Genomic DNA, 55,339 nt, shown 5'->3' on the forward strand with positions numbered 1-55,339 from the left:
CTCGAGGTCGGTGGCGAGGAACACGGTCGCCTGCTGGGTGGCGAACCCGTAGGCCTCGTGGATGGTGCCGATCTGCTCGAGCACCCCCGCCCGCAGCCCGGTCTCCTCGTGCAGCTCGGCCGCGGCCACCACGGCCGGGTCGTCTCCGGGCCCGGACCCCTGGGGCAGCTCCCAGTACCGACCCCGGACGGGATACCGGTACTGCTCGACGAGGTACACCTGGCCGTCCCGCACGGGCACGACGACGACGAAGTCGTCCTTCTCGACGACGCCGTAGAGCCGCGGGGTGCCGTCGGCGTGCCGCACCCAGTCCTCGCGGACGGTCATCGTCCCGGTGCTGTGCACGACGCTCGAGGACAACGTCGTGACCTCCCCGGGCATCTCCGGGGGCACTACGCCGGGGCTTCGTCGAACGACAGGGACACGGAGTTCATGCAGTAGCGGTCGCCCGTGGGGGTCTGGGGTGCGTCGTCGAACACGTGCCCGAGGTGGGAACCGCACCGGGCACACCGCACCTCGGTGCGGACCATGCCCAGGCCCCGGTCCTCGACGAGCTCGACGGCGCTGGAGTCCTGCGGGGCGTAGAAGCTCGGCCAGCCGCAGTGGGCGTCGAACTTCGTGGTGGAGCGGAACAGCTCGTTGCCGCAGGCGCGGCACCGGTAGATGCCCTCACGTCCCTCGTGGAGCAGCTCGCCCGTCCCCGGTCGCTCGGTGCCCGCGCGGCGCAGCACCGCGTACTCCTCGGCGCTGAGCTCGCGGCGCCAGTCCTCGTCGGTCTTCTCGATCTCGTACGACATGCTCTCTCCTCCTCGGACCCTGCGGTCGACCCGCTCGTGCGGGCGCGGACCTGGTCCCACTCTCGCCCACAAGCAACGACGGGGCCCACCGGAAGATTCCGGTGGGCCCCGTCGTCGTGCTGGTCGTGCTGCGTGCTGGTGGTGCTCAGCCCTGGCGGCGGCGGCCGCCACCGCTCGCGGCGGGACGGCTGCGGCCACCACGGCCGCCACCCTCGCCACCGGAGGTGTAGCCGGAGCCGGTCGAGCTCGAGGAGTACTGGACCAGGCCGCCGCGGGAGCTGCCGGCGCTGCTCGCGCTGCGGCCGGAACCACGTGCGCTGCTGGCACCCGAGGATGCCGCGACGCGCCCGGAACCGGCGACCCGTCCACCACCGGAGCGGCCGCGGCCGCCCCCGCCCTGGCGCTGCTGCTGGGGCTGCTCGACGACGGGAGCGGGCTTGACGTAGGCCGCGAAGTCACCGACGAGGCCCTTGATGCGCGCGTCACCCGGCGTGACCTTCTGCGGCTGCGCGGTGATCTTGGCGAGGCGTGTGAGGTCGCGGACGTCGCCGCGCTGCTCAGGGAGCATGATCGTCACGACGTCACCGGCGGACCCGGCGCGGGCCGTACGGCCGGAACGGTGCAGGTACGCCTTGTGCTCGGCCGGCGGGTCGACGTGCACGACGAGGCTGACCTCGTCGACGTGGATCCCGCGGGCCGCGATGTCGGTCGCGACGAGGACCTTGACGGTGCCCGTCGAGAACGCCTCGAGGTTGCGCTCGCGCGCGCCCTGGCCGAGGTTCCCGTGGAGGTCGACGGCGGGGACGCCGTCGGCGGTGAGCTGCTTCGCGAGCTTCTTCGCCTGGTGCTTGGTGCGCGTGAAGAGCACGCGGCGTCCGGTGCCGGACGCGAGCTCCTTGACGACGTCACGCTTGGCGCCCGCGTCAGCGACCTCGAACACGTGGTGGACCATCGTGGAGACGGGCGACTCGGCGCTGTCCACGGAGTGCGTGGTGGGCGCGTCCATGTAGCGCTTGACGAGCTGGTCGACGCCGCGGTCGAGCGTCGCGGAGAACAGCAGGCGCTGGCCCTTGGCGGGGGTCTTGTCCATGATGCGCTTCACGCCGGGCAGGAACCCGAGGTCGGCCATGTGGTCGGCCTCGTCGAGGATGGTGATCTCGACGTCGTCGAGGCTGATGAGCTTCTGGCCCATGAGGTCCTCGAGGCGGCCGGGGCAGGCGATGACGATGTCGACGCCGCCCTGGAGGGCGTTGGCCTGGCGGGACTGGGCGACGCCACCGAAGATCACGGTCGTCTTGAGGCCGAGGAGCTGGGCGATGGGCTCCATGACGGCGTTGATCTGGTTGGCGAGCTCGCGCGTCGGGCAGAGCACGAGGCCACGGGGGCGGCTCGAGCGGCGACGACCGGCGGTCGCGGCGAGGCGCGTGACCATGGGGATGGAGAACGCGAGGGTCTTGCCGGAGCCCGTACGGCCACGGCCGAGGACGTCGCGTCCTGCGAGGGTGTCGGGGAACGTCGCCGACTGGATGGGGAACGGCGCGTCGATGCCGTTCGCCGCGAGGTGCGTGATGATCGGGGTGGGGATCGCGAAGTCGCTGAACGTTGCCGTTGCGGTGGTCGCGGATGTGCTTGCAGGCGCGCCGGAGCGCGTGGAGTTCGTCAAGGGGTGCCTTTTCTCTATGCGCCGTCGGGCGATTCCCTCGACGCTCGGCGCGCAGAAACTGCACGGCCTGACCCCCATCGTCTCACGGGAGGCGGCTGAACGGGGGAAACGTCCCTGTGACGCGTGCGACGTCGGTGCTGGTCGGCGCCGTGCAGCACGGCCCGACCCCTCCCGTCGCGGACGACCCGTGTGGTCGAATGCTCCTCGTGGACTCCCTGACGTCGTTCTTCTCCGAGGTGTGGTCGCGCGTGTCCGACCCGCTGCCCGCACCGGACCAGTGGCTCGTCTGGGCGACGGGTGCGGTGGCCCTCGCGGTCGTGCTGTGTGGCCCGTCGTGGCGGCTCGCGCGGCACGTCGTGACGATCGCGCACGAGGGCGGGCACGCGTTCGCCGCGTTGATCACCGGTCGCAGGCTGAGCGGCATCCGGCTGCACTCGGACACGTCCGGCCTGACGGTCTCCCGCGGCAGGCCGACCGGACCCGGGATGATCCTCACCGCGTTCGCCGGGTACACCGGACCGGCGTTCGTCGGCCTCGGCGCCGCGTTCCTCCTCCGCCAGGGGCACGCCGTGGGGCTGCTGTGGCTGCTCGTCCTCGTGCTCGCGCTCATGCTGCTGCAGATCCGCAACTGGTTCGGCCTGTGGTCGATCCTCGTGAGCGGCATCGCGCTCGGGCTCGTCTCGTGGTTCGCGAGCACCGAGGTGCAGGCGGCTGCCGCCTACCTCGTCACGTGGTTCCTGCTCCTCGCCGCCCCTCGACCGGTCGTCGAGCTGCAGCAGTCGCGCCGCAGCGGCCGCGCGCGGGCGTCCGACGCCGACATCCTCGCCCGGATCACGCCGCTGCCAGGGCTCTTCTGGGTCGGGGTGTTCCTGCTCGTCACCCTCGGGGCGCTCGCCCTGGGGTCGTGGTGGATCGGCGCATGGTCGGTGGAGGACCTGCCGAAGTTCTGACACCCCGGGGCACGACGACGCCCCGGCAACCACGCGTGCGCGTGGTGGCCGGGGCGTCGTCGCGTGCGGCGCTGTCCGCCGCGGTCAGCTCTGCGGGGCGAGGCTGAACGCCGTCGCCTGTCCCTCGGGCTGCGCGTCGAGCTTGAGGCCGGTGAGGCTCTCAGCGGTCGTCTCCTCGACGAACACGTGCGTGCTCTCGAGGTCGATGACCTTGTCCGAGGGCTTGGCCTCGGAGACGAGCGCGAGGTCGAAGTCGCCGGGCGCGCCGTCGGCGGCTGCGATGCGCAGGCCGCCGTCCTCGGGAAGGTTCGCCTGCGTGGCGAGCTCCTGGACGGCGAGACGGGCGTTGTCGGTCAGAGTCAGCATGAGGGTGTCCTCTCGTCGGGCACTCCCGGGTCGTCGCACACAGGTGCTGCCACCTGGCGACGACCCCGACGGGAGTCGTTCGGTCTCCACCACCGAACCAAGGACCGGGTGATCCCGCAATCGGAACGCGCCGTGACGACCGCTCCCGCGCCCGCCTCGATCGCTCTCCGGCGTCCACGCATCCGCACCAGGTCGCGGCTGCCGGCACCCGTGTGAAGATCCTGGGCGGACTGGCGGAGCACCTGCCGCCACCGCACCCGGGTGACCGCGTCCACGCACGAAACCGCGTAACCTGTTCGCTGGCGAGCCGGCCACCGGGAGCAACCCCACGACGGCTCACCGGGCCCCTAGCTCAGTTGGCAGAGCATCGGACTTTTAATCCGCGGGTCGTGGGTTCGAGCCCCACGGGGCCCACAGCGTCGGCATCACTGGCGATCGGCGGCACGGACGTGGCGCGCACCGCTGTACGCCGTCCGGTCACCGCCCACCGCAGGAGGAGCGCCGCCGTATGACCGCGTCCGCCGCCCCGGCACCGCCCGCAGCGCCCGCCCGGGTCGCCTCCCGCGCACGCGTGGCCGTCGCCGTGCTGTTCTTCACCAACGGGGCGCTCTTCGCCAACCTGCTCCCCCGGTACCCGGAGATCAAGGACGCGCTCGGGCTGTCCAACGCGGCATTCGGCACCGCGGTGGCGGCGTACTCGCTCGGCGCTCTCGTGTCCGGGCTCAGCGCAGGGGTCCTCATCCGACGGTTCCGCTCCTCACGGGTCGCGCTCGTGTCGACCGTCCTCGCCGCCCTCGGGTTCATCGCTGCGGGCGCCGCGCCGTCGTGGACGGCGCTCGCGGTCGGCCTGTTCCTCGCCGGCGCGATGGATGCCATCACCGACGTCGCCCAGAACTCCCACGGGCTGCGTGTCCAGGGGCTGTACGGGCGGTCGATCCTCAACTCCTTCCACGCGGTGTGGAGCATGGGCGCCGTGCTCGGCGGAATCATGGGCGCGGCGCTCGCCCACGCAGGGCTCTCGCCCGCCCGGCACATGGTCGTCTCGGGCGTCACGTTCGTGCTCGTCGCCCTGCTGGCCTGCCGGTGGATGCTCCCGGGCCCCGAGCCGCGCGACCCCGTCGTCCCCGCACCGCAGACGGCACCTGCCCGGTCGACGGTCGCCGGCCACGACGCCCCCGCTCCCGCCTCCCGCGCCGGCGCCTACGGCATCCTGCTCGCGCTCGTCGTCATCGCCGCGTCGGGCGGGATGGTCGAGGACGCCGGGGCTTCGTGGGGTGCCATCTACCTCGCCGACGCCCTCGGCGCGACAGCATTCGTCGCGAGCTTCGGGTTCATCGCCCTCCAGGGCATGCAGTTCGTCGGGCGGATGCTCGGGGACCCGCTCGTCGACCGGTTCGGGCAGCGCGCCGTCGCCCGCACCGGCGGGGCGGTGGTGCTCGTGGGGATGGGCGCTGCCCTGGCCGCACCGGGCGTGGTCGGGACGATCGTCGGGTTCGGACTGGCAGGCCTCGGCATCGCGACCCTCATCCCCGCCGCGATGCACGGGGCGGACCAGATCCCCGGGCTCGCCCCCGGCACAGGCCTGACGCTCGTCAGCTGGCTCCTGCGGCTCGGGTTCCTCGTGTCCCCACCGCTGGTGGGAGCGATCGCCGACGCCACGAGCCTGCGCACAGGACTCGTCGTCGTCCCCGTCGCGGGCCTGCTCGTCGTCGTGTTCTCCCGGGTGCTCTCCACGCAGCGCCACGCCTCCGGGGCCACGATGTAGGCGCGGGCCGCCGGGCGTTCCCCGGCGGCCCGCGGCCCAGTCACCCAGCGGTCCAGTCACCCAGCGGTCCTGTCACCCAGCGGCCCTGTCACCCAGCGGCCCAGTGACCCAACGGTCCCGTCACCCAGCAGACCGGTCCACCGCGATGTCGAGCACCCACGTCACGCCGAACCGGTCCGTGAGCTGGCCGTACAGGGGCGCCCACGGCGACGCGGCGAGCGGCTGCGTCACGGTTGCCCCGTCCGCGAGCCCGTCCCAGTACCGCTGCAGCTCGTCGGCGTCCGTGCCGCGCACGGACACGAAGAACGGGTCCTGCCCCTGGTCCCACGGCAGGTGGGGGTAGACGTCGTAGGCCATGACCCGGAAGCCGTCCGGTGCGGACACCTGGCCCCACACGACGTGGTCGGCGGTCGCGGGGTCGGTCGTGCCCATGTCGGCGTAGCTGATGATCGCGAGCTCGCCGCCGAACACGGACCGGTAGAAGGTCAGGGCGTCCCGGGCGTCGCCGCGGAAGTTCAGGTGGGGTGTGACGTCGATGGTCATGGTGGACTCCTCGTCCTCGTCGGGCGGGCCGCTCGGTGCGGCCCTACGACGAGCATCGACGGAGTAGCGGTCGGTTTCTGTCCTCTTCTCGAGGAAGATTGGGCGCATGGGGTCCTCGTCGCGCATGCTCACGCTGTTGTCCCTGCTGCAGACGCGGCGGGACTGGCCTGGTGACGTGCTGGCCGACCGGCTGCACGTCAGCAGCCGCACCGTCCGGCGCGACGTCGAGCGGCTCCGCGAGCTGGGATACCGGATCGACGCTGTGAAGGGGCCCGACGGCGGGTACCGGCTCGAGGCAGGTGCGGAGCTCCCGCCGCTGATGTTCGACGACGACCAGGCCCTCGCCCTGGCGGTCGCCCTCCAGACCGCGGCCGGATCCGGCGGGCCCGTCGGCGAAGGTGCCCTGCGAGCGTTCGCGACCGTGCGTCAGGTCCTGCCCTCCCGGCTGCGCCACCGTCTCGATGCCGTGCGGTTCATGACGCTCCCCGAGCACCCGGGTACTCCACGGACGGACCCCGACGTCCTGCTCGCCGTCATGGCGGCCGTCCGTGGGAACGAGGTGCTGCGCTTCGACTACGGCGCGGCGGACGACCCCGACGGCGCGGCTCCCGTGCCGCGGCGCGTCGAACCCCACCACGTCGTCACGCACGGTCGCCGGTGGTACCTCGTCGCCCACGACCTCGACCGTGACGACTGGCGGGTGTTCCGCCTCGACCGCCTCCGGCCGCGCACACCCACCGGTCCCCGGTTCGCACCGCGGACCGTCCCGGGTGGTGACGTCCGCACCTTCCTCGCCGCCCGCTTCACGGGCTCCGACGAGCTCGGCAACCTTCCGTGCGTCGGTGAGGCCGTCCTCGCCCTGCCGACGCGGGAGGTGGCGCCGTTCCTGCCCGACGGCATCGTCACGGACCTCGGTCCGGACCGCTGCCGGGTGGTCGTCGGGTCCTGGTCGTGGATGTCGCTCGCGGCCGCGCTCGTGCGGTTCGACGTTCCCGTCACGGCGGTGTCGCCGCAGGATCTCCGCGACGCGTTCGCCGTCCTCGCGGACCGCTCTGCCGCAGCTGGCCAGAGCCTCGAGGCGCCATCAGACGAAACATTTTAGGACTAAAGACACGAATGCCCGTTTCGCGCTACGCTCCGCAAGCCATTCAACATTCAACGACGAAGGCTTGAAGATGGAGCGACGATGACGAACGCAGCCCCGAGCACCCTCGACTCACGCCCGACCACCGCCCCAGAGACGGTCGTCACCCACGTCGCGGCGCGGCGGATCCTCGCCGTCTTCCGCATCGCGGTCGGTCTCGTGTTCCTCTGGCCCTTCCTCGACAAGGCGTTCGGCCTCGGCTTCGCGACCCCGTCCGACCGCGCCTGGATCCATGGCGGCGCCCCCAGCCAGGGCTACCTGCGCAGCGACGGCGTCGAGGGGCCGGCGAAGGACCTGCTCGCATCCATGGCCAGCCCCCTGTCCGACTGGCTGTTCATGCTCGGCATGCTGGGCGTGGGCCTCGCCCTCGTCCTGGGGATCGGCCTGCGCATCGCCGCCGTCGCCGGCGCCATCCTCATGCTCACGCTCTACGTCGCGAGCTGGCCGTTCAACTCCGGCAGCCAGAACCCGCTCGTCGACCAGCACCTCGTGTTCGCCCTCGCCGTCGTGCTGCTCGCCGCGCTCATCGCCGGGGACACCTGGGGCCTGGGACGCCCGTGGGCAGCACTCGTCGGCCGGCACACCTGGCTGCGCTGACCGCTCGACCGCGCGCCTGTGACCCACCGCACTCGCGCCCACTGTCGCGACATGCTCGTCGACCACTAGCCTTGCGCAAATGGGACATGAGCGCATCTATGTGGAGATCCGGATCCAGACGGATCTGGCCACCCTCTGGACGGCCACCCAGGACCCCGACCTCCACGCCTCATGGGACCTGCGCTTCACGTCGATCACGCACCTGCCGACGCCTGACGGTGACCCGCAGCAGTTCACCTACGCCAACCGCGCGCTGCCGGGCCTCCCCCTGACCGGCGTCGGGATCTCGCTCGGCGAGCGCCACCGGCCCGACGGCGGCTGCACGTCCGCGTTGCGCTTCGCGGCCGACGACGCGCTCTCGCCCATCGCGACCGGCGCCGGGTACTGGCGGTACGTGCCCGACGCCGACGGCGTCCGGTTCCTCACGGGCTACGACTACACGCCTGGCTGGCAGGGCGCGACGCTGGACCGCGTCGTCGTGCGGCCGTTCATCGGATGGATGACCGCGTGGAGCTTCGACCGCCTGCGCCTGTGGCTGGAGGACGGGATCACTCCGCGCGCGTCCCTCGTGCGCAGTCTCGTCGTCCTCGCGGCGCGGGTGGCGGCCCTGGCCACGCTCGTCGTGGCCGCCCGGTCGTCGTCCGGGGGCCCCCGACGCCGGGCTCCCGGGCTCCTCGCCGCAGCAGGTGTCGTGCTGGTCGCCCCGCTGCCCGTCGACGTGCCTCGCGCCCGACGCTGCCGGCGCACGCCGGTCGACGTCGAGCGCCCACCGCGGATCACCGAGCGCGTCAGCGCCTCGCGGCTCCCACCCCTGCCCCACCCCACCCCACAGGAGCGCTCATGATCACCGACCCCGTCTTCGCGCGTGCCCTCGGCAGCGACACCGACCGTCTCCACCCCGAGATGCGGCGCCGGTTCGGCCTGACTCCCGACGGGGAGAACGCCTGCGTGGGGCGCGGCGTCATGGAGGAGATCTGGCGCGGACCCGCCGTCACGGTGCCCTTCCTGTGGCTCGGTGCGTGGCGGAACATCCTCGTGCCGCGGACGGGGACCGACGTGCCGTTCACGATCGAGAACTACGCCTACACCGACTCGCTGGGGCGCGACACCGTGACGTTCGTCCGGACGTTCGAGTTCCCCCGCGGACGCCGCAGCCGCTTCGACGCGACGATGGTCTACGACGCACGCAACGACCGTGTCCTCGACTACCTCGGCACGCACCAGCACCTCGCCGTCGACCTGGACCTCGAGGTCGACGAGCGCGGCGGGCTCGTCGTGCGCACCGGGCCGCAGCGCTTCTACTCGGGCCCGGTCGGATTCTCGTTCCCGATGATCGCCAGCGGGACCGGCGTCCTGCGGGAGCACTACGACGACGACGCGGGCTGCTTCCGGGTCGACCTCACCGTGAGCAACCCGGTCGTGGGCCCGATCTTCGGGTACCGCGGCACCTTCCAGTGCTCCTACTCCGAGCTGGCCGCGGCCACGATCCCCGCCGCGGCGAAACCGCTGCGTGAGGAGTACCGACGGTGAACGGCGCTCCGTGACGACCGGGGCCCGGGGTGCGGTGGTGCGCGCCGCGTCCCGGGCGGACCGGGACGACCGCCGGTAGCGTCGGAGGCTCCACCACCCACGACGACCGCCCGGAGGCTCCCATGATGCAGTGGCAGGAGACCGCGCCAGAGGTGTGGACGGCATCCACGGCCGACCGCGTCTACACGGTGACGAAGAACCACCACCGGTGGCAGTTCCGGTGCACCCCGCCGCCGGCCGACCTGACGGCCGACGGGGCGCTGTGGCCCACGCTCCTCGAGGCCCAGGAAGAGGCAGAGGAGCACAGCCACCTGCCCTGAGCCGCGGCGCCCGGAGGGTCAGGACGAGCGGTCGACCGCCGTCGGGCCGTCCGGGTCCGAGCTCTCGTCGTGGCGCCCCGGCTCGTCGGCGTCGATGGAGATGCGCGCGATCCGTGCGGTCTTCTCCCGCTCGTCGATGACGTCGCGCCCCGGCCCGGAGAACGCCTTGAGACGCTCGCGCGCAGCCGGGCTCCCGGTGAACAGTCCGCCGGCTGCGGCCTCCGCCGCGCTGAGCACCTGCGTCTCGGCGACGTCACCGAGCCCGCCGCGCGGGTCGCCGTCGGCGGGATGGACGCCCCGGGTGGGCTCGGCCAACCGCATCCGTACGCCCGGTCGAGCGACCCGTACCGGGATCCGCGCCGGCAGACGCGGCTGCTCGGCGGCCGGGGGCGCGGGGGCGGCGTGTCCGGCCGGGGCGGCCTCGGGCGGGACGGCCCCGGGCGGCGGCTCGGGGATCTCGGGCGCCCCCTCGGTGACCCGCACCCGCGGGACGCCCTGGGGGGCGGAGCGCTGCAGCCACGTCACGAGGCCCTCACGGAGATAGCAGCGCAGGTCGAACAGCGTCCCGGCGTCGACGGCGCTGGCCATCGCGCGCACCCGGACGAACCCACCCACGGCGTCGGTGATCTGCAGGATGCCCACGCGCTTGTCCCAGAGGTCGGTCGCCGCGAGCAGCCGGGTGAGCTCGGCGCGCATGGCCTCCACGGGCACGTCCCAGTCGAGGTCGATCTCCACCGTGCCGAGGAGGTCGGCCGCCCGGCGCGTCCAGTTCTGGAACGGTGTCGTCGTGAAGTACGTGCACGGGAGGATGAGGCGTCGGTCGTCCCAGATGTGCACCACGACGTACGTCATGGTGATCTCCTCGATCCGCCCCCACTCTCCCTCGAGCACGACGACGTCGTCCACGCGGATCGCGTCCGTGAAGGCGATCTGCATCCCCGCGAACACGTTCCCCAGGGTCGACTGGGCGGCGAGACCGGCGACGATCGACACGACACCGGCGGAGGCGAGGAGGCTCGCGCCTGCCGCCCGCGCCGAGGGGAAGGTCAGGAGCACCCCCGCGAGCGCGCACAGGACGATGACGGCCACGGTGACGCGCCGGACCACGGTGATCTGCGTGCGCACGCGTCGCGCGTGCCGGTTGTCCGCGACGTCGGTGCGGAACCGGAGCAGGGCGCCGTCCTCGATGACGAAGGCGAGCGCTCCGACGAACCACGCGCCGACGATGATGAAGGCGATGAGCAGCAGGTGCTCCGCGAAGGGGAGCCAGCCCTGCGAGGGAGCCGTCACGAGCCGGACCGCGATCCACACGGCGACGACCATGAGCACCGCTCGCAGGGGTCTGCGCATCCGCCGGGACAGGTCCTCGGCCATCCAGCTCCGGCTCGCGAGGCGTCGGGTGAGCACGGAGATGACGGTTCCGAGGACGAAGGCCACGACGACTGCGCCGAGGACGCTGAGAACTGTCAGGAGCACGTTGGTCGCGTCAGGGACGTCGGCTTCGGGCATGCGTCCACGCTAGGCGCCGCGCTGGGGGATGTCATGACGATCGGGTGAAGAACATGTTGTGACCAGCGGCGATGCACCGCCCGGAACCGCGTTGCGGCAGGCCCAGCGCGGTGTCCGCCGTTCGCTCACGGCGAACACGTCCGGTTGGCACTCGCCGTGCGCGAGTGCTAAAAAAATGTCCCGTAGCCGCACCGGCCGCCCCAGGCGGGCCGGGTCGCGCAGAGGCCCCGGACGGTCCGGGGTCGTCGTCAAGGAGGTGATGGGCGATGGCTACACGTTGGGACCCCTTCCAGGAGATGGACCGCCTGCTGGGCTCGGTCGTCAGTGGCGCGCGCAACGCTGCCCCGCTGCCGATGGACCTCTTCCGCTCCGGCGACCACTATGTGCTCACCGTCGACCTGCCGGGCGTGGACCCCGGGTCCATCGACGTCTCGGTGGAGCACCGCACCCTGACGATCCGCGCCGAACGCACCCCCCGCTCCCACAGCGACGCGCAGTGGCTCGTCCGCGAGCGCCCGTCCGGCACCTTCGCCCGTCAGCTCACGGTGGGCGAGGGCCTGGCTCTCGACGAGATCGCCGCCACCTACCAGGACGGCGTGCTCGCCCTGACCATCCCCGTGAGCGAGCAGTCGAAGCCGCGCCGCATCGAGGTCACGCACGCCGGGTCGAGCCCCGTCGGCGCCGCCGGCTCACCCGAGGCGATCGAGTCCGCGCAGACCGTGGACGCCTAGGAACCTCCGGGGACAGGAGGAGCGAGAGCTCCCCTGCGCTCGACCGCCCCGCCACGTCCTGTGCGGACGAGACGGGGCGGCCCCGTGTCCGGACTCAGCGGGCGCCAGTGATGGACACCGACGGGAGCACGACCTCGCCGAGCATGCGCTGTCCGCGCGTGCTAGAACGGACATACGGCCTGAAACGGGCATGGCTCGCGGTCGGCACGGTTGCGCTCCGGAGAGTCCGGAGCCGTTGTCCAGGAGGTAAGCACTCATGGCTACACGTTGGGACCCCTTCCACGAGATGGACCGCCTGCTCGGCTCCGTCGTCAGCGGCACGCGCAACGCCGCCGCGATGCCGATGGACCTGCTGCGATCCGGGGACCACTACACGCTCAACGTCGATCTCCCCGGGGTCGAGCCGGACTCCATCGACGTCTCCGTCGAGGACCGCACACTGACCATCCGCGCCGAGCGGAACGCCCCGTCCGACGGCGACGCGCAGTGGCTCGTCCGCGAGCGGCCCGCAGGCACCTACGCACGTCAGCTCACGGTCGGCGAGGGCCTCGCGCTCGACAAGATCGACGCCGCGTACAACGACGGCGTGCTCTCGCTGTCCATCCCGGTGAGCGAGCAGTCGAAGCCCCGCCGCATCGAGGTCGCCCACACCGGGGGCAACCGGACGGTGGGCGGCGGCAGCACCGAGGCGATCGGGCAGCACGCCGGAGCCTGACCCGCGCGCGCGGCCCGCGTCAGCGGGTCGCGCGCCCCTGGGCGGCCGCGAGCAGCCACTCGGCGATCTCCTCGCCGGCGGCCGCCCCGGCAGCGGCCGTGACCGTGAGGTTCGGCGACGACCACCCGACGTCGTGCAGCTCGCCGTGGGCCGGTCGGATCGCGGCCGTGGCCCCCTCGAGCATCTCCGCGTCGAGCAGGGAGTCACCCGCCGCCAGGACCGTCCCGGCGCCGACCCGCCGCGCCACCTCGGCCACGGCCGCGCCCTTGCGGAGCTCCTGCGGCACGAGGTAGAGCTTGCGGCCCTGCAACGAGGCGTGCCACCCGTGCGCGCGCGCCCAGCCCGCGACGTCGTCGACGAATCCGGCCGGCATCGCGTCACGCTGCACGACCGCGTAGCAGAAGAGGCCCTCCGCGCTGCGGAGCTTCTTCGTCCACTCGGGCTTGAACACGCCCTGCATGTATCCCTCGACCTCGTCGAACGGGTGCGAGGACTCCGCCAGCACCCCACGGACGTGCTCCGACCACGCCCGGTCCGCGACGCCGTCGACGAGGATGAACCCGCCGTTGGCCGTGATCGCGTACGGCACCTGCGGGCCCGGGAGGGTGATCCGTCGGTACTGCGCGCGCGTCCGCGTCGTCGCCGGGACGAGCACGCCCAGCGTGGTGAGCGACTCGATCGTCCGCAGGGCCGCCTGCGTGACGTACGAGAGGGTCTTGCTGTCGTAGATCTCGACGCACGCCAGGTCGCGCAGCAGCGCCCGCGGATCAGCGCCGTCGGTCAGGCCGATCCGCGCGGCCTTGCCGGAGTAGATGAGCGTCCTGTCGAGGTCGCACGCCGCGACGACGGGAGCCGAGAGGTCCGCGATCCGCGCGACGTCGACGTCGTCCGCGCTCACTGCGCCGCCGTCCCGTCGGCACCCGTGGCTCCGCGGGTGAAGCGGGGGTGGATGAGGCCGACGCAGGAGTAGGGAAGGTCGTCGACCTCGACGACCTCGACCCCGCGCTGCTCGGCGAGGAGGCGCACATGACCGAGGTCCGCGCCGGAGCCCGTCCGGACGAGGATCTTCCATGGCACCCGGCGCAGCAGGACGCGGGACGTCTCCCCCACGCCAGGCTTGACGAGGTTGACGTCACCCAGCCCGTACTCCTCGCTGATCGCCTCGACGGCGGACCAGCCCGCCCAGGTGACCTCCGGTTCCGCCTGGGCACGACGCTCCGCGACCGTCGTGCTCACGGCCTGCGCGACGCTCCCGAACCGGGCACTGACGACGTCGAGGAACTCCCCCGACACGTCCGCTCCGCGGAGCTCGGAGTAGAACTTCGCACCGTGGTACATCCCCGGGCGGATGAGATCGTCGTTGAGCACGGTCCGCGACACGAGCCCCGAGACCGTCGAGTTCAGGCACGCCGAGGGGATGAGGTAGTCGTCCCGGGTGCCGAAGAGGCGCACGCAGTGCCCGGGGTCCGCGAGCACCGCGAGGTCGGGGTCGAACGGTCCGGGGACGTTGTCGTCGGCGTCGGCCGGTCGCTCCGTGAGGCCCAGCGCGACGTTGGCCTGCTCCACGGCGACGCGCAGCTCACGCGCGATCGCTCCCTTGCCGGTCCAGCCGTCGACGAACACGACGTCCGCGGGGTCGTGGTGCGCGGCGAGGTACTCGAGGGCGACCTGGTCGATGCCCCGTCCCCGCACGATGCTCACCGCGTAGTGCGGGAGCGTGAGACCGTGCGCGTAGCTCGCCCACCGCTTCATGAGGACCCCGACGGGTGTCCCTGCACGTGCGAGGGACACGAGCACCGCCCGCTCGCCGCGCTCGGCGAGGACGAGCTCGGTGAGGACCCCGACGGCGTGCGCGAGGCGCCCGGCGGACGTGCGCAGGGCAGCGTGGAAGAGCTCCTGGTACTCGGTGGTCGGCTGGTACTCGACGGGCAGCGACTCGGCGTAGTGGGCGCCGCCGGACTGGATGGCCTCCTCGCGCTCCTCCGTGGGCGCCTCGAGCTCGACGCCGGACAGGTCGCTGAGCAGCCATGCGACCTCGTGCGGGGCGTACGAGCCGAACGCTGGACCGTGGAGCGGCGTCGGGAGCGGTGTCTCCCCGGGTCGGGGCGACGTGGCGACCGCAGGAGCGGCGGTCTCGGTGTGCAGGGTCACAGTGGGAGTTCCTCAGGGTGGTGCGCGGCAGGGTGGTACGCGGGGACGACGACGAGGTGGACCTGGTCGCAGCACCCGGCGACGGCGTCGAGCAGTCCGCCCGGGGCGGCCAGTCCGGCCGTGTCAGCGGGCGAGTCGATGACGACGACGATATCCGTGAACCGGCGGGACGTGTCACCGCCGGGGTCCACGTTGTGCGCGTAGCGCGGCCCGGGGCCGTCGGACGGGTCGTCGTGCGCGGGGAACGCCAGGGTCGAGCGGATGGCGTAGCCGGCGTCGTCGACGGCCAGCACCGGCGACCGTGTCGTCGTCGAGTACCGCACCGTCGCGGCGGACCCCTGGGCGAGCGCCACGCCCACGCGCAGCGGCGCGTACATGAGCTCCTCGAACCCGAGCACGAGCGCACGATCGCCGACGAGCCCGTCGGCGAGCTCCCGGGCCACCGCGTCGGCGGCCTCCGCGAGCCGGACCTCGTCGTGCGGGTGGAACCCGTGACGTCCGCCGTCACGCACCCCCGGGGGCCACCCGGTCACCCGGCGGACCGGGGCCGCAGCCCGGACCCGCGCGCCCTCTGCCGCCGCCGGGACGGCCGCCAGGACGCGCTCCGCCCGCGCGAGGACGTCGGAGGGCAGGTCGATCGCACCGGAGGCCAGCGCGACGACGTCGATCCGCGTCCCGAGGTCCCGGGCGACGGTCGCGAACCGCTCCTGGTCGGCGATCGACCGCAGGTCGATGAGCGCCGCGACGACGTAGCGGCTGCGCGGCTGGTCGGCGTGCAGCGCGGCGACCGTGTTGAGCGCGGTGCGCCCCGTGGAGATCTCGTCGTCGACGAGCACGACGACGTCCGCCTCGGCGAGCATGCGCGGGTCGTCGGGCAGCACGAGGTGCTCCGTGGCGTGCGAGTGCTCCTCGGCGAACCCGGCGGCGGGGGTCACCCCGGCGACCGCCCGGCGGGTGGAGTGCAACGAGGGCAGGCCCAGCACCCGGCCCACGCAGTGCCCGAGCGCCGTCGCGGTCTCCGCGTACCCGATGACGACGGCACCCGACGGTACGGGGGGCGCGGCGTCGGCGACGGTCTCGAGGGACGCCCCGAGACGCTCGATGGCGTCGTCGCGCCCGGCGAGGGCGTCCCGCAGGAGCCCCGCGACGTCCGCGGCACGTGCAGCCCCGGCTGCCGCCGTCGAGCCCGCGAGGGCGTCCGCGGCGAGGTGGCCGAGGAGGGCGCCCGCCGCGTCCACGATCCGCGGGTCCGTCGGCACGTGCTTGCCGAGGACCGTGGAGACGAGCAGGTGGGCGCGACGGGGGTTGCGCCGCACGGCGAGCCCGACGAGCTCGTCGAGCTCGATGCCGACGGCCGACTCCGCGGTGCCCAGACGGACCCCGAGACGCTCCGTGACCCACGTCCCCGCCCACGGGGCGGCGGTGCGTGTCCCCGTCACGGGAGGGGGCTCGCGCTGAGGACGTCGACGTAGCCCGTGTCCTCGCGGTACACGCCGAAGACCTCTGCCCGCAGCAGGACCCGTTCCGCCCATGCCCGGTGCGGCTTGCTCTCGTTCATCTTGTTGCGGTACGCCGACGCCCGGGCCCCACCACCAGCCGTGTCGAGGACTGCGAGCGCGTCCACGTACTCCTCGTGCGACACGACGGACATCGCGTGCACCGCCACGACGTGGGACGGGTGGATGACGGTCTTGCCGGTGAGTCCGTTCGCCTGGTCGAGGACGACCTCACGGATGAGCCCGTCGAGGTCCGCGTCGATCATCCGCATGCGCAGCGTCCGCTCGTCCTGCTCGATGAACGGTGTCTCCCGCAGCTGGGGCTTGAAGATGCGCTCGTGCTGCGCGAAGTACTCCCACACGGGCCCGGAGATGACGAACCCGGAGCCGTCGGCCCGGCCGAGGATGTTGACGATGTCAGCGACGAGGTCCGCGATGACGTGCACGTGGTAGATCGTCAGCTCCCGCGTGCGGCGCAGCCCGAAGGCGGAGCACAGGTCGGTCGCGCCGATCCGCACGGCGAGGATCGAGTCGCGGTACTTCTCCAGGACACGCTGCACGCCGCTGAGCTCGGACACCCGGCTCTCGCGGAACACGAGCGCCGGGGACTCGAGCACGGGCATCGCGTACATGCGCCGTCCGGCACGCTCGCTCACGGACTGGACCGCCTCGAGGTACTCGACGCCGGTGTCCTCGAGGAACTTGGGGATGACGAACCCCGCGAGCACCGAGACGTGCTCACCGAGCCCCTCGGCGACGAGCGCGATCTGGTAGACCGCCCGGACGCGCACGAACACGAGCGGACCCACGGGGCCCGACAGCGCGTACTCCCGCAGCTGCTCGACGACGTTGCGCTCCGCGTCCGGCACCTCGTCGTCCGCGATGGAGTCCTCGAGGCACACGACCACGGAGATGACGCCGAGGGCGGCGCGCTTCGCGATGTCCTGCGCGAGCGTGGGGCGGGTCGCCGGGCTGTAGAGGGTCGCGCCGAGGGCGACCGCGAGCATCTCCGGCGGGCTGTCGACCGTGAACGGGGTCGGCGGCCGGAAGAAGAGGTGGTCCGTCTCGGCCGGGCTGAGGTAGTCGAAGTGGCGCATGGTGCCCTGTCTGGTGATCGACGGGGAGGTGTCGAGACCCCGGGCGCTCGAGGTCGGGCGCGCTGTCACGATAACTGACGCCTGCTCGCCCCGGAACACCTCACGCCGGGGAGAGGTGCCCACCCCGGCGAGCGGTCAGCTGCGCCAGGAACGACCGGGGTGCGCCGACGCACCCTCGATACGATGGCGACCTGCCGCGGCATCCCTGTCCGCGGCCCGACGACGTGAGGTGGACCCTGTGACGACGGTCGAGATCCCGGGCTCGAAGTCCGTGACGGCACGTGCCCTCTTCCTCGCCGCGAGCGCGGCCGGGACGTCCGTGCTGCGTCGCCCGCTGCGCTCGGACGACACGGAGGCGTTCGTCGACGGACTGCGCTCGCTCGGGTACGACGTGACGCTCGGTGACGACGCGTGGACGATCGTGGGGCACCCCGGGGGGCCCCCGGCGCCGACCGCGGACGTCTACTGCCGCGACGCCGGGACCGCAGCGCGGTTCCTGCCCGCGCTGGCCGCCGTCGGGCATGGGCGGTACCGGTTCGACGCGTCCCCCCAGATGCGTCGGCGACCGGTCGGCCCGCTGGGCGAGGCGTTGCGGTCGCTCGGCGTCGGCGTGACGTACGAGGAGGCGGACGGGCACCTGCCGATGACCGTGGTGGCCGACGGCATCCCCTCGGCGCACCTCGAGATCGACGGCTCGGTGTCCTCCCAGTTCCTCACCGCGCTGCTGCTCGCCGCACCCGCGATGGCCGACGGTCTCGACGTGGCGGTGACGGACCTCGTCTCGCAGCCCTACGTCGACATGACGCTCACGATGATGGCCGCGTTCGGCGTCGGGGCGACGCGCGGCCACGGCTCGTACCGGGTGGACCCGCAGGTGCCGGTGGCCCGCACGTACGACATCGAGCCGGACGCCTCGACGGCCAGCTACGTGTTCGCCGCGGCGGCGATCACCGGGCACACGGTCACCGTCCCCGGCCTGGGCGCAGGAGCGATGCAGGGGGACCTCGCGTTCGTCGACGTCCTCGCGTCGATGGGCGCGGACGTCACCGTCGGCCCGGACAGCACGACGGTGACGGGCACCGACGTCCTGCGCGGCGTGACCGTGAACATGCGTGACATCTCCGACACGATGCCGACGCTCGCCGCGATCGCGCCGTTCGCCGACGGCCCCACGCGCATCGAGGACGTCTACAACACGCGGGTGAAGGAGTGCGACCGCCTCGAGGCGTGCGCGACGAACCTGCGGGCGATGGGCGTGCGGGTCGAGACCGGACGCGACTGGATCGAGATCTGGCCCGGCGACACCCGCCCCGCCGTCATCGACTGCTACGGCGACCACCGCATCGCCATGAGCTTCTCCGTCGCCGGGCTGCGCGCCGACGGGCTCGAGCTCGACGACCCGGGCTGCGTCCGCAAGACCTTCCCGGAGTTCCACGAGGTGTTCGGCAGGCTGCGCCAGGAGTGGCAGCTGCCCGCCTGACGCGTCGCCGGGGTGGATGTGTCGGACTCCTCTGGAACTATGGGGCCATGACGCAGATGACCAAGGGGATGAACATCCCGCTGTCCGCCACCCGCCTCCGCGCCGAGCTCGTCTGGACCACGGGCCCCGGTACGCCGGACGTCGACGCGTCCGCGCTCCTCCTCCTCGGCACGGGGAAGGTGCGGTCCGACGACGACTTCGTCTTCTTCAACCAGCCGCAGCACGCGTCGGGGGCGGTCCGCAAGACGCCGAAGCAGCCCGTGGGCGGCTCCGTGCACGACGCCCTGGAGGTCGACCTCTCACGCGTCGAGCCGGACGTCGAGCGGATCATCCTCGGCGCATCGGCCGACGGCGGCACCTTCGGTGCTGTCCCCGGTCTCTACCTCGTCCTCACGGATCTCGACTCGGGCACGCTGGTCGCCCGGTTCGACGTCACCGATGCCACGACCGAGACCGCGTTCCTCTCGGGCGAGATCTACCGCCGCAACGGCCAGTGGAAGTTCCGGGCCGTCGGCCAGGGGTACGCCTCGGGGCTCGCCGGCCTCGCCACCGACTTCGGCATCAGCGTCGACGACGAGCCGGCGCCCGCGCAGCCTGCCGCGGCGCCCCCGGCCCCCTCGGTTCCGGCCGACGCCGCGTCGCTGCGCCCGCCGTCCTACACCCGTCCCGATCGGACGCCTCCCGCACAGCCCGCTGTCGCGCCGTCCTACACCCGGCCGGACCGGACCCCGGCCGCACCGCCGGTCGCAGCGCCGGCCGCAGCCCCCGCTGCCCCGCCCGCGTACACCCGCCCGGACCGGACACCCGCGCCCAGCGCTCCCGCCTACGGTTCTCCCGCACCGACGTACGGCACCCCCGCGCCCGCCTTCGGCGCGACCCCGGCACCGGCGCCCATTCCCGGGTACGCGCCGCCGCCGACCGCGCCCTCGTTCGGCTCCGTGCCACCACCCGCGTCGGCGCCCGTCAACCTCGACAAGGGCCGCGTGAGCCTGCAGAAGCGCCAGCGTGTGAGCCTCGCGAAGACGGGGGCCCCGGCCCTCACCCGCGTCCAGCTCGGCCTGGGCTGGGACCCGGCGACGGGTCGCGGCAACATCGACCTCGACGCCTCCGCGATCGTTCTCGACGCCTCCGGCAAGGACATCGACAAGGCGTGGTTCATGAGCAAGAAGGCGTGCAAGGGCGCCGTCCAGCACATGGGCGACAACCTCACGGGAGCCGGCGACGGCGACGACGAGGTCATCCTCGTCGACCTCATGAAGCTGCCCGCCCAGGTCGCGGCCGTCGTCTTCACCATCAACTCGTTCGCGGGGCACAGGTTCACGGACGTGAAGAACGCCTACTGCCGGCTCGTCGACTCGACGAACGGCGCCGAGCTCGTCCGGTTCGACCTCACGGACTCCAAGGCTGCGACCGGCGTGTTCATGTGCGTGCTGCGGCGTGGCGCGGGCGACGTGTGGGAGATGGAGGGCCTGGGCGAGTTCCAGGACGGCAAGACCGTCAAGGCGATGCTCGGCACGGCCGGTCAGTTCCTGCGCGCCGGAGCCTGAGGGGCAGCGCCCCGCGCCAGCGCGATCGACCCAGCGCGATCGACGACGACGGCCCGCCGCCGCGACCCCAGGGGGTGCGGCGACGGGCCGTCGTCGTCGTTGCAGCGCCCCCTAGAGGTGTGGGCGCACGGACGGAAGGAGCTGGTCGAAGGTGCGGCCCGTCGCCGAGGCACCGATCGCCGTCATGGCCCATCCGTCTCCCTCACGGGTCACCTTCGCCATGATCTGGGCGTTGTGCGTCCCCGACCCCGAGAGGTCGTACCGTGCGAGCTCGGTGTTGGACGCCTCGTCGACGAGGCGGCAGAACGCGCTCTCGATCTGCGTGAAGTCCTGACCGGTGAACGAGTTCACCGTGAACACGAGCGTCGTCACCGTCGCGGGCACCCGCGTGAGGTCGACGATGATCGACTCGTCGTCCCCGTCGCCCGCACCCGTGCGGTTGTCACCGGTGTGCATGACGGACCCGTCGACGCTCTGCAGCTGGTTGAACCACACCTGGTCGACGAGCCGGCCCGCCGCGTCGAAGAGGAGCCCGGACGCGTCCAGGTCGATCTCCTGCTCGCGCTTGCCGAAGAAGCCGCGCTTCTTCACCGCGTCCCACCCGAGGCCCATGCGGACCCGCGTGAGGGTCCCGCCGCTGGGCTTCGCGAGGGAGACCTTCTGACCCTTGGACAAGTTCACTGACATGCATGCGTCCTTTCGGTGCGGCCCGGCTTCTGCGGGCCGCTCGGGTGGGGGTGGAAACGATCAGGGGACGGGCGCGTCCCGCGTCTCGGCGGTCCCGCCGGGCGTGGTCTCCGATGCGTCAGCACCCGTGCCGTGCTTCTTCCGGTACCGCAGGGAGGACACGAACGACGCCCCGATGAAGACGACACCGAGAAGACCCGTGATGATCTCGTCGATGTGCACCTTGATCGAGACGAGCAGGATCGCCGCGAGGGCACCGATCGCCCAGTGCGCGCCGTGCTCGAGGAACACGTACTCCGAGAGGGTGCCCTTCTTGACGAAGAAGATCGTGATGGACCGGACGAACATGGCACCGATGAACCCGAGGCCGAGCGCGATGATCACGGGGTCCGGGGTGATCGCGAACGCGCCGATGACGCCGTCGAACGAGAAGGACGCGTCGAGCACCTCGAGGTACAGGAAGAGGAAGAACCCAGCCTTGCCGGTCGCCTTCGCGAGGGTGGACGGCCCGGAGTGGGTCACCTTCTCCACGACGGTGGCGCTCACGCTGTCGTCCTCCTCGTCGTCCCCGGGGACGGTGAAGAGGTTTCCGAGGCCGTTGACCGCGAGGTAGGTGACCATGCCGAGGACGCCCGCGAGGAGCACGACATGGGGATCGTCGGCGAGCAGCTCGGCGGCGAGGAGCAGGAGGACCGTGGCGGTGACGACCGAGACGTTCTCGAGCTTGCCGACCTTCGCGAGCGGCCTCTCGAGCCAGGACAGCCACGTGATCTCGCGCTTCTCGAAGATGAAGTCGAGGAACAGCATGAGCAGGAACATCCCGCCGAACGCCGCGATCTGCGGGTGCGCCTCGGCGAGCGCGTACCCGTAGGTGCCCGGGGTGTCGGGGTCCCCCTTCTCCATCGCGAGCTGGAGAGCCTCGACCGGGCCGAGGTCCGCGGTGACGCTGACGATGACGAGCGGGAAGACAAGACGCATGCCGAACACGGCGATGAGGATGCCGATGGTGAGGAAGATCTTCTGCCAGAAGTCAGACATCCGCTGGAGGATCTTCGCGTTGACGACCGCATTGTCGAACGAGAGCGAGACCTCGAGGATTCCGAGGATGACGCACAGGACGAAGGCTTCCCAGCCTCCGTAGAAGAAAGCAGTGATCAGTGCCGCGATCGTCACGACGAATGACCAGCCGAAGGTGCGCAGGAACATGCGTGTCCTTGTCTAGGGTGACATCACTCGGGCGGCCCACGGTCGAAGACCCCGGGCCGCCCGTCGTGCTGTGGAGATGTGTGTCAGCAGTGATGCAGGTGATGCAGGTGATGCAGGTGAACGATCAGACGCTGACGCCGAAGTCGCGGGCGATGCCCGCGAGACCCTCTGCGTAGCCCTGACCCACGGCGCGGAACTTCCACTCCGCACCGTTGCGGTACAGCTCACCGAAGACCATGGCCGTCTCGGTGGAGGCGTCCTCGCTGAGGTCGTAGCGCGCGAGCTCGACGCCGCCGGCCTGGTTCATGACGCGGATGAACGCGTTGGACACCTGGCCGAAGTTCTGGGAGCGGGCAGCCGCGTCGTAGATCGACACGGGGAACACGATCCGCTGGACCTCGGCCGGGACGGCTGCGAGGTTGACCTTGATCTGCTCGTCGTCGCCGTCGCCCTCACCGGTGAGGTTGTCACCGGTGTGCTCGACGGAGCCGTCCGCGCTGGTGAGGTTGTTGAAGAAGACGAAGTGGCCGTCCGTGAGGACCTTGCCGCTGGCGCCGAGAAGGATCGCGCTCGCGTCGAGGTCGAAGTCGACACCCGTCGTCGTGCGGACATCCCATCCCAGGCCGACCGTCACGGCGGTGAGGCCGGGCGCCTCCTTGGTGAGCGAGACGTTTCCGCCCTTGCTAAGACTGACTCCCACGAGTACTCCATACGCTCGGGACGGGGTTTTGTGCCCCCGCCGTTTCGATGGTCCGTCACCCAGAGGGCGACGGCTTGACTATAACGCGAGAGACCTGCCGTAAGGCGGTCGAATCTCGCGCAAAATGGTGGTGAGAACTCCCCGTCGCCATGCTCGGCGAGGCCGCGCTGAGCCGGCACCGGGCCCGGCGGGCCCAGGCGTGCCACCGTGGTCAGCCCAACGCGTCGACCAGGCGCAGCCAGTCGTGCCAGGGTTGGCCCGGAGGGCCCAGCGGCACGGCGGTGACCTGCGGTCGCGCCCCGACGCGGTCCGCGACGGCCGACGTGACGACGGCCGTCCAGCCCGCGGGCAGCGCGCCGTCGGCCCCGGGCCCGGCAGGGCCTGCACCGAGCCACGCCGCTGCCCGCGCCGGTGCGGCGGCGACGTCGACGACCTCGAAGGTCTCCACCGCGGACCGCACGGTGCGGCCGAGCGTCCCGTGCACGTCCACCGTGACGCCGAGGTCCGCGCGGATCACGACGTGGTGGTCGCGGCGGTCCATGAGCATCCCGAACGTCGACCGCGCGCCGTCCGTGCCGGGAGGACCGGCGAGCTCGAGGTGCACCCGGGCGTCCGGACGCCCGACCGCGCGTCGGACGTAGTCGCCGAGCGGTGTCGCCACGCCGTCGGGCGTGAGCAGACCGGCGCGCACGGGCCCGGGGCGCCAGCGCGGGACGATCTTGTGAGATCCCGTGACGAACACCTCGAGCTCGGCCGAGGTGAGCTGGTCCACGGGTGGCACGTACCGGCCCGGGATCGGGTCAGGGCGCCCATCGGCGGGGTGTGCCTCGTCGGGGTGTGCCTCGTCGGGCCGCACCGCGCCCCCCGGCACCTCGATCGAGGCCAACGCGTGCTCGACCGCCGTCAGGACGGTCCGCTGGTGCGCGACGGGCACCGACGCCGTGACCCGGGCGGGACCGCCCGAGGCCTCGACGACGACGGTGCTCACGATGAGCGGCGTCGTCATGTCGTGCTGCGCGACGTCGACCCGGACGCCTTCGACGTAGCGTCCGTCGCGCGACCTCAGGGGCCACGGACGTCGGTCGACGAGGCATGCCCGGTGGTCCGCGGCGAACGCGTCCTCGACGATCCCGCGGACCGCACGCTCGACCGCCATCCGGTCCGGCGGGCGCCCGGGGTCAGGTCGCTGGGCGGACGCCGCTGGCGGTGCGTACCGGGGCACGAGCGCGTCGGTGCCGCCGAGCGCCTCGATGCGGATCTGCGAGCCGACGACGCGTCCGGTCGCGTCCGCCTGCGCGCCGGGGGCCTCGCACGTCACCCCGCCGACGTCGTCGACGACCGACCAACCCCACGGGACCGGCAACACCAGCCCCGACTGGTCGTCACGCAGGAGCGGGCCCGGGTGCGGCACGCCGGAGCGCTCGAGCACGGACGTCTCAGACGTCGATGCGGCGGGGACCCGCCTGCCAGGCGTCCCAGGCGGAGCGGAGGATCTCCGGCAGGCCGGCGCGGGCGTGCCAGCCCAGGACGGTGTTGATGCGGGCCGGGCTCCCCACGAGGTGCGGCGGGTCACCGGGACGGCGATCGAGGACCTCGGGGGTGATCGTCAGCCCGCTCACGGCGGCGAGCCCGTCGATGACCTCCTTGACGGACGACCCCTCACCCGTGCCGACGTTGAAGACGTCGAAGGGACGCGCCTCGTTCGACGCGAGGTGGTCGAGCGCCGACAGGTGGGCGTGCGCGAGGTCGAGGACGTGGATGTAGTCCCGGATGCACGTGCCGTCGGGCGTGGGGTAGTCGTCCCCGAAGATCTTCGGGGACTCGCCGCGGGCGATCCGGTCGAGGACCATCGGCACGAGGTTGAGCACCGCGGGGTCACCGAGGTCGTCCCAGCCGGAGCCGGCGACGTTGAAGTAGCGCAGCGCCACGAACCGCAGCCCCCAGGCGCGCGTGGCCGCACGGCCGAGCCACTCCCCGACGAGCTTCGTCTCGCCGTAGGGGTTGATCGGCTCGGCGTGGAGCTTCTCCTCGACGACCGACACCGACGGCATGCCGTAGGTGGCCGCCGAGGACGAGAAGACGAGACGGTCGACACCAGCGTCCTCCATGGCCCCGAGGAGGTTGGTCATCCCGCCGACGTTCTGCTCGTAGTAGTACGTGGGACGGGCGACGGACTCGCCCACCTGCTTGCGTCCCGCGAAGTGGATGACGGCGTCGACGTCGTGCTCCTGCATGGCCGCGGCGAGAACCTCACGGGCCCCGGCGCTCGCGACGTCGAGCTCGACGAGCGCTGCGTCGCCGATGCGGTCCGCCCGCCCGGTGCTGAGGTCGTCCACGACGACGACCGTGTCGCCACGCTGCTGCAGCAGACGCACCACGTGCGCCCCGATGTACCCCGCCCCGCCCGTCACCAGAATCGTCATGTCAGCAGGCTACCGGCCACGGCCTGCCGCCCCCACCCCCTCGTCGGGCACCGAAGCACTCCGACCTCATCCCCAGCCGAGCTCGTGGAGGCGGTCGTCGTCGATGCCGAAGTGGTGGGCGATCTCGTGGACCACGGTGATGGCGACCTCCTCGACGACCTCCTCCCGCGTCTCGCACACGGCGAGCGTGGGGTTCCGGAAGATCGTGATGCGGTCAGGGAGCGAGCCGGACGCCCAGCCGAAGTCCCGCTCGGTGAGCGGGACCCCCTCGTAGAGCCCGAGCAGGCCTGGCTCGTCCTCGGGTGCGTCGTCCTCGACCAGCACGACGACGTTGTCCATCTGGGCCGCGAGGTCCGGTGGGACGAGGTCCAGACCATCGCTGACGGCGCCTTCGAACTCTTCACGCGACATCTCGACCATCCAGCCATCCTCTCCCACCCGGCGCGGGTGGGGCGTCGCGCAGGACAGGTCCGGGCCGCGTCACCCGTGCCGCCGCCCGCGCTGCGCCCGTCTTTTTGCGCCGGGGGGATCGGGCGCCCTATGCTGTGCGAGGTCGTCGACTCTCGACATGTTCGTCCGTCCTCGACCAGGCCCCCATCGTTTAGCGGCCTAGGACGCCGCCCTTTCACGGCGGTAGCACGGGTTCGAATCCCGTTGGGGGTACGGGTACTCTGAGGGTGCAGCGTTCAGGCACCGGATGTCAGAGAGTCCGCAGATGTACGGTACGATCTTCCAGGTTCGCCAAGAGGTCAGCCTCGGAAGCGAGAGCAGTACAGCACGATCCTTGAAACACACGTAGTGCCTCAAGGCCCCGTAGCGCAGTTGGTTAGCGCGCCGCCCTGTCACGGCGGAGGTCGCGGGTTCAAGTCCCGTCGGGGTCGCTTGATCATGAACGCCCGGTCAGTTCCATCGGCCGGGCGTTCGTGTCAAGGCTCTGTAGCTCAGTTGGTAGAGCGTTCGACTGAAAATCGAAAGGTCACCGGATCGACGCCGGTCGGAGCCACACATGAACCCCTGGGCAACCAGGGGTTCTTTTGTGTCTGCACGGCACCGTCTGCCCGACCCCGCACGACCGGCATACGTCCGCGGTTGCGGGCACACCGCGGGACCGGTTGAGTTGAGATAGCGTCAACCGTGAAAGGCGGGTGCCGGATGACCACCATGAAGGACGACGGGCGAGCTGCGCCCGGTTCACCACGACCCTCCATCAGCGCGCTCATCGAGCAGCTGACCGAGCAGACGAAACGACTCGTGCGCGCGGAGATCGCGTCGGCGAAGGCCGAGCTCGCCGTGAAGGCCAAGCACGCAGGCGTCGGCATCGCGCTGGCAGGCGCCGCCGCGGTGCTCAGCCTCTACGGCCTCGGGTTCGCCCTGCACGCTGCGATGACCGGCCTCGACGAGGTCATGCCACTGTGGCTCGCCGCTCTTGTCGTCGCTCTCGTCCTGTTCGTCATCGCCGGCGTGCTCGGGCTGATCGGCGTGAAGACTCTCAAGCGAGGCATACCCCCGACACCCACGCGGACGATCACGAGCGTCAAGGACGATGTCACCGCGGTGAAGGAAGGGGCTCAGTCATGAGCGCGGACGAGGCCGAGCTCAGCGCGGAGGTCCTGCGGGCCCGTGCGGACCTCGCAGCGACGGTGGACGAGCTGACGAACCGGCTCGCCCCGAAGGCACTCGCGGACGACGCGGCTCAAGCCACCCGGCTCGCGGTGGAGGACACCGGGGCGCTCCTGGGCGGGAACGGACTGCCGGTGGCGTCCAACCGCGCACGGAACGTCAAGGTCCTCCTCGGCGCCGCCGCAGGCGTCGTCGTCGTGGTCGCGGTGATCGTCATCAAGGTCGCGCGACGGCGCTGACGCTCGTCGCGCAGCAGAGAGGGGCCGTCCCCAACGGGACGGCCCCTCTCTTGACGTCGTGTCACGCGCCCCGGCGTGCGCTCAGCTCGTCCTCGACGACGACCACGCCGGAGTTGGCGAGGAGACCCTTGACCTCGGCCTCACGGTAGCGGCGGTGGCCACCGAGGGTGCGGATGGACGAGAGCTTGCCGGCCTTCGCCCATCGGGTCACGGTCTTCGGGTCGACACGGAAGAGGCTCGCCACCTCGGCGGGGGTCAGCAGCACTTCCGGTTCTCCACGGTTGATCGACATAGGGGGACCTCATTCCTTGCAGCCACCTGGCTCCGGGGGGTGTCGGAGCGTGCGACAGGTGGTTGCATATTCATCCACTATCCCACTAAGGGCGATTCGTGCGCCTCACGTGGGGGGTGAGGAAGAGGGTGAAAACGGTGCAGAACTCGTGGTGGAGACCGAGATCACATCACGAAAGAGGACCAGATCGCCCCTGCCCTCCACCAAGAGGTGGTCCGGGGGCGCTGGCAGCATGTACCGTTGACCCACGAACAGACGAAACTTACCCCGGGGCCGCACGTCTGAGCACGTTGCCGCCCCGCTTCTACGTTGAGGGGGTCGGAGCCATGGGCCGCGGCCGTCAGAAGGCAAAGCAGACCAAGGTCGCCCGGGAGCTGAAGTACTTCAGCCCCGAGACGAACTACAAGGCGCTCGAACAAGAGCTGACCGGTCACAGCCGAACCGATGTAGCTACGGAGCCTCGCCGCGCGGTGAGTGTCTCCGACGACGCAGAGGACTGGGACCGCTACGCGGACCGCTCCGACGAGCGTTGACCGGGTTACCCCTTCCTCACACCTCTGAACTGGCCGCCCCGCGCACCTGCGCAGGGCGGCCAGTTCGTGGTGCCAGGACTCAGACCCGGTAGCTGCCGACCATCCGGACGGCCCCGCCGTCGACTCCCTTGGACCCCCGGACGATGTCGGCGCCCCGGGTGCCGTCGTCCGCCGTGACCGTCCCCAGGACCCAGGCCGGCAGACCCAGCGCCGCGAGCCGCGCGAGCGCAGCATCGGCACCCTCGGCACCGACGACCGCGATCATCCCCACACCGAGGTTGAGCGTGTTCTCGAGGTCTGACCACGGCACCTGCCCCAACCCGCGGACGACGTCGAAGACGGCGGGCACGGCCCACGACCCGCGGTCGACCTGCGCGCTGAGCCCGACAGGCAGCACCCTCGCGAGGTTGGCCGCCAGCCCACCACCCGTGACGTGCGAGAACGCGTGGACCTGCGCCGCGGTGTCCCGGGCGAGCGCGAGGCAGTCGCTCGCGTAGACGCGGGTCGGCTCGAGCAGCTCCTCGCCGAGCGTGCGCCCGAACTCGGGCACGTCGCGGTCCAGGGCCCAGCCGGCGTGCTTCACGACGGCACGGACCAGCGAGTACCCGTTGGAGTGCAGCCCCGAGGAGCCCATGGCGAGCACGACGTCACCCTCGCGCACCTTGTCGGGACCGAGCAGGTCCGCGGCCTCCACGACCCCCACAGCCGCACCCGCGACGTCGTACTCGTCCTCGCGGAGGAGGCCGGGGTGCTCGGCCGTCTCGCCACCCACGAGGGCGGTGCCGGCAACCTCGCACGCGGCTGCGATGCCCCGCACGATGTCGGCGACGCGCTCGGGCACGACCTTGCCCGTCGCGATGTAGTCCGTCATGACGAGCGGCTGCGCACCGCACACGACGATGTCGTCGACGACCATCCCGACGAGGTCGAAGCCGATGGTGTCGTGGATGTCGAGCGCCTGGGCGATCGCGACCTTCGTGCCGACACCGTCGGTGGACGAGGCGAGCAGAGGACGGTCGTAGGACTTGAGCATGCTCACGTCGAACAGTCCGGCGAAGCCGCCGACCCCGCCGAGGACGTCGGGACCGTGCGTCCGGGCGACCGCGGCCTTCATGAGCTCGACGGCGCGGTCGCCGGCAGCGGTGTCCACGCCGGCAGCGGCGTAGGTGAGGCCTTCAGACACGAGTGACTCCAGATGTGAGGACGAGGAGGGGGGACATGGCGCGTCCGGGCGGGACCCGCCGGGGTCGCGCACGGGGCGCGCCGCGAGGGAGGGGGATCGATCAGGGATGCGCGAGGGCGGTCGACCCGCCAGCACCGACCGAGAGGGACCGCAGCCCGTCCTCGGGTGCGCCGAGAGGGAGCTCCGCCTGCTCGAGGAGGTGCTTGCCGAGCTGCTCCGAGTCGGGCAGCGCGATCGGGTACCTGCCGGTGAAGCACGCGCTGCACAGCTGCGACGCCGGTTGCTCCGTGGCGGCGATCATGCCGTCGTGGGAGATGTAGCCCAACGAGTCGGCCCCCAACGACTGCCCGATCTCGTCGGCGCTGAGGCCGTTGGCGATGAGCTCGGCACGGGACGCGAAGTCGATGCCGTAGAAGCAGGGCCACGTGACGGGCGGCGCGCTGATGCGGATGTGGATCTCCGCCGCACCCGCCTCCCGGAGCATCCGGACGAGCGCCCGCTGGGTGTTCCCGCGGACGATCGAGTCGTCGACGACGACGAGGCGCTTGCCCTTGATGACCTCGCGCAGCGGGTTGAGCTTGAGCCGGATGCCGAGCTGGCGCAGCGTGTCCGAGGGCTGGATGAAGGTCCGGCCCACGTAGGCGTTCTTCGTGAGGCCCTGGCCGAACGGGATGCCGGACTCCTGGGCGAACCCGACGGCTGCAGGGGTCCCGGACTCCGGGACGGGGATGACGAGGTCGGCCTCGACGGGGTGCTCACGGGCGAGCTGGCGACCCATCTCGACCCGGGCGGCGTGGACGGAGCGGCCCTTGATCGTCGTGTCCGGACGAGCGAGGTACACGTACTCGAAGACGCAGCCCGACCTGGCGGGCTCGGCGAACTTCTGGGACCGCAGGCCGTCCTCGTCGATCGCGATGAGCTCGCCCGGCTCGATCTCCCGGACGAAGCTCGCTCCGACGATGTCGAGCGCAGGCGTCTCGCTCGCCACGACCCAGCCGCGAGCCAGCCGGCCGAGGACGAGGGGGCGCACGCCCTGCGGGTCACGCGCCGCGTAGAGCGTGCCCTCGTCCATGAACACGAGGCTGAAGGCGCCGCGCAGACGCGGCAGCACCTCGAGCGCGGTCTGCTCGAGCGTGTGGTCCGGGTCGCCCGCGAACAGGGCGGTGACGAGCGCGGTGTCGGTGGTGTTGCCCCGGGCGAGCTCACCGCGGCGCTGGGCACCGTAGCGCTCGGCGACGAGCTCGACGAGCTCCGCGCTGTTGACGAGGTTCCCGTTGTGGCCGAGGGCCACCGTGCCGGACGCGGTCGCACCGAGGGTGGGCTGGGCGTTCTCCCACGTCACCCCACCGGTCGTGGAGTAGCGGCAGTGACCCACGGCCATGTGTCCGGTGAGCGCGTTGAGCGCGGTCTCGTCGAACACCTGGGAGACGAGTCCCATGTCCTTGTAGACGAGGATCTGCTCGCCGTTGCTCGTCGCGATCCCCGCTGACTCCTGGCCGCGGTGCTGGAGCGCGTACAGACCGAAGTAGGCAAGCTTCGCTACCTCTTCGCCAGGTGCCCAGACACCGAAGACGCCGCACGCGTCCTGCGGTCCCTTCTCACCGGGCATGAGGTCATGATTGAGAAGTCCATCTCCACGGGGGGCCACAGCACAAGTCTCCCACAGGCCTCCCGGGCATGTCAGGACAGTCCGCGCCGACCGACGCTCACCGGCGGGCCACCCGCCCGCGGTCCGTCAGCGGCTGCTGCGGCGGTCCGCGGCGATCGCCGCGAGGCCCGCGAGAAGCGTCGTCACGAGGGTCGTGCCGGCGATCGAGACGATGAAGTAGACCCACCGGTTGACCATCCCGGGATCCGAGACGACGAGCGCGACGACCACGCCGAGCACGATCCCCACGATCGCCCCGACGAGGAAGAAGGAGCGGTACCGCGGCGCTCGGCGGACCCTGGCGTGCTCGGCGACCGACTCGATGCGGGCCTGCTCGGCGGGGTCAGGAGGTGTGCTCGTCACGAGCATCGACTCTACCGCCGAGCGGCACGTTAACGAACGTCGTTTACATCGTCTCGGGTACCAACACCCCTGTTCGCACGGCGCCGCGGGCGCAGTTGACTCTCCTCACGACCCACCGGCAGGCACCGTGCGCCCGCCCGAGAGAAACGGCAGTCCCATGCGAATCACCCCGATCCGAGCAACCATCGCGGCCGTCACCACAGCCCTGGTGCTCTCGGGCTGTTCGCCGACCCCCGTGAGCGGGGCGAAGGGTGACGACGGCGGGGAGAGCACGACACTCTCGATCGTCGGTTTCGCCGTCCCCAAGGCGGCGAACGACGCCGCGCAGAAGCTGTGGTCCGAGACCGACGAGGGTGCGGGTGTCACGTGGGAGAGCTCCTACGGCGCCTCGGGCGACCAGAGCCGCGCCGTCGTGAGCGGCCTCGAGGCCGACTACGTGCACTTCTCCCTGGAGGGCGACGTGACCCGCCTCGTCGACGAGGGGCTCGTCGCCGAGGACTGGAACGCGGGCGAGCACCAGGGCATCGTCTCCGACTCCGTCGTCGTGCTCGTCGTCCGTGAGGGCAACCCGAAGAACATCCAGGGCTGGGACGACATCGTCCAGCCCGGCATCTCGATCGTCACGCCCAACCCGGGCTCGTCCGGGTCCGCGCGGTGGAACATCCTCGCCGCCTACGGCAGCGTCATCGCCGACGGCGGGACCGACGCCGAGGCGCAGGAGTACCTCCGCGCGTTCTTCGGCAACGTCGCCGCCCTCCCCGGCAGCGGCCGGGACGCCACGACGGCATTCACGAGCGGCACCGGGGACGTCCTCATCTCCTACGAGAACGAGGCGATCCTCGCCCGGCAGAACGGCGAGACCTTCGACTACGTCGTGCCCGACTCGACGCTCCTCATCGAGAACCCCGCCGCGGTGACCGTGGACGCCGACCCGAAGGCCACGGACTACCTCGAGTTCGTGCTCAGCGAGGAGGGCCAGACGGCATTCGCCGAGAAGGGCTTCCGCCCCCTGGTGGACGGCATCGACGTCACGGTCGAGGGGGCCAACGACCCGTCCGACCCGTTCCCCGTCCCGACGAAGCTGCTGACGATCGCCGACGACTTCGGCGGCTGGAGCGCCGTGAACGACAGGTTCTTCGGGGACGCCGGCCTCGTCACGACGATCCAGACGGAGACCGGGAAGTCGTGACCACCACCGTCGCTCCCGCAGCGACACCTTCGTCTACCGGCCGGGCGACGCGCACGCGTCGCCCGGCCGGGGGCGCGCGCCTGACCCGCACCTCCGGGGTCGGCCTGGGTGTCGCTCTCATCTGGTTCAGCGCGCTCGCGCTCGTCCCGCTCATCGCCGTGCTCGTGGAGACGTCCAGCGGTGGCTGGGGCGCCTTCTGGCGCACGCTGACGAACACGCAGACCGCCGCCGCCCTGACGCTCACCATCACCCAGGCGCTCCTCGTCACTGCCGTGAACGTCGTCGTCGGGACCGTCATCGCGTGGGTGCTCGTCCGGGACCGGTTCGTCGGCAAGCGGGCGCTCGAGGTGCTCATCGACATCCCGTTCGCGCTACCCACCATCGTCGCCGGCCTCGTCCTGCTCTCCTTGTACGGCCCCGCCGGGCCGCTCGGTGTCGACGTCGCGAACACCCGCGCGGCGGTCTTCCTCGCGTTCCTGTTCGTCACGCTGCCGTTCGTCGTGCGGACGGTGCAGCCCGTGCTCGCCGAGCTCGACCGGGACGTCGAGGAGGCCGCGGCGTCGCTCGGCGCGAGCTCGTTCACGACGTTGCGCCGCATCATCCTGCCGGCCCTGTTCCCGGCGATCACCGCCGGTGCGGCCCTGTGCTTCGCCCGCGGCATCAGCGAGTACGGGGCGCTCGTCCTGCTGTCGGGCAACCTGCCGATGCGCACCGAGGTCGCGTCCGTCCGGATCCTCAGCTACCTCGAGAACGGTGACCAGACCGCCGCAGCCGCCGTCGCGAGCGTCCTGCTCCTCGTCTCGTTGCTCGTCATCGTCGCACTCGACGTCCTGCAACGACGGGTGGCGCGTCGTGGGTAGCAACCGGGCCGTGCGCTACGGCCTGCGCACAGCCGTCATCGTCTACCTCGTCATGCTCGTCGGCTGGCCCGTGTCCCTCGTCGCCAAGGGCGCCTTCGCGGACGGCCTCGACACGCTGCGTACCGCACTGTCCGACCCGTCGGTGATCTTCGCGCTCCAGCTCACGGCCACCGTCGCGGTGCAGGCGGTCATCATCAACACCCTCTTCGGGGTGGGCATCTCGCTGCTCCTCGTGCGGTACGAGTTCCCCGGCAAGCGCATCCTGTCGGCGCTCATCGACCTCCCGCTGTCCGTGTCGCCCGTCGTCGTCGGGCTCGCGCTCGTCCTCGTGTACGGGGGGCGCGGCGGCTGGTTCGGGGACGACCTCGAGTCCGCCGGCCTCCAGGTGATCTTCGCGACGCCGGGGATCATCCTCGCGACCGCGTTCGTGTCACTGCCACTCGTCATCCGGGAGGTCGTCCCCGTCCTCACCGAGATCGGCACGGACGAGGAGCAGGCGGCCGCGAGCCTCGGCGCCAGCCCTGTCCAGACCTTCTGGCGCATCACCCTGCCCGCCATCAAGTGGGCGGTCGTGTACGGCGTGGTGCTCACCCTGGCCCGCTCCCTCGGGGAGTTCGGGGCCGTGAAGATCGTCTCCGGCAACCTCGAGGGCCGGACCCAGACGGCGACGCTGCTCGTCGAGCAGAAGTACCAGGACTTCGAGCAGGGCACCGCCTACGCGACGGCGTTCCTCCTCGCGGCCGTGTCCGTCGCCTGCATCATCGTCGTGTCGTTCCTGCGCAAGCCCAAGGAGGCGTCGTGAGTATCGAGGTCCAGCGGATCAGCAAGCGGTTCGGTGACTTCGTCGCGCTCGACGACGTCAGCGTGTCCATCCCCACCGGGCGCCTCACCGCGCTGCTCGGTCCCAGCGGTGGCGGCAAGTCGACGCTCCTGCGGGTCATCGCCGGCCTGGAGCAGGCCGACTCGGGCAGGGTCGAGATCGAGGGCCGCGACGCCACCGGGCTGCCTGCTCGCAAGCGCAACGTCGGGTTCGTGTTCCAGCACTACGCGGCGTTCAAGCACCTGTCCGTGGCGCGCAACGTCGCGTTCGGGCTCGAGATCCGCAAGACACCCAAGGACGTCACCGCGGAACGCGTCGACGAGCTCCTGCGGCTCGTGCACCTCGAGCAGTTCGCGCACCGGCTGCCGTCCCAGCTCTCGGGCGGGCAGCGTCAGCGCATGGCGCTCGCCCGCGCCCTCGCCGTGCAGCCGAGCGTCCTGCTGCTCGACGAACCCTTCGGTGCGCTCGACGCGAAGGTCCGCAAGGAGCTGCGCGACTGGCTCCGCAAGCTCCACGACGAGATCCCCGTGACCACGGTGTTCGTCACGCACGACCAGGAGGAGGCCCTCGAGGTCGCGGACGAGATCGTCGTCATCAACGACGGGCGCATCGAGCAGGTGGGCTCCCCCGACGACCTGTACGACGCACCGGCGAACGACTTCGTCATGAGCTTCCTCGGGCCGGTGACGACCCTCGGCGACCGGCTCATCCGGCCCCACGACATCGTCGTCGAGACCACGCCACGCGACGCCGACCCGTCCGTCGTGCGCGGTGTGGTCTCCCGGACCGTGCGGGTGGGCTTCGAGGTCCGCTGCGACGTCGCCGTCGAGGATCACACCGTCCAGGTCGTCGTCACGCGCGCCGAGGCGCGCACGCTCGGCCTGGCGACGGGCACGACGGTCTGGCTCCGGCCGGCGGCGGGCACGGTCACGCTCACCGGCGGGCCGAAGAAGGTCACGGCCCGCGCCTGAGCGCGTGCGGACGGGCCGGAACGCCGCCCGCCAGCATCGATAGGCTCTGCCGCATGACTGCGCCCCGAACCAGCCGCCCGCCCGTCCGCGTCGCCATCCTCGGCTCGGGCACGGGCACCACCGCAGCGCACATCATGGATGCGGCTGGCGTGTCGGTGCACGCGCAGGTGTGCCTCGTGATCGCCAACAACAGCCGCGCCGGCGTGCTCGAGAACGCGCGCCGGCGCGGTGTCCCGACCCTCCACCTCAGCAGCGTCACGCACCCGGACCCCGCGGACCTCGACGACGCGATGGTCAGGGCGCTCGAGGAGGCCGGGGCGGAGGTCGTGGTGCTCGCCGGGTACATGCGCAAGGTCGGGCCCAGGACGCTCGACCGGTGGGCCGGGAACATCGTCAACACCCACCCCGCGCTCCTTCCGGCCTACGGAGGGGTGGGGATGTACGGGGACCGGGTCCACGAGGCCGTCCTCGCCGACGGCGCGCACGTGAGCGGCGCCTCGGTGCACCTCGTCACGCCCGAGTACGACGAGGGCCCCGTCCTGGCACAGAGGTCCGTGCCCGTCGAGCCGGATGACGACGTCGCGAGCCTGCGCAGCCGGGTCCAGGCGGCCGAGAAGGCGCTCCTCGTCGAGTGGCTCGCCGGTCGGTGCGCGCAGGGTGGTGCGCCGTCAGCCGACGATGCCTAGGGACCGAGCTGCCCGGAGCCAGTCGGGGAACTCGCTGAGCAGCCGCTCGTAGAGCTCGGCGTCCGGGACCGAGTCGATGTCGTCGAGCTCGAAGAAGCCGACGTTGTCGACCTCGCGCCCCTCGAGCTCGTCGAGGGACGTGAGCAACCCGTAGTTGGCGCGGCCGACCCCGACGAACTGCCAGAACGCGGGGAGCCCGGCAGCCTGCGAGACGAGCTCGGTGATCGCGCGGCGCTGCTTGAAGCCCCCGTCGGTGAAGAACAGCACGAGCGTGGGCATGCGGTCCCCGCGCCGCAGCGTGCTCATGACCTCGTGCATGATCGGCAGCTCGTCGTTCGTCGCACCGATCGCGTCGTAGTCCACCCCGCCGTGCCGGCCGTAGAGGTGCAGGTACTCCCTCGGCCAGGTCTCGAGGTCCGCGACACCGAGGTCCGGCAGCCGCAGGAACGACCGCGCGTACAGGTACGGCTCGAGCGACCCGTCGTCGTCGAGCTGGGCGGCCACCGCGACCATGCGCTCGACGACGCGGTGCACCACCTTCTTCGCGTACTGCTTGTGCATCGAGCCGGTCTTGTCGATGACGAGCACGATGCGGGCGCGCACGTCGGACGCCTGCTTGGTGAGCAGGACACGGTGCACCGCCTCCTTGCGCAACGACAGCACCTGGCGCTTCTCGAGCGACAGGCGCTCCTCCCCCGGCGCGACACGGACGCCCGTCGGCGCGGGCGCCGGAGCAGGCGGAGGTGGCGGAGGTGGCGTGGGAGCGGGAGGGGCGGCGGGTGCAGGCGGTGCGGGCGGGGCAGCAGCGGGTGCCGGCGGAGCGCCGACCTGCCCGGCAGGCTCGTCGTCGACGCTCACCCCGTACTCGCGGACGAGGTCGGCCAGCCCACCGTCCCAGCCCGCGCAGACGTTGCGCAGCTTCCACGCCCCGCCGCGCCGGTAGAGCTCGACGAGCACGGCGGCCCGCTCGCTCGTGAGTCCTGCCACGGAGCACGCGATCGCCGCGGCGCCGGTCGGCTCGACCAGCACCGCGATGCTGCCCGACGACGCGAGCGTCCCGGTGACCGACCCGTCGAGCGTGAGCGCGACGGCGACGGTGGTGACGTCGGTCGGCACCCGGTCGAGGTCGACGGTGAGGGAGTCCGCTGCGGTGAGCCGCACGGCACCCTCGGGAGACTGCGGCTGGTTGAAGAACACGAGGTCGTCGTCGCTGCGCACGGCCCCCGACTCCGCGAGCTGGAACGCCATGACGTCGACGCTCCCCTGCCGCGCCCCGCCGACCCGTATCGCCACGACCCCGCCCGGCAGCACCGTGTTCGCTCCCCGCACCAGCTCCATGCATCCTCCTGGACGTCCCTGTCGACACCGTCGGGCGCCGGCCCTGCCCGCGATCGTACGGCGGGAGAGCGGGCGCCCGAGGTCGTGCGGCGGCGCGTCAGTGATTGACGACGCCGGTGGTCGACAGCGCCGGTGGTCCGTCAGTCGTCCGCTAGGACCATGTCCGCGTGCGCCCGACGACGCTGGGCCGCAAGGGCCCACCCGGCTCCGACCAGCAGTGCGGCGAGCGCCCCGAGAGCACCGACGGTGTCGACGCCGGTGACGGCGAGCGCTCCGCCGCTGCTGCTCGTCCCCGGCGGCGGGCCGCTGACCACGGGGGGCCGCCCGCCTGCGTTCCCTCCGCCAGCCCCGGTGCCGAGGTCGCCGTCGACGTCCCCGCCACCGTTGCCGCCGCCAACGTCTCCGCCGCCGTTGCCGCCTCCAACGTCTCCGCCGCCGTCACCTTCGCCGCCGTCACCGCCGCCGCCCTCGACAGCCGCGAGGACACTGACAGCCAGCTGCACGGTCGTCCCGGAGGGATCAGCGACGAGGACGAGGTCGTAGTCCCCTGCCGCGAGGTCCGTCGGCACCGTGAACGTCACCGTCGTCGCTCCGTTCGTCACCACGCTCGAACCGACGGCCCGCACGCCCGGTGCAGCGAGCCAGGCCCCGTCCGCAGCGCCGTCGCCGGCGGCCGGGACGAGGTACGCCGACACGCTCGTGGTGGTGGGCGAACCGAGCGACGTGAGGTCGAGTCCAGCGAGCTCCACGGACACCGCCTGCCCGGCGACGACCTCGCTCGGCAGCGCACCAGCCTGCACGCCCCGGCGCGCGAAGCTCGGGCTGAGCGCCGGGTTCGCCCCGAGGTAGGAGATCCATGCGTCCCGGTCGACGAGACCCGAGTCGCGGGCGTCCGTGCCCTCGGTGAACACCGAGAAGTTGTCCCCGCCGGTCGCGAGGAACGAGAAGGTCGCGATCCGGTACTCCGCACCCGGGTCCACCGGTTCGCCGTCGACCGTCACCGACGTGATGCGCTCGCCCCGCGCGGCCGCCGGATCGAACGTGTAGCTCACGTTGTCCGAGAGCCCGAGGTTGAGGAACGGTCGCGAGCCGCCCTCGGGCTGCCACTGCTGCTCGAGCATCTCGACGACCTGGTCACCGGTGAGGGTCACCGACCACAGGTTGTTGACGAACGGCAGGACCGCGTTGGCCTCCGCATAGGTGATGACCCCGTCCTGCCCGTGGAGCAGGTCCGCTCGCAGCCCGCCCGGGTTGACGACACCGATCTGGGCACCGCCACGCTCGGCGGGTGCGAGCGTGTCACGCAGCGAGTTCGCGACGAGGTTGCCGAGTGTCGACTCCGCGCCGCGATCGTCGCGCCTGCCGTCCGCGAATGCGGTGGTGATGTCCGCCGTGACGCTGCCGACGGGTTGGTCGCCGATGATCGCGGCCTCAGCGAGCGCGGCGTCCACGACGGCCTGCACCGCGGCGACCCGCGGGTAGGTGGCGACGAGGTCCGCGACCGGCGTCGTCGTGCGGGGGACGTTGAGCACCGTGTAGTCCACGACGTCGAACGACCCGGGGTCGACGGAGAGGGTGACCTGCCCGATGTTCTCCCCGTAGCTGCCCGTCTGGATCACGGGCCGGGTCCGGCCGGCCGCCCCCGGGACCGGCGCGTCCCACGCGTACTGCTTGTGCGTGTGGCCCGTGAAGATCGCGTCGACGCGCGCGTCGGTGCCGGTGACGATCTCCGCGAAGGTGCCACCTGCGGCGACCTCCTCCTCGAGCGTCGCACCGTCGGGCGTCCCTGCGGACGCACCCTCGTGGTACATCGCGACGACGACGTCCGCCTCACCGTTGGCCTCGTCCCCGTCGGAGAGGGTCGCGGTCACGCGGTTGACGGCAGCGACGGGGTCACCGAAGTCGAGGCTCGCGATGCCCGCGGGTGTGACGAGCGTCGGTGTCTCCTGCGTCACCGCCCCGACGACGCCGACGCGCACGCCGTCGATCTCGAGGATCTCGAACTCCTGCAGCGCGGGGCTGGTGGTGCCGGCGAGGTAGACGTTCGCCCCGAGGTGGTCCCAGTCGGCAGCGTCGCTCACGCGACCGGTGAGGTCGTCGAAGCCCTGGTCGAGCTCGTGGTTCCCGACCGCGGACGTCGCGAGCCCGAGGGCGTTGAGCACGTCGATGGTCGGCTGGTCCTGCTGGGAGGACGAGGCGAACAACGACGCGCCGATGTTGTCCCCGACGGACAGGAACGCCGTCCCGGACGGGTTCGCCGCCCGCAGCTCCTCGACGGTCCCGGCGAACGCGACCGTGTTGCTGTCGATCCGTCCGTGGAAGTCGTTGATGCCGATGAGGTTGAGCTCGACGGGCTGCGCCTGGGCCGAGGGCCCGACGACGGTCGGGTCGTCCTCGCTGGTGGTCACGGCGTGCGCACCGACGCCGGGGCCGAGGGCGAGAGCGGTGGCGAGCATCACGCCTGCCACCGCCCTCCGTCGTGCAAGGTTCTGGTGGCTCGTGGGCACGCGCGCTCCTTCGTCCGTCGTTCACCTGTTCAGGCTGGAGCACAGCGGTCGCTGCGTCGGGACCAGCCCACACATCACACCCGGCGCATCTTGCCGGGAGGTGACGGATGGGAGACGGCGCTGTGAACTCCGGTGCACGCAGGACACCACGGAGCGCCGTCGTCGGTCAACGGTGCATGCTGCGGCGGACGGCGGACGTCAGCGCTCGCGCGCCGCCTGGAGCGGCAGCAGGCGGGAGATGTCCGAGCGCTCACCCGACGCCCGGACGCGCCCGTCACGCACGGCGTGGTCCCAGCTCTCCCGGCCGGTGGCGAGCGCGAGCCAGGTCTGGGGGTCGGTCTCCACGACGTTGGGCGGGGTCCCGCGCGTGTGTCGCGGGCCCTCGACGCACTGGACCGCGCCCCACGGCGGCACCCGCACCTCGACGGCGTGGCCGGGCGCGACGTCGGCCAGCTCCTCGAGGGTGAAGCGGACAGCGGTCGTCACAGCCCGCGTGTCCGCCGTGCCGGCACGCCACGCGGTGAGCGCCACGCGGCCCACGGCGGGGTCGGTCCGACGACGGGGCGGCACGGCTCAGCCCTCGTAGGCGAACGCGATGCGGCGGTCCTCGATCGAGGCCTCGACGAGGCGCACGGTGACGGCGTCCCCGAGCGGGAGCGGGTCGGTACCGGCGACCACGCCGCGCGCCGCCGGCTCGGTGACGACCACCTGGCCACGGCGCGGGTCCTTCTCGTCGCGGTCGACGATGACGCCCTCGAGCTCGTCGCCCACCCGGCCCGCGAGGAGCGCAGCCTCGACGATGTCGACCGACGCGCGCTCGAACGCGCTGGCGCGCTGGCCGCACCGCTGCATGGTGCGCGGGAGCTCGTCGAACGCCTCCCGGACCCAGTCGGGCACGTCGCTCGCAGACCCGCCGGCGCTGAGGGTGAGGCAGATCTCGGTGCCGAACCTGTCGACGAGCCTGCGCAACGGAGCCGTGACGTGGGCGTACTCCGCCGCGATCGCGGCGTGCTCCGCGTCCTGAGGCACATCGCCCTCGAAGGCGACGTACCCGGCGCCGCGGAACAACGACGTCGCCTCGTTGAGGAACGCCGCGTGCCTGGGCACGTCGGACTCCAGCCCGGCGAGGAGCTCGCCGTACGGCATCTCCTGCGGCCAGTCGATCCCGAGCGCGTGCGCGGCACGCCGCAGCCGGTCGACGTCCCGGGGGTCGCTCTGCGGCAGCACGCGAAGGATCCCCATCCCGCCCGCGCGCATGATCTGCGCTGCCGCGATGCCGGTGAGCAACGAGATCTGGGCGTTCCACCCTTCCACGGGCAGGACGGAGCGCAGCTCGAGACCGAAGGTGCCGTCCTCGCGCACCGTGACGTCCTGCTCGGGGAGGTTGAGCGAGGCACCACCGCGCTCGCGTTCGAGGACCTCGCGCAGCCGGCCGACGTCGCGGAGGGCGCGGAGCGCGTCGTCGGCCGTACCGTCGTCGAGCGCCGCCTGGGCCTCGGCGTACGTCAGGCGTGCGCGGGACCGCACGAGCCCCCGGGAGACGGTCGCACCGGTGATCTCCCCCCGGGTGTCGAGGTGCACCCGCCACACGGCTGCCGGCCGCTCGACGTCCGGCAGCAGGCTCGCTGCGCCCTCCGACAGGACGGGCGGGTGCAGGGGGATGCGCGAGTCGGGACCGTAGAACGTCATGCCTCGTGCCCGGGCCTCGCGGTCCACGGCGCCACCAGGGTCGATGACGTGCCCCACGTCCGCGATGGCGTACCGCACCTCGAAGCCCGAGGGTGTGCGGACCACGTGGACGGCCTGGTCGAGGTCCATCGACCCCGGCGGGTCGATGGTCACGAACGGGATGTCGAGCGACTCCCTCGAGTGGTCGGGCGCCGGCCGAGCCGCGGCCGCCTCAGCCTCCGCGAGCACGCCGGGCTCGAAGTCCTGAGGAATCTCCATCTCGGAGCGCAGCTCCTCGAGGGACGAGCGGATCTGCTCGGCGGGCGTGGACCGGGGCAGACGGAGGTGAACGCGACGGGTGGGCACGGCACGACTCTACGAGAGGGGTGCCCTGAGAGCAGCGTTTATCGCCGAACTGGACTTATCACACGCATTCCGGGGGCACATCCCTCATGCAGGGTGAAAGGCAGGGTTAATATCCCGGGCGCCTCGATTTCGGCATCCCGCGGGACGTCACTGTTGCGGTCTCAGCCACCCCGCTGACCGCACCGATGCCTCTCCCCCCGGGCCCGTGCGGCCGATGCACAGACAAGGACCCTGCCGTGCGCACCTCTCCCACCCCCCAGCCCGACTCCTCAGCAGCCGAGTTCCCGCGCGCCGCCACGATGCGCATCTCGGCGCTCGCTACCGCATTCCTCACGGGGGGCGCTGCGATCAGCCTCCTGGTGGCTCCCGCCGCGTCCGCGGCAGCTGTCCCGAGCAGTGCGCAGTCGAGCGTCACACAGTCGGTGTCGAGCACGTGGGGGCACGAGGGGAAGAGCAACGACTCCTGGGGTTCGTGGAAGACGCCGGCCAAGCAGGCACCGAAGACGTCGTGGGACCACTCCGCGACGTGGAGCGGGAAGTCCCCCTCCAAGGACACCATCGTCATTGCCTGGTTCATGCCCGGCAGCAAGAAGGGTGAGGTCACCTGGCCGCAGAAGTACGTCGGCGTCATGCCTGACTGCGGCACCGGCTGGTACCAGGTCGACACCTACAAGTACGGCACCGCGACCGAGAAGAAGCTCGTCGACGACATCATCTCGGACAACCTCCTCGAAGGGCCGCACGAGGACAGCAAGGCGTACATCTCCCACGAGATGAAGACCCCGAAGAACGACCCCAAGGTCTGCACCCCGGCGCCGCCGGTCCAGCCCCCCGTCGAGGAGCCCCCGGTCGTCGAGCCGCCCGTCGAGGAGCCGCCCGTCGTCGAGCCCCCCGTCGAGGAGCCCCCGGTCGTCGAGCCCCCCGTCGAGGAGCCGCCCGTCGTCGAGCCCCCCGTCGAGGAGCCGCCCGTCGTCGAGCCGCCCGTCGAGGAGCCGCCCGTCGTCGAGCCCCCCGTCGTGGAGGTGGGCGGAGCCTACGAAGAGGCACCGGCACCTGTGACGCCGGCACCCGCACCCGCGCCCGCACCGGCACCGGCACCCGCACCCGCACCGCAGCAGGGGGCCGCACCCGCAGCCTCCTCCGCCGCGACCCTGCCCGTCACGGGAAGCAACGTCGCGATGCTCCTCGGCTCCGCAGCTGCCCTCGTCGCCGCCGGGTTCGGCGCCTTCCGCGTGAGCCGTCGCCGGGCCGCTTCCGAGCAGTAGGACCGCATTCCCCAGATCACCCGCGCAATGCATGGAGTTCCCGGCAGATAATGTCGGGAACTCCATGCATTGCCAGTCTGCATCGCGCTTTCACCCCGTTATGCCTCCCCCCGCGGACACCCTGCCACCTACTATCGGTTCGCACCCCAGCATCGGCTGCCATCGCTGCGAGAGCGCCGCGTGTGCCGAGGGTCAGCGAAGGGTCCTCGACGGTCATGTCTACGCACGCCGCGCATGCCCCACCCCAGGGTGGGTTCTTCGGTGGACCGCGCGTGCCCTCGTTCCTCATTCCCCGCCCCGAGCTCGTCGAGGAGATCGCCGGCGGTGCCCCGCTCACCGTGATCCGCGGGGCAGGTGGCAGCGGCAAGACGATCCTCCTGGCGGAGTGGGCCGCCACCCGCGCGGACCAGTCCGTCGCCGGTGTCTGGGTCACCGCGCACGAGAGCACCGCGACCCGCCTCTCCTTCTGGCGGGAGGTGGTCTCCACCGTCCTCGACGCTGGTTACGCCGACTACGCCCCGGTGTTCACCCGCCTCGTGGCCGAGATGCGGGTGTCGGAGGATCCGCGTCGTCTGCTCGTGCGCGGGTTCGGCCAGCTCCGGACCCCGCTCGTCATCGTCGTCGACGACTACCACCACGTCCTCGCACCCGAGGTCCACGACGACATCGCGTTCCTGCTCGCGCACTGCTCGAGCCTCTCGATGGTCGTGGCGACCCGCACGCTGGGTCCGCTCGAGCACGCGTCCACAGCACTGAGCCTCGAGACGGTCGTCATCGACCCCGATGCGCTGCGGTTCAGCCTCTCCGAGACCGCAGCGGCGTTCAAGCACGCCGGGTTCGACGAGTGGGAGACGCTGGGCCTGGCTGCCCATGACGCGACCGACGGTTCGGCGATCGCGATCCGTGGGCTCATCGTCGCCCTGCTCCGCGAGCCCGAGGGCCGCACGGCGACCGAGCTCTCCCCCGCCCTCATCGAGACCAGCGCGACGATCCTCCACGAGTCCGTCACCGGGCGCCTGTCGGCGGACCTCGTGACCCTCGCCGCCCGGTGCTCCGTCGCCGAGGTGCTCACGCTCGAGCTCGTGGCCCGCCTCGGCAACCTCGACGGGCAGGACGCCGCCGAGGCCGCCCTCATGGAGCTCGAGGGCGCGGGCGTCGGCATGTGGGTCGTGCGGTCCAGCGAGCGCACGTTCCGCTTCTCCGAGCTCGTGCGGTCCGTCCTGCTCGCCGAGCTGCGCTCCCAGCGCGCGGACGAGGTCGATGACCTCGTCCGCATCGCGGCGAGCTGGGCGCTCGACAACGACCTCCCGTTCACAGCGCTGCGTGACGCGGTGTCGATCTCCGACCTCGACCTCGCGACGCGCATCGGGCAGAGCCGGTGGTTCACGCTGCTGTCGTACCACCCCGAGCAGCTCATCAGGTTGCTGTCACCCCTGTCCGTCCGCAGGTTGTACAACTTCCCTGTCCTCGCGATGATCCTGGCCCTCGCCTACAGCTCGTCCGGTGCGCACCGGGTGCGCGCGATGGAGATGTTCGGCATCGCGAACGCGTCCGCGAAGCTCCGGAGCGTCAAGGCCGGGCCGGCCGAACGGCTCATCCTCCTGACGATCCAGAGCGCGTCCCTGCGGTCGACGGGCAACGCGGACCAGGCCGTCGCGGTCACCGACCGCGCGATGCGGCTCTTCGAGGACCTGAGCATGCAGCAGCGCGACGAGCTCGCGGCGATCCTGCCCGTCATGCTCGAGCACCTCGGCCTCAGCCTCTACTACTCGGGTCAGGCGGAACGTGCGATCCGCGCGTTCCGGACGAGCTACGCCATGGCGGAGTCGGTCGGCGCGGAGAGCAGGCACCACGCGCTCGCGCTGCTCGCGGGCTCACTGGCGATGCAGGGACACATCCGCGAGGCCCGCAGCATCGTCGAGCAGATCCGCGCCGAGATGTGGCCGGAGGGATGGAAGGACGGGTACTACGGCGCGCTGTACCGGCTCGCGGAGGCGCTGTGCGCCCTCGAGCAGCTCGACTTCCCGCGCGCCCAGTTCGAGCTGCACATCATGCGCGCGCACGTGAACCTCACCGAGCACTGGCCGCTGTTCCGGTACGCCCAGACGATGATCGATCTCGGGCTGGGTCACGCTGCCGAGGGCAGCGCCGCCCTCGAGATCGACATGAGCTCGACGTCGAGCCTGCCTGCCGTGAGCGGGATCGCCACGACGGTGCTCGACGCATGCCGAGCGGCTCTCATGATGGCCAACGGGCAGGGCGCGCGCGCGGAGCAGATGCTCGGCAAGCACCCCAAGGGTGCTCCGTGGATCGCCGTCATGTGGTCCCGGTGGTTGCTCCTGGCAGGTCAGCCGGAACGAGCGATGCGCACGGTGGGCAGGTCGACCGAGGAGGAGAACCTGTCGGTGAGGTTGCGTGCGGAGGCGCTCGTCATCCAGGCGTCCTCTGCCCTGCGGCTCGGCAACGAACCGTCCGCCATGCGCCACCTCGACTCCGCGGCCCGCCTCATGACCGAGCACCAGCTGCGGACCCCGCTCATGCTCGTCCCGCGCAGCGACGTCGCTGCGCTCCTCGCGCACGCCGGCGCGCGTGAGGAGGGTCCGGGGACCGAGCTCCTCGAGGTGGCCGAGGCCTTGCCGCCCGTGTTCCCGTCCTCGGTGTCGACCGTCAAGCTCGCCGAGCGGGAGCTCATCGTGCTGCGCCAGCTCGTGCACAGCTCGAACATGGCGGAGATCGGCGCGCAGCTGTTCGTCTCGGCCAACACGATCAAGAGCCAGGTGCGGAGCATCTACCGCAAGCTCGGGGCCTCGTCCCGGGAAGAGGCGCTGCTCATCGCGCAGGAGCACGGCCTGCTCGGCGACTGAACCGCCCGGGGTGCGCACGACGCCCACCAGCCCGGCCGTCGTCATCGACGGACGGACGGGCCAGCGGGCGGGCGGTGCGCGTCAGATGACGCCGAGGGAGATCATCGCGTCGGCGACCTTGGTGAAGCCGGCGATGTTGGCCCCGGCGACGTAGTTGCCCGGCTTGCCGTACTCGTCGGCGGTCCCCGCGCAGCGGTCGTGGATGCCGATCATGATGCCCTCGAGGCGCTCGGCCGTGTGCTCGAACGTCCAGGCGTCCCGGCTGGCGTTCTGCTGCATCTCGAGCGCGGACGTCGCGACGCCACCGGCGTTCGCCGCCTTCCCCGGCGCGAACAGCGTGCCGGCGGCCTGGAAGGCCGCGACGGCCTCGGGCGTGGCAGGCATGTTGGCGCCCTCCGCGACGGCGAGGACACCGTTGGTCAGGAGGGTCCGGGCGGCAGCGCCGTCGAGCTCGTTCTGCGTGGCGCACGGCAGGGCGACCGTCGCGGGCACGTCCCAGATCGAGCCGTTCTCGACGAAGGCGGCGTTCGGCCGCCGCGCGGCGTAGTCCTTGACGCGGCCCCGCTCGACCTCCTTGATCTGGCGGAGCATCTCGAGGTCCACCCCGTCCTCGTCGACGACGTAGCCGGACGAGTCCGAGAACGCGACGACGTTGGCGCCGAGCTCCTGCGCCTTCTGGATCGCGTAGATCGCGACGTTCCCGGAGCCCGAGACGACGACGCGCTGGCCCTCCATCTCGAGTCCGCGGGTGCGGAGCATCTCCCGGGCGAAGAGGACCGTGCCGTAACCGGTGGCCTCGGTGCGCACGAGCGACCCGCCCCAGGAGATGCCCTTGCCGGTGAGCACGCCCGACTCGTAGCGGTTCGTGATGCGCTTGTACTGACCGAAGAGGTAGCCGATCTCGCGACCACCGACGCCGATGTCACCCGCGGGGACGTCCGTGTACTCGCCGATGTGGCGGTAGAGCTCGGTCATGAAGGACTGGCAGAACCGCATGACCTCACCGTCGGACTTGCCGCGGGGGTCGAAGTCCGAGCCGCCCTTGCCGCCGCCGATGGGCATGCCGGTGAGGGAGTTCTTGAAGATCTGCTCGAACCCGAGGAACTTGACGATCCCGAGGTAGACGGAGGGGTGGAACCGCAGGCCGCCCTTGAACGGGCCGAGCGCGGAGTTGAACTCGACGCGGAACCCGCGGTTGATGTTCACACGCCCCGTGTCGTCGACCCACGGCACCCGGAAGATGATCTGTCGCTCCGGCTCGCAGATGCGCTCGAGCACCGCGGCATCGGCGTACTGCGGGTTCTTGGTGAGGACGGGCGCGAGGGACTCGAACACCTCACGGACGGCCTGGTGGAACTCCGCCTCGCCGGGGTTGCGGCGGAGCACCTGCTCGAATGCAGGGGCGAGCTGGCCTTCCATCGGGGTTCTCCTTCGTCGCGCGAGACCGCGCCCTGCGTTCTGGGACGGTCGTGCCAATTGCACCGGGGCAGCGTACCTCCGTGTGCTGGAGGTACCCGCGACGGTTCTCACGTCGTGAACAGCCCTCAGGAACGGGCAGGAAGCTTGCGGGTCGGACGGACCCGGCGAAACACGGCGAAACGAACGCCCGAATGATGAGCCCACCCTGAACGGTCGGCGCCCACGAGGGGAGGATGACGGCATGCGACACGACGAGACGACCGGGGCGGCCAGCCCCGCAGCGCGCCACAGGGGAGCACCCGTGCTCACCTGTCGCCGCGCCGTCGACCTCGTCCGGACGGCCAGCCTGCTCTGCCGGTAGACCTGTCCCGGTCCCGGGCGCTGCGCGCCTGACCCCGCACCCGTCGGGCGACACCGCTCGACGGGGCCACCCCGTCACGTGCCGGTGCCACGACACCCGTGCACCGCACGACGCGCCCGTGGCACCGCGCTCACCGGAGCGCCCACCCCGCGACGACCCCCAGACCGGTCGTCCGGGCTCTGCGTCACGCACCACTCTCCGCGGCGACCCTCGGCGTGCTCCGGCGCGCGGTCGTCGCCCGCTCCCTACCCGTGGAGGCACCATGACCAAGCTGAGGTTCGACCATGTCCGCAAGGACTTCCTCGTCCGGGACGACCGGGGACGACGTGGGTCCACGACGCGCTTCACCGCCCTCGACGACTTCACGCTCGACGTCCCCGAGGGGCAGTTCCTCACCGTCGTCGGGCCGTCCGGCTGCGGCAAGTCGACGTTGCTGGACCTCCTCGGAGGACTGACAGAGCCGTCGTCGGGCCGCATCCTCCTCGACGGGACGCCGATCACCGGACCCGGCCTCGACCGCGGCGTCGTCTTCCAGCAGTACGCGCTGCTGCCCTGGCGGACCGCACGCTCGAACATCGAGTTCGGTCTCGAGGCCAAGGGGCTCGACCGACGACGTCGGACGGAGATCGCCGGGACCTACCTCGACCTCGTCGGGCTCACCGGCTTCGAGAACCGCTACCCGCACGAGCTCTCCGGGGGGATGAAGCAGCGCGTGGCCATCGCGCGCAGCCTCGCGTTCGACCCCGACGTCCTGCTCATGGACGAGCCGTTCGCGGCGCTCGACGCCCAGACCCGGGAGTCGCTCCAGGACGAGCTGCTGCGCATCTGGCGCACGACGGGCAAGACGATCGTGTTCATCACCCACAGCATCGAAGAAGCCATCTACCTCGGGCAGCGGGTGGCGGTCATGACGCCGCGGCCCGGCCGGCTGAAGTCGGTGATCGATGTCGACCTCGACCCGGCCACCTCGGACGACATCCGGTCGGACCCACGCTTCGGCCGCCTGCGGCACCGCATCTGGACGGAGCTGCACGACGCCGAGCGCACCCGCCCCGCACCGGGGGGCACCACTCCTGCCGGCGCACCGTCCAGCCCCTCGCCCGTCCCCGACCCGTCCGACCTGGAGCCCGCCCATGTCTAGCACCCTCACCCCCGCACCGCGCGGAACCGCCGGTTCCGCGACCGTGCCCCCGGCGACGGACACGGTGGCCTTCGCGGACCCGCCCACCCTGGGGCGCAAGCAGGTGCTCCCCGAGCAGGGCAGGGCGGGGCGGCACCGCGTGCGAGCCGCGACAGCGAGGTCGCTGCGCGCATCCGCGGTGATCGCGCTGTTCCTCGTCGTGTGGGAGGTCGCACCGCGGCTCGGGCTCGCCGACCCCGTGTTCCTGCCACCGTTCAGCAGGGTGGTCGTCGCCCTCGGGGACCTCGTGGCGAGCGGCGAGCTCGTCACGCACCTCGACGCGAGCCTCACCCGCGCGGCCGCCGGGTTCGCGATCGCCCTCGTCGTCGCGATACCGCTGGGGATCGCCATCGGCTGGTACACGAAGGTCTCGGAGCTGCTCAACCCGTTCTTCGAGCTCTTCCGCAACACCGCGTCCCTCGCGCTGCTCCCGGTCTTCATCCTCATCCTCGGCATCGGGGAGACCTCGAAGATCGCGCTCGTCGTCTACGCCTGCACCTTCCCCATCCTCCTCACGACGATCTCGGGGGTCCGGACGGTCGACCCGTTGCTCGTGAAGTCCGCACGGTCCCTCGGCCTGCCGCCGGTGCGGCTCTTCCAGAAGGTCGTGCTGCCGGCCGCGGTGCCGACGATCTTCACCGGCATCCGCATGGCCGGGTCGTCCTCGATCCTCGTGCTCATCGCCGCCGAGATGGTCGGTGCGAAGGCCGGGCTCGGCTACCTCATCACCTACGCCCAGTTCAACTTCCAGATCGAGAAGATGTACGCCGGGATCATCGCGATCGCCGTCGTCGGGGTCGTCATCAACGGCGGGCTCCTCGCGCTCGAGCGCCACTTCTCGCGCTGGCGCGTGTCCTCCACCTGATCCGGCCCGGCACCGCCGGCCCGGCCACCCCACCTCCCCCAACCCGTCACCCGCATCCCTGGAGCTCCCATGCCCGCAGCACCCCGGCACGCGCCGTCCCGACTCCCCAGACTCCTCGCCGCCCTCACCTCCGCGGCTCTCGTCGCCACCCTGTCCGCGTGCTCCGGAGCGGAGGCCGAGGAGGCCGTCGTCAACGAGGACGGGCGCACCGTGCTCCGGTACGACGGCTCCGTCGGCCAGGTGACGTTCCCCGAGCTCGCCGCAGACCTCGGCTACTTCGAGGAGGTCGAGCTCGAGTGGGTCGGTGACTCCACCGGCGGCCCGCAGAGCATCCAGGCCGCCGCGACCGGCGCCACCGACTTCGGTGGCGCGTTCAACGGCGCCATCGTCAAGCTCCGCTCGTCGGGCGCGAAGGTCACCTCCGTCATCTCCTACTACGGCTCCGACGAGCAGTCCTTCGGTGGGTACTACACCGTCGAGGGCAGTCCCATCACGGAGGCGAAGGACCTCATCGGCAAGAAGGTCGGCGTCAACACGCTCGGCGCGCAGTCCGAGTTCGTCATCCGCGAGTGGCTGGCGCGCGAGGGCCTGACGAACGACGAGATCACGCAGGTCGAGCTCACCGTCGTGCCACCCGTCAACGCCGAGCAGGCGCTGCGCGAGGGGCAGGTCGACGTCGCCAACCTCAGCCGGGTGTTCCAGGACAAGGCGCTGGAGCGCGGCGGGATCACCCAGCTGTTCTCCGAGGTGAGCCTCTTCGGCACCTTCAGCTATGGCACGTACATCTTCCGCGACGAGTACATCGCCGCGAACCCCGAGGTCGTCGAGGACTTCGTCCAGGGCACCGCCCGGGCCATCCGCTGGGCGCAGGTCACCCCCGTCGAGGAGGTCCGGGCGCGGTTCGAGGACATCATCACCGAGCGGGGCCGCAACGAGACGCTCGAGCTCGTCCCGTACTGGAAGTCCACCGGTGTCGCCGGGCCGGGCGGCGTCGTCGACGAGCTCGAGATCAGCACCTGGATCGACTGGCTGGAGCGCAACGAGGAGCTCGAGGAGGGCCCGCTGACCCCCGAGGACATCTACACCAACGAGTACAACCCCTACGCCAACGGCACGTACGAGCCGACCGCGGGACCCGACGGCGAGCCCGTCGCCGCCCCGTGACCGCCCCACCCATCCCTCCCTCACAGATCGCGAGACACACCATGACCACCACCCCGCCCCGCCAGCTCGCCCTCAACCTCTTCATCAACGGCGTCGGCCATCACGAGGCTGCCTGGCGCCACCCCTCCACCGACGTCACCCGCCTCTTCACCGCCGGCTACCACCAGGAGCTCGCCCAGCAGGCTGAGGCGGCAGCGTTCGACGCGATCTTCTTCGCCGACGGCCCCGGGCTGCACGACGGCGTCGAGTTCAACAGCACCGGTCGTCTCGAGCCGTTGCTCACGCTCGCCTCCGTGGCTGCCGTCACCAGCCGCATCGGGCTCATCGCCACGGCGTCCACGACGTTCTACGACCCGTACAACCTCGCCCGTCTCTTCGCGACGCTCGACCACCTGAGCAACGGCCGGGCGGGGTGGAACATCGTCACCACCGCGGCGGGGAACGTCGCCGGGAACTTCGGCCTCGACACCCACCCGCCCGCGGCGGAGCGCTACGCCCGTGCCGCGGAGTTCGTCGAGATCGCGACCCGGCTGTGGGACTCGTGGGCCGACGACGCGGTCCTCGCCGACAAGGCGTCAGGGCGCTACGCGGACCCCACCAAGATCCACCCGGCCGCGTTCGCCGGCGAGCACCTGCGGGTGTCCGGCGCGTTCAACGCCGCCCGCCCACCCCAGGGGCACCCCGTGCTCGTCCAGGCGGGATCCTCGAACGACGGCCGTGCGTTCGCGGCCCGCTACGCCGAGGCGATCTTCACCGCGCACCAGCAGCTGAGCGACGCGCAGGCGTTCTACGCAGACATCAAGAGCCGCGCGGTGTCGCTCGGGCGCGATGCGGACTCCGTGAAGATCCTGCCCGGGATCAGCCCCTTCATCGCGGGCACGGAGGCCGAGGCGCAGGCGCTCGAGCAGGAGTTCAACGAGCTCACCGCACCCGCGTACGGCCTGCGCCAGCTCGCGAAGCTCGGGGACGCGACCTTCACCGAGGACCAGCTCGACGAGCCCGTCCCGCTGCACCTGTTCGCCGACGCCGGGGACGTCACGGACAACAACCGCAGCCGCCGCCAGGTGGTCGCCGGGATCGTCCAGCGCGAGCACCCCACCGTGCGCCAGCTCCTGCACCGCCTCGCCGGCGCCCGCGGGCACCGCGTCGTCGCCGGGACGCCCGAGCAGGTCGCGGACACGATCACGGAATGGTTCACGAGCGGCGCCGCGGACGGCTTCAACGTCATGCCGCCGTCCCTGCCCGGCGGGCTCGAGGTGTTCGTCGAGACCGTCGTGCCGATCCTGCGGGCCCGGGGTATCTTCCGTGAGGCGTACACGGGCACGACGCTCCGCGACCACCTCGGCCTCGAGCGGCCCGCCAACCAGTTCGCAACCCTGCGCGAACCGGAGCTGGTGCGCGCGTGACGACTCTCGTGCAGGGCAGAGGAGCGGGTGGCGTGCGGGTGGACGGTCCAACGACGAGCCCGACGTTCCGCGCCCTCCTGCCCACCGTGTTCGTCCCCGCGGGCATCTACGGGCTCGGTCAGGGGGCGGCGGCTCCCGTCGTCGCGCTGCTCGCCCGTGACCTCGGCGCCTCGCTCGGCGTGGCCGGGCTCGTCGTCGCCCTCGGCGGCCTCGGGACGCTCGTCGGGGACCTGCCCGCGGGGCGGATCGTCGCCCGCTACGGCGAGCGCCTCGCGATCGGGCTCGGGAGCCTCGTCGGGGCCATCGGCGTCGCGCTGTGCGTCGTCGCGGACTCCGTCGCGGTGCTCGGCATCGGGGTGGCGCTCACCGGGATCGCCAACGCCGTGTGGGGTCTGGCCCGGCAGAGCTACCTCGCCGAGGCGGTGCCGTTCACGCGGCGGGCCCGGGCCATGTCGACGCTCGCCGGGATGATGCGCCTCGGGTTCTTCCTCGGGCCGTTCATCGGCGCCGGGGCGATCGCGCTCGGGGGCACCCGCGGCGCGCTCGTCGTGCAGCTCGTCGCGGTGGTCGTCGCCGGACTCCTCATGGCGCGGTTGCCGGACATCCCCGGGGAGGGAGCGGCCGCGGGCCGCGCCGCGGCCCGCGCACCGGGTCGCGCGACGCTCGGGGGCATCTTCCGTGAGCACGCCCGGCTGCTCCGCACCCTCGGCGGCGGGGTGCTCCTCATGGGCCTCGCCCGTGCGTCGCGCCTCGCGATCCTCCCGTTGTGGGCGGACCACCTCGGCATCGACGCCGCGACGACGAGCCTCGTGTTCGGCGTCGGCGCCGCCGTCGACGTCCTGTGCTCCTACCCGGCCGGGCTGCTCATGGACCGGTACGGGCGGCGCTTCGTCACCGTGCCGGCGATGCTCACGCTCGGGCTCGGATACGTCCTCCTGCCGCTGTCCGGTTCCGTCGCGATGCTCACCGTCGTCGCCGTGGTGCTCGGGGTGGGCAACGGCCTGAGCAACGGCGTGATCATGACCCTCGGCGCGGACGTCGCGCCTGGGCCCGTACGGGCCCAGTTCTTCGCCGCGTGGCGACTCATGCACGACAGCGGGATGTTCGTCGGCCCGCTCGCCGTCGCCGGGATCGCGCTCGTCGCCCCGCTGTCCGTCGCGGCCGTCGGGCTCGGCGCCGCGACCTTCGTCGGCGCCAGCATGATGTGGCGCTTCATCCCCGTCTACGTCACGTGGCCACGGCCGCTCACCGACCCCGACGCCGTGAAGCCCTCCCCCGCGTCGACCTGATCTGCCTCGTCGGCCGGTCCGCCGACCTCGCCCGATCTGCTCAGCCGACCGGACCTGCTCCGTCGGCCTGATCTGCCCGCTTCCCGGGCACCCCTTCTCCCACCCTCGTCACCACGTCCTGGAGACCGCCATGCCTCTTTCACCTGCCCCGCTCAAGGTCGTCGCCGTCAACGGCAGCCCGAGCTTCCCGTCCAAGACCGCCGCGCTCGTCACGGAGATCGTCGGGCGGCTCGGGCGCCGCGTACCGCTCGAGTCGACCGTCCTCAACGTCGGGGAGCTCGTCCCGTTCTTCGGTGACACGTACGGCGACCCGAACTCGCCCATCGCGCACGCCCTCGCCGAGATCGCGGGCGCGGACCTCGTCATCGCCGCGAGCCCCATCTACAAGGGCTCGTACACCGGGCTGTTCAAGCACGTGTTCGACCTCCTCGCGCCGTCCGCGCTGACGAACACCCCGGTGCTGCTCGTCGCCACCGGCGGCAGCGAGCGCCACACCCTCGCCCTCGAGCACCAGTTCCGGCCGCTGTTCGGGTTCTTCCAGGCCGACACCCTGCCCCTGGCGATCTACGGGCACGACTCCGAGTTCACGAGCTACGAGGTCACCGGGGACGGGCTCCATGCGCGCATCGACAAGGCGATCGCCCGGGCCCTGCCGTTCCTGTCGGCGGAGTGGCGCGAGGAGTCGCTGCACCCGGTCATCTGAACCGGTGTCGTCTGAGCCCTGTCATCTGCCACGGCCCCTGCCCATACTCGACACGTGGAACCGTCCCCGATCTCGCCAGTCGCGCCCGGTCTCGACGGGCGCGCGATCATGTCGCAGCGCTGGGAGGACCTCACCTTCCTGCACTGGCGGGTCGACCCGGCACTCGTCGCGCCGTTCCTCCCAGCCGGGACCACACCGGACCTGCACGACGGCGCGACGTACGTGGGCCTCATCCCCTTCCGCCTCGCCGACGCCGGGGTGCTGCGGGCCCGGCCCGTCCCGTGGCTCGGCACCTTCGCCGAGACGAACGTGCGCCTCTACTCGGTCGACGCAGCCGGACGGCGGGGGGTCGTCTTCCGGTCGCTCGACGCGTCGCGGCTCGCGGTCGTCCTCGCCGCGCGCGCCGGGTTCGGGCTGCCGTACATGTGGGCGCGGATGCGGATCGAGCAGACGGGCGGACGGGTGACGTACGCGTCGTCGCGGCGGGCTCCCGGGCCGCGCGGCGCCGGCGGCCGCATCGTCGTCGAGCCCGGGGCGGTGATCGCCCGGCCCGGCGCGCTCGCGCACTTCCTCACCGCCCGCTGGGGCCTGCACACCGCTCACCTCGGCCGCACCTGGTACGTGCCCAACGAGCACCAGCCGTGGCCGCTGCACGACGCGAGACTCGTGGAGCTCGATGACACGCTCGTCGCCGCTGCGGGGCTCGCGGGGACCACCGGGCGCGCCCCGGACTCGGTGCTGTGGTCGCCGGGGGTTCGGACGGCCTTCGGGAGGCCGTTCCGGGTGGCATGACCACGTTCGACGCGGGATATCGTCACGAGATGAACGCAGACGTGACCTTTCGTCCCGCCACCGTCGACGACCTGCCGGCAGTGGTCGACCTCGTCAACGCCGCCTTCCGCGCCGAGGGCGCGGCTGCTGGGTGGACGACGGAGTCCCACCTCCTCGGCGGCCCCCGGGCGACGGTCGAGATGCTGCGACACGACATCGAGTCACCGGACGGCCGCATCGTCCTCGCCGAGCGCGACGGCACGCTCGTGGGGTGCGCCTACGTCGAGCGGGTCCGCGACGAACGCGGGTACCTCGGCATGTTCGCCGTCCGGCCGGCCCTGCAGGGGGCGGG

The 55,339-nt window shown here is 71.7% G+C and carries 54 protein-coding genes and 4 tRNA genes (2 of these 58 cut by a window edge); 33 read left to right on the forward strand and 25 right to left on the reverse strand.

The window, feature by feature from the left end:
• The 3 genes from AC54T1_RS00740 to AC54T1_RS00750 form a co-directional block, all read right to left on the reverse strand.
• Positions 1-381 carry the 5' portion of an NUDIX domain-containing protein gene (locus tag AC54T1_RS00740; protein WP_496910670.1) on the reverse strand. The gene continues 162 nt to the left of window position 1, outside the view, so 381 of the gene's 543 nt are visible here — the first part of the coding sequence; its start codon is at positions 379-381; the stop codon falls past the left edge of the window.
• An 11-nt stretch (positions 382-392) separates the two neighbouring features.
• Positions 393-797 carry a peptide-methionine (R)-S-oxide reductase MsrB gene (gene msrB / locus AC54T1_RS00745; RefSeq protein WP_484343421.1) on the reverse strand — a complete coding sequence of 135 codons (405 nt, stop codon included), beginning with the start codon at positions 795-797 and terminating at the stop codon, positions 393-395.
• A gap of 145 nt (positions 798-942) precedes the next feature.
• Positions 943-2,460 (reverse strand): DEAD/DEAH box helicase, encoded by a 1,518-nt coding sequence (locus AC54T1_RS00750; RefSeq protein WP_496910671.1) that lies wholly within the window; start codon positions 2,458-2,460, stop codon positions 943-945.
• 206 nt (positions 2,461-2,666) lie between these two features.
• Between AC54T1_RS00750 and AC54T1_RS00755 the strand changes: the two genes are divergently transcribed.
• A complete protein-coding gene (locus AC54T1_RS00755; protein ID WP_496910672.1) occupies positions 2,667-3,410 on the forward strand; it encodes a M50 family metallopeptidase in 744 nt (247 codons plus the stop codon).
• Between the two features lie 84 nt (positions 3,411-3,494).
• Here AC54T1_RS00755 and AC54T1_RS00760 read toward each other — a convergent pair whose 3' ends face one another.
• Entirely contained in the window at positions 3,495-3,776 is a 282-nt protein-coding gene (locus AC54T1_RS00760) for an iron-sulfur cluster biosynthesis family protein (protein WP_484343424.1), read from the reverse strand.
• A 341-nt stretch (positions 3,777-4,117) separates the two neighbouring features.
• On the opposite strand from AC54T1_RS00760, the gene AC54T1_RS00765 reads away from it, so the two are divergent.
• Together AC54T1_RS00765 and AC54T1_RS00770 are read left to right on the forward strand one after the other, a co-directional pair.
• Positions 4,118-4,190 (forward strand) — tRNA-Lys (locus tag AC54T1_RS00765).
• Positions 4,191-4,284: 94 nt separating this feature from the next.
• On the forward strand, positions 4,285-5,541 hold the full coding sequence (locus AC54T1_RS00770; RefSeq protein WP_496910673.1) for an MFS transporter: 1,257 nt from the start codon (positions 4,285-4,287) through the stop codon (positions 5,539-5,541).
• A gap of 120 nt (positions 5,542-5,661) precedes the next feature.
• Here the strand turns inward: AC54T1_RS00770 and AC54T1_RS00775 are convergent, their stop codons facing one another.
• Entirely contained in the window at positions 5,662-6,192 is a 531-nt protein-coding gene (locus tag AC54T1_RS00775) for a VOC family protein (RefSeq protein ID WP_496910674.1), read from the reverse strand.
• Here AC54T1_RS00775 and AC54T1_RS00780 point away from each other — a divergent pair.
• From AC54T1_RS00780 to AC54T1_RS00800, 5 genes are all read left to right on the forward strand, one after another.
• Positions 6,191-7,186, forward strand: a complete 996-nt coding sequence (locus AC54T1_RS00780) for a helix-turn-helix transcriptional regulator (RefSeq protein ID WP_496910675.1) — start codon at positions 6,191-6,193, stop codon at positions 7,184-7,186. The genes AC54T1_RS00775 and AC54T1_RS00780 overlap by 2 nt on opposite strands.
• Positions 7,187-7,270: 84 nt before the next feature.
• Positions 7,271-7,825 carry a DoxX family protein gene (locus tag AC54T1_RS00785; RefSeq protein WP_496910676.1) on the forward strand — a complete coding sequence of 185 codons (555 nt, stop codon included), beginning with the start codon at positions 7,271-7,273 and terminating at the stop codon, positions 7,823-7,825.
• A gap of 79 nt (positions 7,826-7,904) precedes the next feature.
• Positions 7,905-8,669, forward strand: a complete 765-nt coding sequence (locus AC54T1_RS00790; RefSeq protein ID WP_496910677.1) for a hypothetical protein — start codon at positions 7,905-7,907, stop codon at positions 8,667-8,669.
• Positions 8,666-9,355, forward strand: coding sequence for a DUF4166 domain-containing protein (locus AC54T1_RS00795; RefSeq protein WP_484343442.1), 690 nt, complete (start codon positions 8,666-8,668; stop codon positions 9,353-9,355). Before AC54T1_RS00790 ends, AC54T1_RS00795 begins: the two co-directional genes overlap by 4 nt.
• 122 nt (positions 9,356-9,477) lie before the next feature.
• The gene (locus AC54T1_RS00800) at positions 9,478-9,675 is read left to right on the forward strand and encodes a hypothetical protein (protein ID WP_484343443.1); all 198 of its coding nucleotides are present in this window, start codon (positions 9,478-9,480) and stop codon (positions 9,673-9,675) included.
• 18 nt (positions 9,676-9,693) lie between these two features.
• On the opposite strand, the gene AC54T1_RS00805 is transcribed toward AC54T1_RS00800, so the two are convergent.
• Positions 9,694-11,184 carry a mechanosensitive ion channel family protein gene (locus AC54T1_RS00805; protein ID WP_496910678.1) on the reverse strand — a complete coding sequence of 497 codons (1,491 nt, stop codon included), beginning with the start codon at positions 11,182-11,184 and terminating at the stop codon, positions 9,694-9,696.
• Positions 11,185-11,450: 266 nt separating this feature from the next.
• On the opposite strand from AC54T1_RS00805, the gene AC54T1_RS00810 reads away from it, so the two are divergent.
• Together AC54T1_RS00810 and AC54T1_RS00815 are read left to right on the forward strand one after the other, a co-directional pair.
• Positions 11,451-11,915, forward strand: coding sequence for an Hsp20/alpha crystallin family protein (locus AC54T1_RS00810; RefSeq protein WP_496910679.1), 465 nt, complete (start codon positions 11,451-11,453; stop codon positions 11,913-11,915).
• A gap of 256 nt (positions 11,916-12,171) precedes the next feature.
• Entirely contained in the window at positions 12,172-12,630 is a 459-nt protein-coding gene (locus tag AC54T1_RS00815; protein ID WP_484343446.1) for an Hsp20/alpha crystallin family protein, read from the forward strand.
• 19 nt (positions 12,631-12,649) lie between these two features.
• Here AC54T1_RS00815 and AC54T1_RS00820 read toward each other — a convergent pair whose 3' ends face one another.
• Genes AC54T1_RS00820 through AC54T1_RS00835 form a run of 4 tightly spaced genes read right to left on the reverse strand, consistent with a single transcriptional unit; the run spans position 12,650 to position 17,374 of the window.
• Positions 12,650-13,528, reverse strand: a complete 879-nt coding sequence (locus AC54T1_RS00820; protein ID WP_496910680.1) for an HAD family hydrolase — start codon at positions 13,526-13,528, stop codon at positions 12,650-12,652.
• A complete protein-coding gene (locus AC54T1_RS00825; protein ID WP_496910681.1) occupies positions 13,525-14,781 on the reverse strand; it encodes a cysteine protease StiP family protein in 1,257 nt (418 codons plus the stop codon). Before AC54T1_RS00825 ends, AC54T1_RS00820 begins: the two co-directional genes overlap by 4 nt.
• Positions 14,778-16,220: a phosphoribosyltransferase family protein gene (locus AC54T1_RS00830; protein ID WP_496910682.1), complete on the reverse strand. Its 1,443-nt coding sequence runs from the start codon at positions 16,218-16,220 to the stop codon at positions 14,778-14,780. Before AC54T1_RS00830 ends, AC54T1_RS00825 begins: the two co-directional genes overlap by 4 nt.
• Positions 16,217-17,374, reverse strand: coding sequence for an HpcH/HpaI aldolase/citrate lyase family protein (locus AC54T1_RS00835; protein WP_484343450.1), 1,158 nt, complete (start codon positions 17,372-17,374; stop codon positions 16,217-16,219). The genes AC54T1_RS00830 and AC54T1_RS00835 overlap by 4 nt, the downstream gene beginning before the upstream one ends.
• A gap of 238 nt (positions 17,375-17,612) precedes the next feature.
• Between AC54T1_RS00835 and aroA the strand changes: the two genes are divergently transcribed.
• Together aroA and AC54T1_RS00845 are read left to right on the forward strand one after the other, a co-directional pair.
• Positions 17,613-18,854, forward strand: coding sequence for a 3-phosphoshikimate 1-carboxyvinyltransferase (aroA, locus tag AC54T1_RS00840; RefSeq protein WP_496910683.1), 1,242 nt, complete (start codon positions 17,613-17,615; stop codon positions 18,852-18,854).
• Between the two features lie 47 nt (positions 18,855-18,901).
• Positions 18,902-20,401, forward strand: a complete 1,500-nt coding sequence (locus tag AC54T1_RS00845) for a TerD family protein (RefSeq protein WP_496910684.1) — start codon at positions 18,902-18,904, stop codon at positions 20,399-20,401.
• Positions 20,402-20,512: 111 nt separating this feature from the next.
• Here the strand turns inward: AC54T1_RS00845 and AC54T1_RS00850 are convergent, their stop codons facing one another.
• From AC54T1_RS00850 to AC54T1_RS00875, 6 genes are all read right to left on the reverse strand, one after another.
• The gene (locus AC54T1_RS00850) at positions 20,513-21,088 is read right to left on the reverse strand and encodes a TerD family protein (RefSeq protein WP_484343453.1); all 576 of its coding nucleotides are present in this window, start codon (positions 21,086-21,088) and stop codon (positions 20,513-20,515) included.
• A 60-nt stretch (positions 21,089-21,148) separates the two neighbouring features.
• Positions 21,149-22,294 carry a DUF475 domain-containing protein gene (locus tag AC54T1_RS00855; RefSeq protein WP_484343454.1) on the reverse strand — a complete coding sequence of 382 codons (1,146 nt, stop codon included), beginning with the start codon at positions 22,292-22,294 and terminating at the stop codon, positions 21,149-21,151.
• A 124-nt stretch (positions 22,295-22,418) separates the two neighbouring features.
• Complete coding sequence (locus tag AC54T1_RS00860) at positions 22,419-22,994, reverse strand: TerD family protein (RefSeq protein WP_484343455.1); 576 nt, start codon at positions 22,992-22,994, stop codon at positions 22,419-22,421.
• A gap of 211 nt (positions 22,995-23,205) precedes the next feature.
• The gene (locus AC54T1_RS00865) at positions 23,206-24,423 is read right to left on the reverse strand and encodes a hypothetical protein (RefSeq protein ID WP_496910685.1); all 1,218 of its coding nucleotides are present in this window, start codon (positions 24,421-24,423) and stop codon (positions 23,206-23,208) included.
• A 7-nt stretch (positions 24,424-24,430) separates the two neighbouring features.
• Positions 24,431-25,417 carry a UDP-glucose 4-epimerase GalE gene (galE, locus tag AC54T1_RS00870; protein WP_496910686.1) on the reverse strand — a complete coding sequence of 329 codons (987 nt, stop codon included), beginning with the start codon at positions 25,415-25,417 and terminating at the stop codon, positions 24,431-24,433.
• Between the two features lie 66 nt (positions 25,418-25,483).
• On the reverse strand, positions 25,484-25,837 hold the full coding sequence (locus AC54T1_RS00875) for a metallopeptidase family protein (protein WP_484343458.1): 354 nt from the start codon (positions 25,835-25,837) through the stop codon (positions 25,484-25,486).
• A gap of 170 nt (positions 25,838-26,007) precedes the next feature.
• On the opposite strand from AC54T1_RS00875, the gene AC54T1_RS00880 reads away from it, so the two are divergent.
• From AC54T1_RS00880 to AC54T1_RS00900, 5 genes are all read left to right on the forward strand, one after another.
• Positions 26,008-26,080, forward strand: a tRNA-Glu gene (locus AC54T1_RS00880).
• Between the two features lie 144 nt (positions 26,081-26,224).
• A tRNA-Asp gene (locus tag AC54T1_RS00885) sits at positions 26,225-26,298 on the forward strand.
• A gap of 49 nt (positions 26,299-26,347) precedes the next feature.
• Positions 26,348-26,420 (forward strand) — tRNA-Phe (locus AC54T1_RS00890).
• Between the two features lie 149 nt (positions 26,421-26,569).
• The gene (locus AC54T1_RS00895; protein ID WP_496910687.1) at positions 26,570-26,995 is read left to right on the forward strand and encodes a phage holin family protein; all 426 of its coding nucleotides are present in this window, start codon (positions 26,570-26,572) and stop codon (positions 26,993-26,995) included.
• Positions 26,992-27,276 carry a DUF3618 domain-containing protein gene (locus tag AC54T1_RS00900; protein WP_496910688.1) on the forward strand — a complete coding sequence of 95 codons (285 nt, stop codon included), beginning with the start codon at positions 26,992-26,994 and terminating at the stop codon, positions 27,274-27,276. The genes AC54T1_RS00895 and AC54T1_RS00900 overlap by 4 nt, the downstream gene beginning before the upstream one ends.
• 61 nt (positions 27,277-27,337) lie before the next feature.
• Here AC54T1_RS00900 and AC54T1_RS00905 read toward each other — a convergent pair whose 3' ends face one another.
• Positions 27,338-27,568 (reverse strand): BldC family transcriptional regulator, encoded by a 231-nt coding sequence (locus AC54T1_RS00905; RefSeq protein WP_484343461.1) that lies wholly within the window; start codon positions 27,566-27,568, stop codon positions 27,338-27,340.
• A gap of 326 nt (positions 27,569-27,894) precedes the next feature.
• On the opposite strand from AC54T1_RS00905, the gene AC54T1_RS00910 reads away from it, so the two are divergent.
• Positions 27,895-28,101, forward strand: a complete 207-nt coding sequence (locus AC54T1_RS00910; protein WP_484343462.1) for a DUF3073 domain-containing protein — start codon at positions 27,895-27,897, stop codon at positions 28,099-28,101.
• A 79-nt stretch (positions 28,102-28,180) separates the two neighbouring features.
• Here AC54T1_RS00910 and purM read toward each other — a convergent pair whose 3' ends face one another.
• From purM to AC54T1_RS00925, 3 genes are all read right to left on the reverse strand, one after another.
• Entirely contained in the window at positions 28,181-29,284 is a 1,104-nt protein-coding gene (gene purM, locus AC54T1_RS00915) for a phosphoribosylformylglycinamidine cyclo-ligase (protein ID WP_496910689.1), read from the reverse strand.
• A gap of 100 nt (positions 29,285-29,384) precedes the next feature.
• The gene (gene purF / locus AC54T1_RS00920; RefSeq protein ID WP_484343464.1) at positions 29,385-30,932 is read right to left on the reverse strand and encodes an amidophosphoribosyltransferase; all 1,548 of its coding nucleotides are present in this window, start codon (positions 30,930-30,932) and stop codon (positions 29,385-29,387) included.
• 87 nt (positions 30,933-31,019) lie between these two features.
• Complete coding sequence (locus tag AC54T1_RS00925; RefSeq protein ID WP_496910690.1) at positions 31,020-31,295, reverse strand: hypothetical protein; 276 nt, start codon at positions 31,293-31,295, stop codon at positions 31,020-31,022.
• A gap of 157 nt (positions 31,296-31,452) precedes the next feature.
• On the opposite strand from AC54T1_RS00925, the gene AC54T1_RS00930 reads away from it, so the two are divergent.
• From AC54T1_RS00930 to purN, 5 genes are read left to right on the forward strand one after another with little or no spacing between them, the layout of a single operon-like run.
• Positions 31,453-32,484, forward strand: coding sequence for a sulfate ABC transporter substrate-binding protein (locus AC54T1_RS00930; RefSeq protein WP_496910691.1), 1,032 nt, complete (start codon positions 31,453-31,455; stop codon positions 32,482-32,484).
• Positions 32,481-33,344, forward strand: coding sequence for a sulfate ABC transporter permease subunit CysT (gene cysT / locus AC54T1_RS00935; protein WP_496910692.1), 864 nt, complete (start codon positions 32,481-32,483; stop codon positions 33,342-33,344). The genes AC54T1_RS00930 and cysT overlap by 4 nt, the downstream gene beginning before the upstream one ends.
• Complete coding sequence (locus tag AC54T1_RS00940) at positions 33,337-34,146, forward strand: sulfate ABC transporter permease (protein ID WP_484343468.1); 810 nt, start codon at positions 33,337-33,339, stop codon at positions 34,144-34,146. The genes cysT and AC54T1_RS00940 overlap by 8 nt, the downstream gene beginning before the upstream one ends.
• Positions 34,143-35,135, forward strand: coding sequence for a sulfate/molybdate ABC transporter ATP-binding protein (locus AC54T1_RS00945; RefSeq protein ID WP_496910693.1), 993 nt, complete (start codon positions 34,143-34,145; stop codon positions 35,133-35,135). The genes AC54T1_RS00940 and AC54T1_RS00945 overlap by 4 nt, the downstream gene beginning before the upstream one ends.
• A gap of 53 nt (positions 35,136-35,188) precedes the next feature.
• A complete protein-coding gene (gene purN / locus AC54T1_RS00950; protein ID WP_496910694.1) occupies positions 35,189-35,821 on the forward strand; it encodes a phosphoribosylglycinamide formyltransferase in 633 nt (210 codons plus the stop codon).
• Here the strand turns inward: purN and AC54T1_RS00955 are convergent.
• The 4 genes from AC54T1_RS00955 to AC54T1_RS00970 all read right to left on the reverse strand — a co-directional run bounded on the left by AC54T1_RS00955 (position 35,804) and on the right by AC54T1_RS00970 (position 41,700).
• Positions 35,804-37,159 (reverse strand): VWA domain-containing protein, encoded by a 1,356-nt coding sequence (locus tag AC54T1_RS00955; RefSeq protein ID WP_496910695.1) that lies wholly within the window; start codon positions 37,157-37,159, stop codon positions 35,804-35,806. The genes purN and AC54T1_RS00955 overlap by 18 nt on opposite strands.
• Before the next feature lie 140 nt (positions 37,160-37,299).
• Positions 37,300-39,666, reverse strand: coding sequence for a bifunctional metallophosphatase/5'-nucleotidase (locus tag AC54T1_RS00960; RefSeq protein ID WP_496910696.1), 2,367 nt, complete (start codon positions 39,664-39,666; stop codon positions 37,300-37,302).
• A gap of 198 nt (positions 39,667-39,864) precedes the next feature.
• Positions 39,865-40,236, reverse strand: coding sequence for a sterol carrier family protein (locus AC54T1_RS00965; protein ID WP_484343473.1), 372 nt, complete (start codon positions 40,234-40,236; stop codon positions 39,865-39,867).
• 3 nt (positions 40,237-40,239) lie between these two features.
• Positions 40,240-41,700: an RNB domain-containing ribonuclease gene (locus AC54T1_RS00970; RefSeq protein WP_496910697.1), complete on the reverse strand. Its 1,461-nt coding sequence runs from the start codon at positions 41,698-41,700 to the stop codon at positions 40,240-40,242.
• Between the two features lie 236 nt (positions 41,701-41,936).
• Here AC54T1_RS00970 and AC54T1_RS00975 point away from each other — a divergent pair, with 236 nt between their 5' ends.
• Together AC54T1_RS00975 and AC54T1_RS00980 are read left to right on the forward strand one after the other, a co-directional pair.
• Positions 41,937-42,965: an LPXTG cell wall anchor domain-containing protein gene (locus AC54T1_RS00975; RefSeq protein WP_496910698.1), complete on the forward strand. Its 1,029-nt coding sequence runs from the start codon at positions 41,937-41,939 to the stop codon at positions 42,963-42,965.
• 215 nt (positions 42,966-43,180) lie between these two features.
• Positions 43,181-45,829 carry a LuxR C-terminal-related transcriptional regulator gene (locus AC54T1_RS00980; protein WP_484343476.1) on the forward strand — a complete coding sequence of 883 codons (2,649 nt, stop codon included), beginning with the start codon at positions 43,181-43,183 and terminating at the stop codon, positions 45,827-45,829.
• Positions 45,830-45,910: 81 nt separating this feature from the next.
• Here the strand turns inward: AC54T1_RS00980 and gdhA are convergent, their stop codons facing one another.
• Complete coding sequence (gdhA, locus tag AC54T1_RS00985; RefSeq protein ID WP_484343477.1) at positions 45,911-47,248, reverse strand: NADP-specific glutamate dehydrogenase; 1,338 nt, start codon at positions 47,246-47,248, stop codon at positions 45,911-45,913.
• A 623-nt stretch (positions 47,249-47,871) separates the two neighbouring features.
• Between gdhA and AC54T1_RS00990 the strand changes: the two genes are divergently transcribed.
• The 8 genes from AC54T1_RS00990 to AC54T1_RS01025 all read left to right on the forward strand — a co-directional run.
• Positions 47,872-48,750, forward strand: a complete 879-nt coding sequence (locus AC54T1_RS00990) for an ABC transporter ATP-binding protein (protein WP_484343478.1) — start codon at positions 47,872-47,874, stop codon at positions 48,748-48,750.
• A complete protein-coding gene (locus AC54T1_RS00995; RefSeq protein ID WP_496910699.1) occupies positions 48,743-49,654 on the forward strand; it encodes an ABC transporter permease in 912 nt (303 codons plus the stop codon). Before AC54T1_RS00990 ends, AC54T1_RS00995 begins: the two co-directional genes overlap by 8 nt.
• A gap of 69 nt (positions 49,655-49,723) precedes the next feature.
• Positions 49,724-50,818 carry an ABC transporter substrate-binding protein gene (locus tag AC54T1_RS01000; protein ID WP_496910700.1) on the forward strand — a complete coding sequence of 365 codons (1,095 nt, stop codon included), beginning with the start codon at positions 49,724-49,726 and terminating at the stop codon, positions 50,816-50,818.
• Positions 50,819-50,859: 41 nt separating this feature from the next.
• Entirely contained in the window at positions 50,860-52,224 is a 1,365-nt protein-coding gene (locus AC54T1_RS01005) for an LLM class flavin-dependent oxidoreductase (RefSeq protein WP_496910701.1), read from the forward strand.
• Positions 52,221-53,513, forward strand: a complete 1,293-nt coding sequence (locus AC54T1_RS01010) for an MFS transporter (RefSeq protein WP_496910702.1) — start codon at positions 52,221-52,223, stop codon at positions 53,511-53,513. The genes AC54T1_RS01005 and AC54T1_RS01010 overlap by 4 nt, the downstream gene beginning before the upstream one ends.
• A gap of 130 nt (positions 53,514-53,643) precedes the next feature.
• Positions 53,644-54,216, forward strand: coding sequence for an NAD(P)H-dependent oxidoreductase (locus AC54T1_RS01015; RefSeq protein WP_484343483.1), 573 nt, complete (start codon positions 53,644-53,646; stop codon positions 54,214-54,216).
• A 108-nt stretch (positions 54,217-54,324) separates the two neighbouring features.
• Entirely contained in the window at positions 54,325-55,008 is a 684-nt protein-coding gene (locus AC54T1_RS01020) for a YqjF family protein (protein ID WP_496911249.1), read from the forward strand.
• 29 nt (positions 55,009-55,037) lie between these two features.
• Positions 55,038-55,339, forward strand: the 5' portion of a protein-coding gene (locus AC54T1_RS01025; protein ID WP_496910703.1) for a GNAT family N-acetyltransferase. 235 nt of this gene lie beyond the right edge of the window; 302 of the gene's 537 nt are visible here — the first part of the coding sequence; its start codon is at positions 55,038-55,040; the stop codon falls past the right edge of the window.

It is taken from the genome of Sanguibacter sp. Z41_6, assembly GCF_059621145.1.

Bases quoted from the DNA above. Each gene is read 5' to 3' on its own strand.
- AC54T1_RS00845 (WP_496910684.1), top strand. From the start codon at position 18,902: ATGACGCAGATGACCAAGGGGATGAACATCCCGCTGTCCGCCACCCGC.
- AC54T1_RS00800 (WP_484343443.1), top strand. From the start codon at position 9,478: ATGATGCAGTGGCAGGAGACCGCGCCAGAGGTGTGGACGGCATCCACG.
- AC54T1_RS00805 (WP_496910678.1), bottom strand. From the start codon at position 11,184: ATGCCCGAAGCCGACGTCCCTGACGCGACCAACGTGCTCCTGACAGTT.
- AC54T1_RS00980 (WP_484343476.1), top strand. From the start codon at position 43,181: ATGTCTACGCACGCCGCGCATGCCCCACCCCAGGGTGGGTTCTTCGGT.
- AC54T1_RS00850 (WP_484343453.1), bottom strand. From the start codon at position 21,088: ATGTCAGTGAACTTGTCCAAGGGTCAGAAGGTCTCCCTCGCGAAGCCC.
- AC54T1_RS01005 (WP_496910701.1), top strand. From the start codon at position 50,860: ATGACCACCACCCCGCCCCGCCAGCTCGCCCTCAACCTCTTCATCAAC.
- AC54T1_RS00910 (WP_484343462.1), top strand. From the start codon at position 27,895: ATGGGCCGCGGCCGTCAGAAGGCAAAGCAGACCAAGGTCGCCCGGGAG.
- AC54T1_RS01020 (WP_496911249.1), top strand. From the start codon at position 54,325: ATGTCGCAGCGCTGGGAGGACCTCACCTTCCTGCACTGGCGGGTCGAC.
- AC54T1_RS00815 (WP_484343446.1), top strand. From the start codon at position 12,172: ATGGCTACACGTTGGGACCCCTTCCACGAGATGGACCGCCTGCTCGGC.
- AC54T1_RS01015 (WP_484343483.1), top strand. From the start codon at position 53,644: ATGCCTCTTTCACCTGCCCCGCTCAAGGTCGTCGCCGTCAACGGCAGC.
- AC54T1_RS00895 (WP_496910687.1), top strand. From the start codon at position 26,570: ATGACCACCATGAAGGACGACGGGCGAGCTGCGCCCGGTTCACCACGA.
- AC54T1_RS00785 (WP_496910676.1), top strand. From the start codon at position 7,271: ATGACGAACGCAGCCCCGAGCACCCTCGACTCACGCCCGACCACCGCC.
- AC54T1_RS00795 (WP_484343442.1), top strand. From the start codon at position 8,666: ATGATCACCGACCCCGTCTTCGCGCGTGCCCTCGGCAGCGACACCGAC.
- AC54T1_RS00835 (WP_484343450.1), bottom strand. From the start codon at position 17,374: ATGCGCCACTTCGACTACCTCAGCCCGGCCGAGACGGACCACCTCTTC.
- AC54T1_RS00875 (WP_484343458.1), bottom strand. From the start codon at position 25,837: ATGGTCGAGATGTCGCGTGAAGAGTTCGAAGGCGCCGTCAGCGATGGT.
- AC54T1_RS00855 (WP_484343454.1), bottom strand. From the start codon at position 22,294: ATGTTCCTGCGCACCTTCGGCTGGTCATTCGTCGTGACGATCGCGGCA.
- AC54T1_RS00790 (WP_496910677.1), top strand. From the start codon at position 7,905: ATGGGACATGAGCGCATCTATGTGGAGATCCGGATCCAGACGGATCTG.
- AC54T1_RS00760 (WP_484343424.1), bottom strand. From the start codon at position 3,776: ATGCTGACTCTGACCGACAACGCCCGTCTCGCCGTCCAGGAGCTCGCC.
- AC54T1_RS00900 (WP_496910688.1), top strand. From the start codon at position 26,992: ATGAGCGCGGACGAGGCCGAGCTCAGCGCGGAGGTCCTGCGGGCCCGT.
- AC54T1_RS00775 (WP_496910674.1), bottom strand. From the start codon at position 6,192: ATGCGCCCAATCTTCCTCGAGAAGAGGACAGAAACCGACCGCTACTCC.
- AC54T1_RS00770 (WP_496910673.1), top strand. From the start codon at position 4,285: ATGACCGCGTCCGCCGCCCCGGCACCGCCCGCAGCGCCCGCCCGGGTC.
- gdhA (WP_484343477.1), bottom strand. From the start codon at position 47,248: ATGGAAGGCCAGCTCGCCCCTGCATTCGAGCAGGTGCTCCGCCGCAAC.
- AC54T1_RS00995 (WP_496910699.1), top strand. From the start codon at position 48,743: ATGTCTAGCACCCTCACCCCCGCACCGCGCGGAACCGCCGGTTCCGCG.
- AC54T1_RS00810 (WP_496910679.1), top strand. From the start codon at position 11,451: ATGGCTACACGTTGGGACCCCTTCCAGGAGATGGACCGCCTGCTGGGC.
- AC54T1_RS01000 (WP_496910700.1), top strand. From the start codon at position 49,724: ATGCCCGCAGCACCCCGGCACGCGCCGTCCCGACTCCCCAGACTCCTC.
- AC54T1_RS00955 (WP_496910695.1), bottom strand. From the start codon at position 37,159: ATGGAGCTGGTGCGGGGAGCGAACACGGTGCTGCCGGGCGGGGTCGTG.
- AC54T1_RS00930 (WP_496910691.1), top strand. From the start codon at position 31,453: ATGCGAATCACCCCGATCCGAGCAACCATCGCGGCCGTCACCACAGCC.
- galE (WP_496910686.1), bottom strand. From the start codon at position 25,417: ATGACGATTCTGGTGACGGGCGGGGCGGGGTACATCGGGGCGCACGTG.
- AC54T1_RS00780 (WP_496910675.1), top strand. From the start codon at position 6,191: ATGGGGTCCTCGTCGCGCATGCTCACGCTGTTGTCCCTGCTGCAGACG.
- AC54T1_RS00990 (WP_484343478.1), top strand. From the start codon at position 47,872: ATGACCAAGCTGAGGTTCGACCATGTCCGCAAGGACTTCCTCGTCCGG.
- purN (WP_496910694.1), top strand. From the start codon at position 35,189: ATGACTGCGCCCCGAACCAGCCGCCCGCCCGTCCGCGTCGCCATCCTC.
- AC54T1_RS00905 (WP_484343461.1), bottom strand. From the start codon at position 27,568: ATGTCGATCAACCGTGGAGAACCGGAAGTGCTGCTGACCCCCGCCGAG.
- msrB (WP_484343421.1), bottom strand. From the start codon at position 797: ATGTCGTACGAGATCGAGAAGACCGACGAGGACTGGCGCCGCGAGCTC.